Annotated in this window: 59 protein-coding genes, 1 other RNA gene and 1 pseudogene (2 of these 61 only partly in view); 28 read left to right on the top strand and 33 right to left on the bottom strand. The window is 59.8% G+C overall.

The genetic code is table 11. The annotated features are described in order from the left end of the window. The 13 genes from BLW66_RS03690 to BLW66_RS03630 form a co-directional block, all read right to left on the bottom strand. On the bottom strand, nucleotides 1-547 hold the 5' portion of the coding sequence (locus BLW66_RS03690) for an alanyl-tRNA editing protein (RefSeq protein WP_089945129.1). Its footprint begins 173 nt before the window's first position; 547 of the gene's 720 nt are visible here — the first part of the coding sequence; its start codon is at nucleotides 545-547; its stop codon lies off the left edge, out of view. Then, nucleotides 544-2,964 carry a DUF3772 domain-containing protein gene (locus BLW66_RS03685; protein WP_170833383.1) on the bottom strand — a complete coding sequence of 807 codons (2,421 nt, stop codon included), beginning with the start codon at nucleotides 2,962-2,964 and terminating at the stop codon, nucleotides 544-546. The genes BLW66_RS03690 and BLW66_RS03685 overlap by 4 nt, the downstream gene beginning before the upstream one ends. Before the next feature lie 6 nt (nucleotides 2,965-2,970). After that, nucleotides 2,971-3,999, bottom strand: coding sequence for a cysteine synthase A (locus BLW66_RS03680; RefSeq protein ID WP_089945125.1), 1,029 nt, complete (start codon nucleotides 3,997-3,999; stop codon nucleotides 2,971-2,973). Nucleotides 4,000-4,054: 55 nt separating this feature from the next. Next, complete coding sequence (locus tag BLW66_RS03675; RefSeq protein WP_089945123.1) at nucleotides 4,055-5,203, bottom strand: NUDIX domain-containing protein; 1,149 nt, start codon at nucleotides 5,201-5,203, stop codon at nucleotides 4,055-4,057. Between the two features lie 5 nt (nucleotides 5,204-5,208). Then, nucleotides 5,209-5,649, bottom strand: coding sequence for a TrgA family protein (locus tag BLW66_RS03670; protein WP_089945121.1), 441 nt, complete (start codon nucleotides 5,647-5,649; stop codon nucleotides 5,209-5,211). Nucleotides 5,650-5,750: 101 nt separating this feature from the next. After that, the gene (locus tag BLW66_RS03665; RefSeq protein WP_089945119.1) at nucleotides 5,751-7,169 is read right to left on the bottom strand and encodes a cryptochrome/photolyase family protein; all 1,419 of its coding nucleotides are present in this window, start codon (nucleotides 7,167-7,169) and stop codon (nucleotides 5,751-5,753) included. Next, nucleotides 7,166-8,392, bottom strand: coding sequence for an aminotransferase class V-fold PLP-dependent enzyme (locus BLW66_RS03660; RefSeq protein WP_089945117.1), 1,227 nt, complete (start codon nucleotides 8,390-8,392; stop codon nucleotides 7,166-7,168). The genes BLW66_RS03665 and BLW66_RS03660 overlap by 4 nt, the downstream gene beginning before the upstream one ends. Before the next feature lie 76 nt (nucleotides 8,393-8,468). Further along, nucleotides 8,469-10,142 carry a BCCT family transporter gene (locus tag BLW66_RS03655; protein ID WP_089945115.1) on the bottom strand — a complete coding sequence of 558 codons (1,674 nt, stop codon included), beginning with the start codon at nucleotides 10,140-10,142 and terminating at the stop codon, nucleotides 8,469-8,471. Nucleotides 10,143-10,323: 181 nt separating this feature from the next. Further along, nucleotides 10,324-11,307, bottom strand: coding sequence for an acryloyl-CoA reductase (gene acuI, locus BLW66_RS03650; RefSeq protein ID WP_089945114.1), 984 nt, complete (start codon nucleotides 11,305-11,307; stop codon nucleotides 10,324-10,326). Between the two features lie 14 nt (nucleotides 11,308-11,321). Then, complete coding sequence (locus tag BLW66_RS03645; RefSeq protein ID WP_089945112.1) at nucleotides 11,322-12,422, bottom strand: dimethylsulfoniopropionate demethylase; 1,101 nt, start codon at nucleotides 12,420-12,422, stop codon at nucleotides 11,322-11,324. Nucleotides 12,423-12,459: 37 nt separating this feature from the next. Further along, a complete protein-coding gene (locus tag BLW66_RS03640; protein WP_089945110.1) occupies nucleotides 12,460-12,966 on the bottom strand; it encodes a DinB family protein in 507 nt (168 codons plus the stop codon). Next, the gene (locus tag BLW66_RS03635; protein WP_089945108.1) at nucleotides 12,963-13,604 is read right to left on the bottom strand and encodes a DUF1326 domain-containing protein; all 642 of its coding nucleotides are present in this window, start codon (nucleotides 13,602-13,604) and stop codon (nucleotides 12,963-12,965) included. Before BLW66_RS03635 ends, BLW66_RS03640 begins: the two co-directional genes overlap by 4 nt. 14 nt (nucleotides 13,605-13,618) lie before the next feature. Beyond that, nucleotides 13,619-14,359 carry a DUF2182 domain-containing protein gene (locus BLW66_RS03630; RefSeq protein WP_089945106.1) on the bottom strand — a complete coding sequence of 247 codons (741 nt, stop codon included), beginning with the start codon at nucleotides 14,357-14,359 and terminating at the stop codon, nucleotides 13,619-13,621. 106 nt (nucleotides 14,360-14,465) lie between these two features. Between BLW66_RS03630 and BLW66_RS03625 the strand changes: the two genes are divergently transcribed. Continuing rightward, nucleotides 14,466-15,197: a FadR/GntR family transcriptional regulator gene (locus BLW66_RS03625; RefSeq protein WP_089945104.1), complete on the top strand. Its 732-nt coding sequence runs from the start codon at nucleotides 14,466-14,468 to the stop codon at nucleotides 15,195-15,197. Here BLW66_RS03625 and BLW66_RS03620 read toward each other — a convergent pair. From BLW66_RS03620 to BLW66_RS03570, 11 genes are all read right to left on the bottom strand, one after another. Next, nucleotides 15,146-16,810: an FAD/NAD(P)-binding protein gene (locus BLW66_RS03620; protein WP_089945103.1), complete on the bottom strand. Its 1,665-nt coding sequence runs from the start codon at nucleotides 16,808-16,810 to the stop codon at nucleotides 15,146-15,148. The two genes, BLW66_RS03625 and BLW66_RS03620, sit on opposite strands and share 52 nt — an antisense overlap. Before the next feature lie 3 nt (nucleotides 16,811-16,813). Then, complete coding sequence (locus BLW66_RS03615) at nucleotides 16,814-17,410, bottom strand: SDR family oxidoreductase (protein WP_089945670.1); 597 nt, start codon at nucleotides 17,408-17,410, stop codon at nucleotides 16,814-16,816. 48 nt (nucleotides 17,411-17,458) lie between these two features. Continuing rightward, complete coding sequence (locus BLW66_RS03610) at nucleotides 17,459-18,073, bottom strand: glutathione S-transferase family protein (protein ID WP_089945101.1); 615 nt, start codon at nucleotides 18,071-18,073, stop codon at nucleotides 17,459-17,461. Beyond that, a complete protein-coding gene (locus BLW66_RS03605) occupies nucleotides 18,070-19,446 on the bottom strand; it encodes an NAD-dependent succinate-semialdehyde dehydrogenase (protein ID WP_089945099.1) in 1,377 nt (458 codons plus the stop codon). Before BLW66_RS03605 ends, BLW66_RS03610 begins: the two co-directional genes overlap by 4 nt. A gap of 72 nt (nucleotides 19,447-19,518) precedes the next feature. Continuing rightward, on the bottom strand, nucleotides 19,519-20,136 hold the full coding sequence (gene ureG, locus BLW66_RS03600) for an urease accessory protein UreG (protein ID WP_089945097.1): 618 nt from the start codon (nucleotides 20,134-20,136) through the stop codon (nucleotides 19,519-19,521). Beyond that, nucleotides 20,133-20,771: an urease accessory protein UreF gene (locus BLW66_RS03595; protein ID WP_089945096.1), complete on the bottom strand. Its 639-nt coding sequence runs from the start codon at nucleotides 20,769-20,771 to the stop codon at nucleotides 20,133-20,135. Before BLW66_RS03595 ends, ureG begins: the two co-directional genes overlap by 4 nt. Further along, nucleotides 20,761-21,210 carry an urease accessory protein UreE gene (locus tag BLW66_RS03590; protein ID WP_089945094.1) on the bottom strand — a complete coding sequence of 150 codons (450 nt, stop codon included), beginning with the start codon at nucleotides 21,208-21,210 and terminating at the stop codon, nucleotides 20,761-20,763. Before BLW66_RS03590 ends, BLW66_RS03595 begins: the two co-directional genes overlap by 11 nt. A gap of 13 nt (nucleotides 21,211-21,223) precedes the next feature. Beyond that, entirely contained in the window at nucleotides 21,224-22,933 is a 1,710-nt protein-coding gene (gene ureC / locus BLW66_RS03585) for an urease subunit alpha (protein ID WP_089945092.1), read from the bottom strand. A 1-nt stretch (nucleotide 22,934) separates the two neighbouring features. Next, nucleotides 22,935-23,240, bottom strand: coding sequence for an urease subunit beta (locus BLW66_RS03580; protein WP_089945089.1), 306 nt, complete (start codon nucleotides 23,238-23,240; stop codon nucleotides 22,935-22,937). A 9-nt stretch (nucleotides 23,241-23,249) separates the two neighbouring features. Continuing rightward, nucleotides 23,250-23,552, bottom strand: a complete 303-nt coding sequence (locus tag BLW66_RS03575; RefSeq protein ID WP_089945087.1) for an urease subunit gamma — start codon at nucleotides 23,550-23,552, stop codon at nucleotides 23,250-23,252. A gap of 1 nt (nucleotide 23,553) precedes the next feature. Next, the gene (locus tag BLW66_RS03570) at nucleotides 23,554-24,435 is read right to left on the bottom strand and encodes an urease accessory protein UreD (RefSeq protein WP_244508539.1); all 882 of its coding nucleotides are present in this window, start codon (nucleotides 24,433-24,435) and stop codon (nucleotides 23,554-23,556) included. A 137-nt stretch (nucleotides 24,436-24,572) separates the two neighbouring features. Here BLW66_RS03570 and ssrA point away from each other — a divergent pair. Further along, nucleotides 24,573-24,925, top strand: a transfer-messenger RNA (tmRNA) gene (gene ssrA, locus BLW66_RS03565). Between the two features lie 4 nt (nucleotides 24,926-24,929). Here the strand turns inward: ssrA and BLW66_RS03560 are convergent. Then, a complete protein-coding gene (locus BLW66_RS03560; RefSeq protein ID WP_139254518.1) occupies nucleotides 24,930-25,163 on the bottom strand; it encodes a hypothetical protein in 234 nt (77 codons plus the stop codon). 147 nt (nucleotides 25,164-25,310) lie between these two features. Between BLW66_RS03560 and BLW66_RS03555 the strand changes: the two genes are divergently transcribed. The 3 genes from BLW66_RS03555 to BLW66_RS03545 all read left to right on the top strand — a co-directional run bounded on the left by BLW66_RS03555 (nucleotide 25,311) and on the right by BLW66_RS03545 (nucleotide 27,891). Further along, nucleotides 25,311-26,096, top strand: coding sequence for a chromate resistance protein ChrB domain-containing protein (locus tag BLW66_RS03555; RefSeq protein ID WP_089945083.1), 786 nt, complete (start codon nucleotides 25,311-25,313; stop codon nucleotides 26,094-26,096). After that, nucleotides 26,093-27,298 carry a chromate efflux transporter gene (gene chrA / locus BLW66_RS03550; RefSeq protein ID WP_089945080.1) on the top strand — a complete coding sequence of 402 codons (1,206 nt, stop codon included), beginning with the start codon at nucleotides 26,093-26,095 and terminating at the stop codon, nucleotides 27,296-27,298. The genes BLW66_RS03555 and chrA overlap by 4 nt, the downstream gene beginning before the upstream one ends. A gap of 71 nt (nucleotides 27,299-27,369) precedes the next feature. Continuing rightward, nucleotides 27,370-27,891 carry an SspB family protein gene (locus BLW66_RS03545; RefSeq protein ID WP_089945077.1) on the top strand — a complete coding sequence of 174 codons (522 nt, stop codon included), beginning with the start codon at nucleotides 27,370-27,372 and terminating at the stop codon, nucleotides 27,889-27,891. 3 nt (nucleotides 27,892-27,894) lie between these two features. Here the strand turns inward: BLW66_RS03545 and BLW66_RS03540 are convergent, their stop codons facing one another. Continuing rightward, nucleotides 27,895-28,758: a hypothetical protein gene (locus BLW66_RS03540; protein WP_170833382.1), complete on the bottom strand. Its 864-nt coding sequence runs from the start codon at nucleotides 28,756-28,758 to the stop codon at nucleotides 27,895-27,897. A 99-nt stretch (nucleotides 28,759-28,857) separates the two neighbouring features. Between BLW66_RS03540 and fumC the strand changes: the two genes are divergently transcribed. From fumC to BLW66_RS03515, 5 genes are all read left to right on the top strand, one after another. Further along, the gene (gene fumC / locus BLW66_RS03535; protein WP_089945073.1) at nucleotides 28,858-30,249 is read left to right on the top strand and encodes a class II fumarate hydratase; all 1,392 of its coding nucleotides are present in this window, start codon (nucleotides 28,858-28,860) and stop codon (nucleotides 30,247-30,249) included. Further along, the gene (locus BLW66_RS03530; RefSeq protein ID WP_089945071.1) at nucleotides 30,246-30,419 is read left to right on the top strand and encodes a DUF4169 family protein; all 174 of its coding nucleotides are present in this window, start codon (nucleotides 30,246-30,248) and stop codon (nucleotides 30,417-30,419) included. The genes fumC and BLW66_RS03530 overlap by 4 nt, the downstream gene beginning before the upstream one ends. Continuing rightward, nucleotides 30,416-30,637, top strand: coding sequence for a ribbon-helix-helix domain-containing protein (locus BLW66_RS03525; protein WP_089945068.1), 222 nt, complete (start codon nucleotides 30,416-30,418; stop codon nucleotides 30,635-30,637). The genes BLW66_RS03530 and BLW66_RS03525 overlap by 4 nt, the downstream gene beginning before the upstream one ends. 206 nt (nucleotides 30,638-30,843) lie before the next feature. Next, nucleotides 30,844-31,239, top strand: coding sequence for a VOC family protein (locus tag BLW66_RS03520; protein WP_089945067.1), 396 nt, complete (start codon nucleotides 30,844-30,846; stop codon nucleotides 31,237-31,239). 1 nt (nucleotide 31,240) lies between these two features. Then, complete coding sequence (locus tag BLW66_RS03515; RefSeq protein WP_089945065.1) at nucleotides 31,241-31,561, top strand: DUF1801 domain-containing protein; 321 nt, start codon at nucleotides 31,241-31,243, stop codon at nucleotides 31,559-31,561. Here BLW66_RS03515 and BLW66_RS03510 read toward each other — a convergent pair. From BLW66_RS03510 to BLW66_RS03495, 4 genes are all read right to left on the bottom strand, one after another. After that, nucleotides 31,538-31,942, bottom strand: a complete 405-nt coding sequence (locus tag BLW66_RS03510) for a helix-turn-helix domain-containing protein (RefSeq protein WP_170833381.1) — start codon at nucleotides 31,940-31,942, stop codon at nucleotides 31,538-31,540. The genes BLW66_RS03515 and BLW66_RS03510 overlap by 24 nt on opposite strands. Before the next feature lie 416 nt (nucleotides 31,943-32,358). Then, nucleotides 32,359-32,832, bottom strand: coding sequence for a DUF3592 domain-containing protein (locus BLW66_RS03505; protein WP_170833380.1), 474 nt, complete (start codon nucleotides 32,830-32,832; stop codon nucleotides 32,359-32,361). Next, complete coding sequence (locus BLW66_RS03500; RefSeq protein ID WP_089945059.1) at nucleotides 32,825-34,177, bottom strand: cytochrome P450; 1,353 nt, start codon at nucleotides 34,175-34,177, stop codon at nucleotides 32,825-32,827. Before BLW66_RS03500 ends, BLW66_RS03505 begins: the two co-directional genes overlap by 8 nt. Beyond that, nucleotides 34,174-35,514, bottom strand: a complete 1,341-nt coding sequence (locus BLW66_RS03495; RefSeq protein WP_089945057.1) for a hypothetical protein — start codon at nucleotides 35,512-35,514, stop codon at nucleotides 34,174-34,176. Before BLW66_RS03495 ends, BLW66_RS03500 begins: the two co-directional genes overlap by 4 nt. An 83-nt stretch (nucleotides 35,515-35,597) precedes the next feature. On the opposite strand from BLW66_RS03495, the gene BLW66_RS03490 reads away from it, so the two are divergent. Next, nucleotides 35,598-35,825 (top strand): sulfurtransferase TusA family protein, encoded by a 228-nt coding sequence (locus tag BLW66_RS03490; RefSeq protein WP_089945055.1) that lies wholly within the window; start codon nucleotides 35,598-35,600, stop codon nucleotides 35,823-35,825. 1 nt (nucleotide 35,826) lies between these two features. Here the strand turns inward: BLW66_RS03490 and BLW66_RS03485 are convergent, their stop codons facing one another. After that, nucleotides 35,827-39,234: an indolepyruvate ferredoxin oxidoreductase family protein gene (locus tag BLW66_RS03485; protein ID WP_089945053.1), complete on the bottom strand. Its 3,408-nt coding sequence runs from the start codon at nucleotides 39,232-39,234 to the stop codon at nucleotides 35,827-35,829. 148 nt (nucleotides 39,235-39,382) lie between these two features. Here BLW66_RS03485 and BLW66_RS03480 point away from each other — a divergent pair, with 148 nt between their 5' ends. The 5 genes from BLW66_RS03480 to BLW66_RS03460 all read left to right on the top strand — a co-directional run bounded on the left by BLW66_RS03480 (nucleotide 39,383) and on the right by BLW66_RS03460 (nucleotide 43,849). Continuing rightward, on the top strand, nucleotides 39,383-40,288 hold the full coding sequence (locus BLW66_RS03480; protein WP_089945051.1) for a LysR family transcriptional regulator: 906 nt from the start codon (nucleotides 39,383-39,385) through the stop codon (nucleotides 40,286-40,288). A 340-nt stretch (nucleotides 40,289-40,628) separates the two neighbouring features. Further along, nucleotides 40,629-42,788, top strand: coding sequence for a phosphoribosylformylglycinamidine synthase subunit PurL (gene purL / locus BLW66_RS03475; protein ID WP_089945049.1), 2,160 nt, complete (start codon nucleotides 40,629-40,631; stop codon nucleotides 42,786-42,788). Nucleotides 42,789-42,880: 92 nt separating this feature from the next. Beyond that, nucleotides 42,881-43,105, top strand: coding sequence for a BolA family protein (locus BLW66_RS03470; RefSeq protein WP_089945047.1), 225 nt, complete (start codon nucleotides 42,881-42,883; stop codon nucleotides 43,103-43,105). A 3-nt stretch (nucleotides 43,106-43,108) separates the two neighbouring features. Further along, the gene (grxD, locus tag BLW66_RS03465; protein WP_089945045.1) at nucleotides 43,109-43,471 is read left to right on the top strand and encodes a Grx4 family monothiol glutaredoxin; all 363 of its coding nucleotides are present in this window, start codon (nucleotides 43,109-43,111) and stop codon (nucleotides 43,469-43,471) included. A 12-nt stretch (nucleotides 43,472-43,483) separates the two neighbouring features. Further along, complete coding sequence (locus tag BLW66_RS03460; RefSeq protein WP_089945043.1) at nucleotides 43,484-43,849, top strand: glutaredoxin domain-containing protein; 366 nt, start codon at nucleotides 43,484-43,486, stop codon at nucleotides 43,847-43,849. Nucleotides 43,850-43,924: 75 nt separating this feature from the next. On the opposite strand, the gene tkt is transcribed toward BLW66_RS03460, so the two are convergent. Further along, a complete protein-coding gene (tkt, locus tag BLW66_RS03455; protein WP_089945041.1) occupies nucleotides 43,925-45,940 on the bottom strand; it encodes a transketolase in 2,016 nt (671 codons plus the stop codon). A 213-nt stretch (nucleotides 45,941-46,153) separates the two neighbouring features. Here tkt and BLW66_RS03450 point away from each other — a divergent pair, with 213 nt between their 5' ends. From BLW66_RS03450 to BLW66_RS17845, 9 genes and pseudogenes are all read left to right on the top strand, one after another. After that, the gene (locus BLW66_RS03450; RefSeq protein ID WP_089945039.1) at nucleotides 46,154-46,603 is read left to right on the top strand and encodes a hypothetical protein; all 450 of its coding nucleotides are present in this window, start codon (nucleotides 46,154-46,156) and stop codon (nucleotides 46,601-46,603) included. A gap of 3 nt (nucleotides 46,604-46,606) precedes the next feature. Further along, on the top strand, nucleotides 46,607-46,990 hold the full coding sequence (locus BLW66_RS03445; RefSeq protein WP_089945037.1) for a cell division protein ZapA: 384 nt from the start codon (nucleotides 46,607-46,609) through the stop codon (nucleotides 46,988-46,990). Nucleotides 46,991-47,103: 113 nt separating this feature from the next. Continuing rightward, nucleotides 47,104-47,643, top strand: a complete 540-nt coding sequence (locus BLW66_RS03440) for a fasciclin domain-containing protein (RefSeq protein ID WP_089945035.1) — start codon at nucleotides 47,104-47,106, stop codon at nucleotides 47,641-47,643. An 83-nt stretch (nucleotides 47,644-47,726) separates the two neighbouring features. Further along, nucleotides 47,727-48,197 (top strand): peptide-methionine (R)-S-oxide reductase MsrB, encoded by a 471-nt coding sequence (gene msrB, locus BLW66_RS03435; RefSeq protein ID WP_089945034.1) that lies wholly within the window; start codon nucleotides 47,727-47,729, stop codon nucleotides 48,195-48,197. Nucleotides 48,198-48,390: 193 nt separating this feature from the next. Continuing rightward, complete coding sequence (gene gap, locus BLW66_RS03430; RefSeq protein WP_089945031.1) at nucleotides 48,391-49,389, top strand: type I glyceraldehyde-3-phosphate dehydrogenase; 999 nt, start codon at nucleotides 48,391-48,393, stop codon at nucleotides 49,387-49,389. A 225-nt stretch (nucleotides 49,390-49,614) separates the two neighbouring features. Beyond that, nucleotides 49,615-49,956 carry a hypothetical protein gene (locus BLW66_RS03425; protein WP_089945028.1) on the top strand — a complete coding sequence of 114 codons (342 nt, stop codon included), beginning with the start codon at nucleotides 49,615-49,617 and terminating at the stop codon, nucleotides 49,954-49,956. 527 nt (nucleotides 49,957-50,483) lie between these two features. Continuing rightward, entirely contained in the window at nucleotides 50,484-51,011 is a 528-nt protein-coding gene (locus BLW66_RS03420) for a hypothetical protein (protein ID WP_089945025.1), read from the top strand. Nucleotides 51,012-51,431: 420 nt separating this feature from the next. Continuing rightward, nucleotides 51,432-51,566: pseudogene (locus BLW66_RS17720) on the top strand (erythrose-4-phosphate dehydrogenase); the annotation flags it as partial. Between the two features lie 24 nt (nucleotides 51,567-51,590). Further along, on the top strand, nucleotides 51,591-51,734 hold the full coding sequence (locus BLW66_RS17845; protein ID WP_170833379.1) for a hypothetical protein: 144 nt from the start codon (nucleotides 51,591-51,593) through the stop codon (nucleotides 51,732-51,734). A 13-nt stretch (nucleotides 51,735-51,747) separates the two neighbouring features. On the opposite strand, the gene BLW66_RS03410 is transcribed toward BLW66_RS17845, so the two are convergent. Then, nucleotides 51,748-52,080: a hypothetical protein gene (locus BLW66_RS03410; RefSeq protein ID WP_089945019.1), complete on the bottom strand. Its 333-nt coding sequence runs from the start codon at nucleotides 52,078-52,080 to the stop codon at nucleotides 51,748-51,750. A 263-nt stretch (nucleotides 52,081-52,343) separates the two neighbouring features. Between BLW66_RS03410 and gap (BLW66_RS03405) the strand changes: the two genes are divergently transcribed. The 3 genes from gap (BLW66_RS03405) to BLW66_RS03395 all read left to right on the top strand — a co-directional run. After that, nucleotides 52,344-53,348, top strand: a complete 1,005-nt coding sequence (gap, locus tag BLW66_RS03405; RefSeq protein WP_089945016.1) for a type I glyceraldehyde-3-phosphate dehydrogenase — start codon at nucleotides 52,344-52,346, stop codon at nucleotides 53,346-53,348. 86 nt (nucleotides 53,349-53,434) lie between these two features. After that, the gene (locus tag BLW66_RS03400) at nucleotides 53,435-54,613 is read left to right on the top strand and encodes a phosphoglycerate kinase (protein ID WP_089945012.1); all 1,179 of its coding nucleotides are present in this window, start codon (nucleotides 53,435-53,437) and stop codon (nucleotides 54,611-54,613) included. Between the two features lie 3 nt (nucleotides 54,614-54,616). Beyond that, a protein-coding gene (locus tag BLW66_RS03395; RefSeq protein ID WP_089945009.1) for an SDR family NAD(P)-dependent oxidoreductase crosses the window boundary here: on the top strand, nucleotides 54,617-54,630 show its 5' portion. Its footprint extends 757 nt past the window's final position; 14 of the gene's 771 nt are visible here — the first part of the coding sequence; its start codon is at nucleotides 54,617-54,619; its stop codon lies beyond the right edge, outside the window.

The raw sequence follows: 54,630 nt of genomic DNA, 5'->3' as shown, positions 1-54,630 counted from the left end.
CCTTCGGGGGCTGCACGGACATGGTTTTCACAAGGCCGGGGTTCGCATCCAGCTCCGCGTCAGTAATCCATGTTTCGGTGACGCTCAGATCGCGGGTGATGAGGGCGTTTAGCTCCACCTCCAACGCGGCTTTATCTGCGGGGGCCTCTGGCATGTCGAAGTCCAACCGCCCCTTCTCCGCGCCGATTTGCCCGCCGGTTACCCCCAAGGGGATCACCACGGACAGCAAGTGCAACGCGGTGTGCACGCGCATATGGGCGTGGCGTCGCTCCCAGTCCAGCGTTTGCGTCACCTCGGTGCCAACCTCGGGCCATGCGCCGCCTTCCTCCAGTACTAGCACGACCCGCTCCGCGTCGGTCTTGTCTTTGCGGGTATCGGTGATGGTGCAGCTAGCGCCGTTCCAACTTAGCGTGCCCGTATCGCCCGGCTGGCCGCCGCCTGTGGGGTAGAACAGCGTGCGGTCCAAGATCACGCCCTGCTCCGTCACGGCCACGACTGTGGCGCTCGCGTCTTTCAGGTATGCGTCCTCAATGTACAACAAGCTCATGCGTCAGGGGCCTTCTTGGTAGATTTGCGTGGCGCCTTCTTTTCCGGCTCTGGCGGGCGCAAGGCTTCGGGGTTGCGCAGCCAAACGTCGCGTTGCGCGAAGGGTATCTCCAGCCCCTCCTCCGCAAAGCGGCGAGCGATCTCGTGATTCATGTTGGAGGTGACGGTCATGCCGTAGTTCACATCCCGCAGAACCGCGCGAATCTCAAAATCCATCGAATCCGCGCCAAAGCCACGGAACAGCACCGCAGGCGGCGGGTTCAGGATCACCAGTGGTTCCGCCTCTGCAATCTTTTGCAAGATGGCTTCAACCTGCTTGGTGTCGGAGCCGTAAGCCACCCCGACCGGCACGATGATACGCCCTGCAAGGTTGCCCTTGGTCCAGTTGGTCACGGAGGTGGAAATCAGGTCCGCGTTCGGCACAATCACGTCGCGGCGGTCAAAGGTCTCCACCCGCGTCGCCCGCACCGAGATATCGCGCACAACACCCATTGTGCCGCCGACCTCAATCCAGTCCCCTTCAGAAATGGGGCGCTCGATCAGCAGGATGATGCCGGACACGAAGTTGGACACAATCGTCTGCAAGCCAAAACCGATACCAACCGACAGCGCACCGGCAACGATGGCCAGCGACGACAGATCAATCCCCGCGCTGGTAATCGCAATCAACGCCGCAAGGAAAATACCGATGTAGCCAGCGCCCGCGACCATCGCGTTGCGCCCGCCGGTATCAAGCTGAGTGCGCGGCAGGACTTGCGTTTTGAGCATGCCTTGCAACAGGCGCGTCAGCCCGTAGCCCAGCACAAAGATCACGGCAAATTTCAGGAAGTCGACCGGCGAAATGCGGCTATCACCCAGCGGCACACCCGCCGAAATCACATCCCACGCTTCGCTAAGGTCGGTGACCCGTGCGCCCCAGATCAACGCCAACAGTGGCAAAGAGCACAGCGCGATGGCAAAGCCCACCAACACTGGGATCAACCCCTTGGCACCGGCGTCCTCGCCGCGGATCATCGAATAGATGTCACGCACCAAACGTTGCAGGATGGCGACCCCTGCCAGCAGCGCCAGCGTCAGGTAGGTCGAATAGACCAGCATGTTGCCCGCATAGGTGTAGCCGATCGCCGCCAGCGCTGGCCCGACGATGGCCACGATGCGCGCCGCACGGCCCAGATAGCGCATGATAACGCCTGTGGAGGCATCGGCAGCGGGATGGCCGTTGCTGTCGTCCGCGTTGCCCTCAACCGCCAGAACCTGTGCCGCCTTGGCAGAGGCGACCATAAGCTGGGCGATGCGGAACAAGAACAGCCCAGCCACCACAATGACAGGCAGGCCCAACACGGATGATGCGGTTTCGGAAATCAACTCCGCCTCTAGCAGCGCCGACAAGGTCGCGTCCGCCGCAATTAGCAAACCCGCCACGTTGATGAGCAGGCGCATTTGCAGCCCCTGCCCGTCCGTCAGCACCAACACCGAATGCGGTGGGTACGCAGGTGGCGCGACTTGCAACGCCAGCCACCGCGCGACGTAGATGGTAATCGTCACAACGGACAGAATGCCCAAGATCACGGTTCCGATCTCACCGCTCAGCTGGCTTTGATCGGCGGCTTGGATCAGCAAGAACAGCCCGACCACGGGCAGCACCAGCGAGAGCAGCGATATGATAAAGACACCCACGCGCACACGGGCGCGGCTGGCGTGGCGACTGCCGCGCAGCTTGGATGCGCCGCGCTCGACCCAAGCGCCGCCACGGGTAACCAAAGCCAGCCCCGTGAGCAGCAACACCACGATCAGCGGTAAATTGCCTTTCAAAGCGTCGGAGCGTTGTGGCGAGGCGTAGTTTTCCCGCACCTCCGCCATGAACGCCGTCCAAACGCTGGCGATGGACACCACAGCCTCCGGCCAGAGTGCCGGATTGATCGGGGTCGGGTTCAGTTCCAAAATCTGATTGGTTTGCCGGTCACGTACAGTGCTGTCGAGCCGTGAGATAAGCCCGTCAGCGCGGGCGTGTGCTTCCTCCGCGCGGCGGTTCGGGGCCGTGTTATCGTCCAGTTCCTTGTTCAACGCGGCGCGACGGTTGGCGATTTCCTCGGCCTCGCTCTCCCCCTCGGCGGGCAGTGGGCCAAGCGCCTCGATCTGGCTCTTTAGGGTGGCAATCTTGCCTTTGTTCGTATCTTGGCGCTGCGAGAACAGATCCCGCCACGATACCAGTTGCGCGCGCAGGGTTTGCAGCCCCTCGGTAGACGCGCGGTCTTCCTCCAAGACGTCAGTCGCACGGGTGGCATCACGCTCCCACGCTTCATAATCGGGCAAACCGGTCTTGGTCTCTACCGCTTGCGCCAGCACCACGTTTGGCACGGCGACGACCGCAAAACACAACGTCAGCGCGACAAAAAGCACGCGCACAATCCCAGCCATGGCCATTTACTCGAACATGCTCGGCATGTCTTGCGGGGCTTTGGCCAACCACTCAGGGTATGGCAGCCCCTTCTCTTTCAGGAACTCTGGGTTCCATAGCTTCGCCTGATAGCGCGTGCCGTAGTCGCATAGGATCGTCACGATGGTATGCCCCGGCCCCATGTCCTTTGCCATGCGCACCGCGCCCGCGATGTTCACGCCCGACGACGCCCCAAGGCACAGCCCTTCGTTTTGGAGGGTGTCAAACACCACTGGCAGCGCTTCCTCGTCAGGGATCTGGTAGGTAAAATCGGGGGTGAACCCTTCAAGGTTTTTGGTGATGCGCACCTGCCCGATTCCTTCGGCGATGGAGCCGCCCTCCGAGGTCAACTCCCCCTTGGTATACCAATCGTACAAGGCCGCGCCCATCGGGTCGGCCAGCCCGATCTTCACGCCCTTGGGTTGCAGCGCCATGGCGATGCCCGCCAAGGTCCCGCCGGAGCCCACGGCGCAGACGAAGCCGTCGACCTTGCCGCCGGTCTGATCCCAGATTTCAGGGCCAGTTGTCTCGATATGCGCCTGACGGTTGGCGACATTGTCGAACTGGTTCGCCCAGATAGCGCCGTTCGGCTCTGTCTCGTTCAGCTTGTTGGCCAAGCGCTCCGAATAGCGCACGAAGTTGTTGGGGTTGCGGTACGGGGCGGCGGGCACTTCCACCAGCTCTGCGCCAGCAAGGCGCAACATGTCTTTCTTTTCTTGGCTTTGCGTCTCTGGGATCACGATGACTGTCTTGAAGCCCATAGACTCGCCAACCAGCGCCAGACCGATGCCAGTGTTGCCCGCCGTGCCCTCGACAATCGTGCCGCCCGGCTTCAACGCGCCAGAGGCGACCGCGTCGCGAATAATATAAAGCGCGGGGCGGTCTTTCACCGACTGGCCGGGGTTCATGAACTCCGCCTTGCCCAGAATTTCGCAACCCGTCGCGTCGCTCGCCGCGTTCAACCTGATCAAGGGCGTGTTGCCCACCATATCCGCGAGGTTTTTGTTAATGGTCATCTGCGACAACTCCTGTTCAGCGCTTAACCTTTGATAGGCATCGCAACAGCCGAACTCAAGCGGGTGTTGCCTTTGCGCGTAGCTGCGCACGTTCACGTTGCAGACAGAAGGCGCTAATCAACAGCGGTGCGTTTTGCACCTCGCCACTGGCCACCGCCGCCATCAGCGTGTCAAACGGGATCACCATGGAGCGGATGTCCTCCGCCTCGCTATCCAGACCGCCCATGCCTGCGGCACTGTCCGGCAGGTCCGCCAGCCCGATATAGCAGTATAAATACTCGCTCACCGCGCCGGGCGACGGGTAGAAATCCGCAGCTTTCACAAACTCCGTGATATCCAGCCCCGTTTCTTCCTTGGCCTCACGGCGCGCGGCAACTTCGGGGCTTTCGCCGCCGTCAATCCGGCCAGCAATGGCCTCCAGCCCCCACGGGGTCGGGTCACCACGCAAATACGGCGCGGGGCGGAACTGCTCGATAATCAGCACCGTGTCGCGCACCGGATCATAGGGCAGCACCACAACCGCATCGACTGAGACGAACACCTCGCGCTCCACGGTATTTTCGCCGCCGTCAAAGCGTGGGTATTGCAAGCTCAGCTCGTCCATCGCGAAGAACCGCGAATACGGGCGGCGATGCTCACGCAGGGTGACGCTGTCACGTCCACCCCCACGGCGCAGTGCCACAGGTGTCGCATCATGCCGCGCGTTCACCCGCGACTGCGCCCGTGCGCGGATCGGCCCAAGGCGCGGGATCAGCGCCTCAATGGTGATTTCGCCGAACAGCCCCATGATCTCATGGGCGGCCTCGCGGGTCATTTCCCCGACTGCGTCTTGCCACTGCGCCAAATCCCAAAGCGGACCTTTGCCGTATTGGTTGTCCGTCGGCGTATAAAGTCGCGCCGCGCGCCCATCTGCCAGAACCACGGGCACCAACGTGTAGCCATATGGCGCCTCGTAGTAGTCCAGTCGCGCCACTTGCGTCTCTGTCAGGTTTCGCAGCAACAGCCCCGAAGCCTGCTGGCCCTGCGCAGGCAGCAACAACGGAAAACTTTCCCCCGCAGCGGTATAAACCGCGTGATCCGCCAAGCTGACGGGTTGCGCATCTGCCACAGCGCCCAGCACGATTTCAAGCAATTCGGGGTCGGTCAACGTGCCGAAGATGACGATATCTTGCACGGCGCTGGTCACATCAGGATGGGCGTTCATTAAGGTTACTCAAACTTCCGATGTGCCCATTCGGCGGCAGCGCCACCGATAAACCCGCCCAACACAAGGGTGAGCAGAATGTACGGGTCAAGCAGATGCACACCGTTCTTTAACATCAGCGCGAACACGTCGACCAAGGCTTCCATCGGGCCGTCGTATTGCAAGCGGCGTGACTTCTTGATCATCTGCGCCACGGAAAAAACGAAAGTCACAGAAACTGTTGAAACAACAATACCGTAGAAGCCGGAGTTCAAGCTGACGCCGTAGTTCTTGCCAACCAAGCGGCCCATCACGCGCCAGCCGATAATCAGCGGCAACCCCACGCAGATGATCATTAACCAGCTGGACGCTTTGCCGTCCGGCATATTGGCGCGAATAAGGTCAGCGACAATGTATCCCGTCAGGGCAAAGATGAATGCGGCGGCAAGTTTGGCGGCGGTGGGCATTGGAATTACTCGATTATCTCTATGGCCTGCGATTTTGTCGCAGTCTTCACGCCAAAGCGCAACCGCGCAAGAGGCAGATCGAATTAATGCTGCAATCCCGTCTAGTCCCCGCGTGCCTTGTAAGCGTCCAGCGCCCGCTGACGCCCCTCCGACAGTCCCACCACGGGCTTCGGGTAATCGTCCTTTGGCGACATGTTCCATGACGCGGGGATCGCGTCAAAGTAGTCGCGTGCCTCTTGGCCGTGGTCGCTGAACAGCTCCGCCAGATAGCGGGCGCGGTACGTGCGGTTAGGGTCGAATTTTTCGGCCTGTGTCTCGGGGTTGAACACCCGAAAGAACGGCGTCGCATCCGGCCCGCTGCCTGCCGACCATTGCCAGCCCATGGCGTTTGATGCAGGGTCCCAGTCGATCAGGCAGTCGTCGAACCACGCCTGCCCGACCTTCCAGTGCGTCATCAGGTGTTTCGTCAGGTAGGAGGCCACAATCATCCGGCCACGGTTGTGCATATAGCCCGTCACATACATCTCGCGCATGGCGGCATCGACCAGTTGGACGCCCGTGCGCCCCTGCTTCCACGCCTTGATCTCGGCGGCGCGTTCGTCGTCTTTCCACGGGAAGTCATCCCATTCCTCGCGCCAGTTTTTGTCGACGATGCGCGGTGTGTGATAGGCAAGATGGTAGGCAAACTCGCGCCAGACCAGCTCTTTCAAAAACACTTCCGCCCCTGACTTGCCGTCGTGGAGCGCCCGCCACCCCGCGTGCCGGCACTGGCGCGGGGATATTTCGCCGTAAGTCAGGTTTTCCGACAGCATAGAGGTGCCGCGCGTCGCCATGTTGTCGCGGGCGGCGGTGTAATCTGCGATATTCTCATCAACGAAATCTGCCAAACGCGCCTGCGCCGCCTGCTCCCCCACAACGATGTGCTTGGCTACGATATCCGCGCCGCGCTGCATGTCGGCCCCCATATTCCAATCCGCCATTTTGTCGGTGGATGGCCATTTGTCCGGCGCCTCAAGCGCCTTCACTGCGGGCAAGTCTTTCGCAAGTTCGCGGCTGCGCACGTTTTTCCACATGGGCGTGTAGACTTTGTAGTAGCCGCCGGTTTTGGTCTCCACCGTCCACGGCTCGAACAGGACGTGCCCCTTGAAGCTTTGCGCGTCGATGCCGTCGTCCGAGAGCGCGCCTTTGACCTTCTTGTCCCGCGCCACCGCCGCCGGATCATAGGCGCGCGACCACCACACGGCCCCTGCCCCTGTCTCGGACACCAAGTCGCGCAACACATCGAGCGCAGGCCCCCGCCGCAAAATCAGTCGCGAGCCGATATCTTGCAGCACACCCGCGAAATGCTCCACCCCAAGACCCAGCCGCCATTTGGGCGCGGCCCCGTGGGTTTCCACGACTTCATCCATGATAAACACAGGGATCACCGGACGTCCGGTTTCGGCGGCGGCGCTTAGGCCCTCATGGTCTGACAGCCGCAGGTCGCGGCGCATCCAAAACAGTATAGGTGTATTGCTCATACCACCTGATCTAGGGCGGATATGAGCCGGTCAACCTCGTCCTTCGACGTATAATGCACAAAAGACACCCGCAGGACGCCTTTGTCGGCCGCAACACCCATCGCGCGCAGGGCGCGACCTGCATAAAAGTCGCCGCCCCCCGCCATGATCCCGTGCGCGGCGAGGTCCGCAGCGGCCGCTTCCGCACCCGATTGCAGCGCCAAAGCAACAGTCGGTGCACGCAGCGCCGCATCGGACGGCCCGATCAACCGCACGGAGTTCTTGGCCGACGCGTAGTCCAGCAAAGGTTGCAACAGCTCCACCTCATGCGCGCGCATCAGGTCGTGAACGGCAGCGCCCTTGGCAACGGTCGCCGCCTCCCCGCCGATGTGGTGCGCGTAAAGCGCGTCGATGTAATCCGCCATGCCAGCGCTTGCCGCGACTTGGGCATGGTCAGGCCCCGCAGGGGTGAACCGTTTGTAAAGGCAGTCGGCGTTGAAGTGGTGGCCTTGGTTGGGCAGCGTCATGCCCAGATCGCGCCGGATTGCCATGATCCCTTGATGGGGCCCGTAGGTCTTGTAGGCGGAGAACAGATAGATGTCCGCGCCCAGATCCGCCACGTTGGGAATGCCGTGCGGCGCGTAGGACACGCCGTCCACGCAGGCCACAGCGCCCGCCTCATGCACCAGTTCGCAGATGGCCGCGACGTCGTTGATTTCGCCCACGACGTTGGAGCAATGCGGGAACGCCACCAGCCGCACCTTGTCATCCAGCAGGTTCGCCAGATCGGCGGGGTCCAGATGGCCGGTGTCGGGGTTGATCTTCCATTCGCGCATCTCGAAGCCGCGCTCCGCCAACCGCCGCCACGGGCCGGTGTTAGCCTCGTGGTCTTGGTTGGTCACGATGAATGCGTCGCCCGGCTTCATCCACTGGGCAAAGGCCTGCGCTAAGACATAGGTGTTCTGCGACGACGACGGGCCGAACGACAGCTCGTCCGCGTCGATCCCCATGATTGCGGACAACCTTGTGCGGGCCTCGTCCATCTCTGCCCCGCCTAGGCTGGACGCCGTGTAGGGCGCATAGGGCTGCACCTTTCGCTCAGTATAAAAGCGGTGAAGACGGTCAATCACCTGACGGCAGGTGTAAGACCCGCCCGCGTTCTCGAAGAAGGCTTGGCCTTGCAGCGACGGCACCTCGAACGCAGGGAACTGCGCGCGCACAAAATCCAGATCAAGCTTGGCCATAAAACCCTCTTCCAAATAACAAAAGCTCCGGCACTGTGGCCGGAGCTTCCATGGGTTTCAATGGCGAAGCGCCGCGTTAAGGCTGTGCGGCCTCAATTTCGTCGATGGTCGCAGGTACGCCCGCCGCCTCGCGCTTGCCATCATTGTAGATGGCCTTCACCAGCGCGACGCACATCAACACCATCACCACCGAGAACGGCAACGCACCGATCACCATGGCCGTCTGAATGGCCGATGTCCCGCCTGAGACAAGCAAGCCGGCCACAACCAACCCAAGGGCACCGCCCCAGAAGATGATATGTGGGCGGGCTTTCGGGCCTTCGTCGCCCGCCGCGTTGATCGTGTTCACGATCAGCACCGCAGAGTCAGCGGAGGTCACAAGGAACGTCATCAGCAGCACCACGATCAGCATCGCCATAGCCCAGGCCAGCGCATCAGCGATTGGGGCCAGCATGAACTCGGTCATGGCGAAAATCTTGTCGCCATTGGCCGCGTCAAAGATCAGCCCGTTGGCCTCGCCGTTCAGTTCCAGATCAATCGCTGTGCCGCCGGCCCATGCGAACCAAACGAAGCACATGAGCGACGGCACAATCATTGCGCCCAGCACGAATTCGCGGATCGTCCGCCCGCGCGAGATACGCGCAAGGAACAGACCAACGAACGGTGCAAAGGCAATCCACCACGCCCAGTAGAACACGGGCCACCAGCCCTGCCACTGCGCTAGCAAGAAGCTCTCGGAGCCCTCGACGCCGTCGGATTTGAACACGTTGAAGCTCAGTTCAGGCAAGGCGATCAGGTAGTCCCAGATGCCCAGCACCATCGCCTGTGCGCCAAACCATGTGGCCCCGAAGATGATGAAGAAGCCAAGCAGGATGATCGACAAGGTCATGTTGATGTTGGACAACCACTTGATGCCTTTGCCAACGCCCGAAAGTGCCGACAGGGTCGACGCGCCCATGATGATCAGCAACGCCACGACCACACCCAAAACGGTCGCCCCGCCGTCGGCTTCCATCAGTCCACCGATGCCGATACGGGTCAGGCCTGCCACGAATTGCTCCACACCGAAGCCAAGCGTTTGCGCCACACCCAAGATCGTCGCGACCACGGCCACGATGTCGATCAGGTGCCCCAGCTTGCCCGAAAGCGAACTGCCGAACAGCGGCGTCAGGGAGGAACGGATCGTCAGCGGCAAGCCGCGCCGGTAGCTAAAGAATGCCAGCGACAGGCCCGTCACCGCGTAGCACGCCCATGCGCCCAAACCCCAGTGCAGGAACGACCACTTGTACGCCATGCGCACGTTGTCCGCGCCTGCCCCTGTGGTCAGGCCTTGGATCACCTCGGGGTTGTTGCCAAAGTGCGTGACCGGCTCTGCGACGGCCCACGTCAGCATGCCGACGCCGATACCAGCGCCGAACATCATGGAGAACCAAGAGAAGTTGGAGAACTCCGGCCCTTCGCCGTCTTGACCAAGGTTCAAGCGGCCCGCGGTCGGCCAGATTGCCAGCCCGATGCACACGATAACGAACAACGCCACAACCCAGATATACCAAGCCGCGAAGTTGCCCAAAATGAAGCCGTTCAGCCCGTTTAGCACGACGCCAGACTGGATCGGCCAGAAGATGGCCCAAACGACCAAGGCGCTAATGATGATTTTACTGATGACAGTCACATCTAGACTGAACCCATGATAAAAACCGCCCTCAGCGGTTTTTATCGGCAGGTCAGTCAATGGAGGTTTCATTGACATGCTATTCTTCCTGATGATTTTTATTATGCCCATAGGCTATGCAGATTGTTCGCGGGCGACAAACAAATTGCGACATTTTGTCCTGTTAAAGCAGCCTTCATGCCCCTTTGACGCTAAAACGTGAAGAAACCGGCGCTGAGTTCACGGCACCGGTCTCATTATTTAATATTCTGTATTGAGATCAGCTATTAACGTCAACCACAACGCGGCCTTTGACCTGACCTTTCAGGATATCTTTGCCAAGTTTCGGCAAGTCCGACAGCGTCGCGCGCTGCACCATGGCCTCTAGCTTGTCCATCGGCAAATCCTTGGCGATCCGCTGCCACGCGCGCAGGCGGTTCTCGTAGGGCTGCATCACGCTGTCGATGCCCAGCAGGTTCACGCCGCGCAAAATGAACGGGATCACCGTCGCTGGCAGGCCCGCGCCGCCCGCCAAACCGACCGCCGAGACGGACGCGCCGTATTTCATCTGCCCCAGCAGCCGCGCCAGCATGTCGCCGCCCACGGCGTCGATGCAGCCGCCCCACGTCTCGCCTTCCAAGGGGCGCTTGGTGGTCTCGTTAATTTCGTCGCGCGCGACGATCTGCGTCGCGCCCAAGCTGGTCAGATAGTCCGCTGTTTCTGGCCGTCCGGTGACAGCGGCAACCTTGTGCCCCAAGTTGGCCAGAATAGCCGTCGCAACAGAGCCAACACCGCCCGCAGCCCCCGTCACCAGCACGGGGCCGTCTTTGATACCGTGATCCTCCAGCGCCATGACCGCCAGCATCGCCGTCAGCCCCGCCGTGCCCACGGCCATCGCTTGGCGCGTGTCCAAGCCATCCGGCAGCGGCACCAGCCAGTCTGCCTTCACGCGGGCCTTTTGCGCGTAGCCGCCCCAATGGGCCTCACCCACGCGCCACCCTGTCAGCACGACCTTATCGCCCGGCTTGTAGCGCTCATCATCAGAGGTCTCTACGGTGCCCGCAAAATCAATCCCCGGCACATGCGGGTAGTTGCGCACCAAACCGCCCCCAGGCCCGATGCACAGCCCGTCTTTGTAATTCACCGTGGAATACTCCACGGCCACGGTTACGTCACCGTCCGGCAAGCGGTCCTCGCCAATACTCTGAACCGAGGCGCTGGTTTTGCCCTCTTCATCCTTTTCGACGATCAATGCATTAAACATCGGCATTCTCCTTGCTAGATCCAAAATTCTTCGTGGACGGTCGCTGTGCGCGGCCCGTCTTGCGTTTCTACCTGCACTTGCGTGCCCTCATCCCAATGGGTCATCCGCACCATCCCGATGGCCACGTTCGTCCCGAAATCGGGACTTCTCGCCGCCGACGTCACCTGCCCGACAGCTTTGCCCTTAGCGGTGATTGTCCAAAGCCTGTCGCAAGACGGCAGTGCCCCCTCAATACTCAGCGCGCGGATTTGTTTCACCGGCCCTTCCTTGGCCACCCGCAGTAGCGCGTCGCGACCAACACAGCCAATCGCCGTCTGGGTTGAGCAAAACCGCCCCAACCCGCATTCATGCGGCGTGTTATCGCGGGTCATGTCGTTGCCGTAGGATAGCAACCCACCCTCGATCCGCTCAATCAGGTTCGGGCATCCGGCATAAACGTCCAGATCACGCCCCGCCTCCATCAGCGCGTTCCACAGTGGCATGCCATTGTGCGCCCCTTCGACATACACCTCAAACCCGCCTTGCTTGGAATAGCCGGACCGTGCCACCAACATCATCAGGCCCTGAAAGTTGAAGTAGCCGTAGCGAAAGAACCGCAGGTCTTTCACGCTATCGCCAAACACGCGCGCCGCAAGCGCATCGGCCATGGGCCCTTGGATCGCCAAGGGCGACACGTCCGGCTCATCCACGATAACATCCAGATAAAGAGCGTGCGCCAACCCCTTGACCCAAAGCAGCAAATCACTGTCAGCGATCGACAACCAATAGCGGTCCTCCGACAGCATCAGCGCCACAGGATCGTTGAGCATCCCGCCCGTTCCATCCACCAAGGGGACGTAGTAACACATGCCGGGCAACATCCCGCGCAGGTCGCGCGGGGTGAGCATTTGCATCAGCCGCCCCGCGTCCGGCCCGCGCAACTCGACCTGCCGTTCGCAGGACACGTCCCACACCTGAACCGCTGATTTCAAGTGGTGGTAGTCCTCCTCCACCGAGCGGAACACCGTCGGCAAAAGCATATGATTGTAGACGGTGTATCCTTTGACGCCCGCCGCCTCGACCCCGTCAGAGAACGGCGTGCGGCGCACGCGCCGTGATGGTGCGATCGTGGCCATGTAAAGTCTCCTTTCGGTTACACGTGGGCGCGGCCCGTCACAGTTCGTCCGGCATAAACACCAGATCGGTGTCGCCCAGCGTTTGCCCCGCCGCTGTCAGCATGGCGTGTAGTTGCCCGCGGTGGTGCGTTTGGTGGTTAAAGAAATGTACGGCACACAGCCCCATAGGCTTGCTTAACTCGCGGTCCGCAATGGCGGAGTGGTAGGTCAACGGCCCCACCAAATCCACCTGACTAAGCCTCTCGGCCCACCGCGTGATCCGCGCATCCGTGCGCATTCGGTCGTCCAGATAAAGCTGCAGGTTGTCGTGTAGCTCTGCACTCAACGCGCCGCTGCCAGCTGGGCCAAACCCGCCGTCAAATCGCGACATCCACAATTGATCTGCCCACAACAGGTGGTTCGCCGTCCCGAAAATAGAGCTGAAGAACGCTTTGCGATCCTTGCGCAGCGCCATGGGTGTCAGGGCCTTGAACGCCTTCATCTGCCCACGGTTTTGCCACGCGTTGTAACGCGCCATTTGGCGGCAATATTCGACTGTAATCATTTGGGTGCTGGCCCGCCCCAGTCAATCTGACATATCTCGGCCGACCGCCCGTCGAAGTCCCACACACGCCCGTAGGCACGTACTTTGCCTTTGTTTGCCGTCGCAACAGTGATGTCCGGTCCCATCCAGTATTCCGTGTTGGTGATCACCATGTCCTTGCCGTCTTTGCCCGACACGGGAACCACTTCCCCTTGGATCTTGCGGCCAACCATCAAGCGGCGTGCGTTGCCTTCCGTCGTGAAAGACACGGGCGCACGCTCCGCGCCCAAAAACTCGCCGACCAGCATACTGAACAGCCCTGTGGTGCCCTTTGCCGCCCCCGACAGGATCGCAACCAACCCGTCATATGCCGCCTCGCTGGCTTGGTCGTCGATGTAGGCTGCCGCCTTCCAGTTGCCGCGCCCCATGTTGCCTGGAATGTCCATCAACATGCCGACGGCCATGCCGGACAGGTCTTCGTCACCGTAGTGGCCCTCGTCGATGCGAATACCCAGCCACGCCTGACAGTAGCCTTCCGTGGGCGGGTGCTTGCCCAGCGACACCACGCAGGGGCAAAACACCGTGCAGTTACAATTGAGGATCAGCTCCCCTTTGATGTTCCATGGAACCGTTCCAAGCTCTTGAGCATCCAACGCCATCGTCTTTTCCTTCCCTAAGTAATCGCAGTCATAAAGGCCCACGCCCCTGCTATCAGCAACGCGCCCCCCAAAGGTTTTGTGATATAGCGGCCCAGATCGGGCAGTTTCTCAACCACCATGATCACCGTGGCCAAGCCCATGAAGCCAACGCTCATCACGCCGCCCACAAAGGCCAAAAGCATCAACGCCCAACAGCAGCCCAAGCACACGACGCCCAACCGCAGCCCGTTGCGCCACGGGCCCTCCTCAAAGTGCTGCATGAAGAACGTCATCGGTTGGCGGCACTTGGCTAGGCACGCCTCTTTCATGGAGGAGAACTGGTAAAGTCCCGCCATGATCAGCAATCCACCCGACAAAACCGCCGACAGGCTGCCGCCAAAACCGCCGATCAAACCAGCTTGGAACAGCACCATTTGCAGCGCTGCCGCGACGATAGAAAACCCGAACCACACAACAAGATAGCCCGACACCAGCGCGCCGAAATTCGAAGTGTCACTGACGTGGGACAGGTCATCATAGGTCGCCAACGCGGGCAGCACCGTGGGCGCCATCATCGCCGCCGACATAAGGGCCCACATCGTGACCATGCGGATATACCCCGCCGCGTCGGGCGTAATAGTGCAAAGGCTGACCCAGAAATCACGGCCGTAGGTTTGCTCCAGCGCGCGCAACTCGGGTGGGATCGACATCGCGTAAAGCACCGCCCACGACAGCACGATCATGCCGAATAGTGTCAGCCAGTGCCCCCCTGACATTGCCCTGATCCGATCTGACCACATGTGCGTTGCGACTCCCGTACGACCTGCTAAATTAAATTGTCAGACTTTTATTTGTCTGACAATTGATTTTGACGCGAGACCGATGAAAAAAACCACTCCCCCCAAGCAGGGCGACCTGTCGGCGCAAATCGCCGGATCCATTCGTGACGCGATTATTGCGGGGGATTTGATCGTTGATGCCCGCCTGCCCTCCGAGGCTGAACTCGCGGAGCAATTCGAGGTATCACGCCCCACCGTCCGCGAAGCGCTAAAGCGGCTCGCCGCGCAGGCCCTGATCCGCACGCAGCGCGGCGCAACCGGCGGTGCTTTCGTCAATCATCTGAAATATCCCGACGCCTATGCCCAGCAGATCACCACCTCGACGCTGCTTTTGTCGATGAACGAGGTCTCTATCGTGACCGCCTGCGAAGCCCGCTTCGCGTTGGAGCGCGCCTGCACCCGCCTCTCCGCAGAACGGCGCAGCGCGGACCATCTGGCCACCATGCGCGCGGAGATGCACCGCCAATCGCAGCCGGGCCTGAGTGACGAGGCCTTTTGCGCCTCGGACGTCGCGTTTCACCGTGCACTGGTCGACGGCGCACAGAACCCGGTGATGTCCTACCAACTCGCTGGCGCTGTGGAGGCGATGCAGCCGTTGATGAACATGATCACCTTCACCGCCCGCTCCCGCGAGCGGATTGTGGCGCTGCACGGCCAGATCGCCGACGCGTTGGAGGCCCAGAACGCCAGCGACGCTGATGCGGCCTTAACCGCGCTGGAGGCCTATACCGTGTCCTTGGCGCAAGACGTGCTGGACGCCCGCGCCCAGCGTTGAGCGACGCCAGCGGCCCACCGATCCGTGGACGCGCCAAAGCAGTCGTGCAGCGAGTCCACCGCGATCACGCTGCCCATCGCCATGCGCCCAAGCAGACACAGGCCGCGCGTGTCTCTCCCGTCTGCCATCAACTGCCCATCCGTGCGGGTCAACGCGCCCAACCCGTCGGCAAACCGCTGCGCCAAGCCCGACTTTATGCAGGCCGACATCAGGTGATCCACGACGTTGTCCAAACTTGGGCTAGGCAAAACCGCGTCGACCATCACGGACGCTAATTCTGTATCGTCTTCCATCAGTTTCCAGCCGGACGGCTCCAGCCCGATATCGGGATCGTCAACCACGCGCAGGCTGACCAGCCCCTGCTCGATCAGCGCCAATAGCTCCTCGGCCGCAGCAACGGGCGGGCCGTAGCTGAAACGTTTCAGCCCTTCGTCAAATCCGATGATCGCCTCCGCCGTCTTCGTCTCAGGCCGTCCGGCATTCACACCGTGGCGCAACTGGTTTTGCCACTTGCGCCAGATTTGCCCCACCACGTAGCCAACTGATGGCGCGACCCTGCCGTGGGCCATATCGATGTCGGACCGCAGCTTGTCCACGGCGTCGCGGTCGTCCTGCTCGCCCGGCGCGTCGCATTCTTGCGCCAGCCAAGCGTCCACGTCGCCAGCCCTTGCGTCGCTCCCACGCTCTGCCAATATGCGTGTGGCGGGCGGCGCTAAAGCCTCGCAGATCATGCGGAGCGCCGTCACAGGCGACGCCGTTTTCGCGGCCTCTAACGCGGCCTCAAAGGCGTGGGTCTCGTGCCCGGATGGTTCGAACCATGCGTCTATGTCTTCCGTCGCGGGTTTGCCTGCAGGGGGATGGCCATTCAGGGCGAAAGGCAAAATGCACGACGGCTCCCGCCCCGACGGGATATAACGCCCGTCTTCGAAGGTGCCGCCTAAGCCAGATGTCAGCAGGCGGATGACGTCAAAGGTGGACAGCCCCAAACCGCGCACGGCGATGGTCTTTCCCGCCCAATCCTTCGCACCCTGGAGCAACTTGTCCGCTGGATACGCCGCCATGATGTCTAACCCGTGCGCCTGCGCGTGCTCAGTCCATTTTGCGATTTGCTTATCCTGCTCGGTTGCGGGCTGGCCTAACGTCAACAGAACCTCGTCATACGGCCCGAGCCGCGCGGCATCTGCGTGCAACATCCAACCGTCAACCGATTGCTCTAGGTCGGTGATGCGCTGATCCGACATGTTCAGCGATAACGCCTCCGTGGCACTCTGCAATGTCTCGAACCTTGCGTTCAGGTATGCGCCGAGATGCGCCCGTGAAGGGAAATCGTCGGGCTCCAAGCCGGTGTCGTCCCAAACATCAAACGGCGCGATGCGCCCCTCCACTACCGCAGGCGGCGGGATGTCCAAATCGCGCACGGGGATGTTCAGCAGGCACAACGGGCTTTGCTCTGGGTCGAAGTTCGGTCCCGCACCCGGCAACGCGAACGGGTCGTAGATATCCACTACGACCCGCTTGCCTTGTTCTTTGGCGACGCAGCCGAGCGCCTCTAAAGCACCCAGCCCCCGTGGCCCAAAGCCGATGACGGCCACGCGTATGGCGTCCGCAGCCACCCCCTAGGCCGACTGCATTTCGACGGCCATGCCGTCAAGCGTGCCGGTGGTAACCGCGTTGCACAGCACCTCTGCCACGTCAGCGCGGGCGGCGGTGGCAGTTTTGTCGACCTCTTTGCCCAAGACGATTTTCATGCTGCGGTCCTCGTCAGTCAGCGCCACTGGGCGCACGATCGCGTAAGTCAGCCCCGACGCCATCAGGTGTTCATCCGCCTCATGTTTGGCCTTCAGGTAGTGGCCCATTTCACCTTGCGGGTTTTCTTGGTCCGCCCCCACGGTGCTCAGCATCACGAAGCGCTCCACACCGGCGCCAGCGGCGATATCCACCAGCTTCTTCGCGCCGTCGCGGTCAACTTTGTCGGTCATCTCTGGACCGGTGGAGCTGCCAGAGCCTGCCGCGAAAATCACCGCGTCCATGCCATCGCATACATCGCCTTGCAGATCCGTCAGATCGCCTTCACGCAGGTTGACCGTGTCTGGCAGATCGGAGGTGTCGGAGCCATCGCGCACCAGCGCGGTGGGCTTGTGGCCTTGCTCAATCAGGGCTTGCACCAAGTGGTGGCCGGTTTTGCCTGTGGCGCCTGCAACGAGTACGTTCATATTCATGTCTATTTTCCTTTTCTGTTTAAGTGGGGCGGCAGCGGCGCCCTAGCGCGGCGGTGCCATTGGTCCGGCGGCGTCCAGCGCCGCGATGTATCCGGGCTGCTGTTGCAACCGCTGCCAGTAGGCCAGCACTTTCGGGTGGTCGCCCAAAAGCTCCATCCGCTCCAGCAGCGCTAGAATGTAGGACATCTGGATGTCCGCCAGCGTCAGCGTCTGGCCGCATAAAAACCGGCCCCCGCCCACTTCGCTGGCGATGTAATCCAGATGGTCCGCCAAGGCCGCTTTCGCGGCGCGCGGCGCGTCTTCGCCATTGAACGCGGGCAGGATTACCTGCAAAGCGACCTCGGCAAACGACGCCTCGACGTAGTCGAACAGCGCCTCGTGCCGCCAGAATGCGGGCGTTCCCGCCGCAGGCTGGTGGCTGGTATCGCCGTATTTGGCGGCCAGATAACGCAGGATCGTCGACGATTCCGCGATCATCTCGTCCCCGTCCACGATCACTGGCGATTTGCCCAAGGGGTGGACCTTGGATAATTCGTCAGGGGCACGGAATGCGGACGTGCGGTCATAATCGATCCGGTTACACGGCTGCCCAAGGTCGTTGAGCAGCCATAAAACGCGGGTCGCGCGGGAGTATTTCAAAGCATGCAGGGTGATCATGACAGGAAGATCGCTTTAACGTTGACGAATTCCTTCATGCCGAAGCCGCCGTGCTCGCGACCGTAGCCAGAATCCTTGACGCCACCGAACGGCATGTTCGGATCCGCTGCGCCGAAGGAGTTGATACGGATCATGCCAGTGTCAAAGTGGTCACGGGCAAGCTCGAGCGCACGTTCTTCGTTTTTGGAGAAGATACCGCCTCCAAGGCCGTAGCGGCTCTCGTTGGCCAGGCGCATCGCGTCTTCGTCGTCCTTCGCGCGGATGACCGACGCGACGGGGCCGAAAATCTCATCATCATAGGCAGGCATTCCCGGCTCCAGATCGCCAAGCACGGTCGCGGGGTAGTAGGCCCCCGTCCCCTCCGGTGCTTCGCCACCGCACAGGACTTCCGCGCCTTTTGCCACGCTTTCATCAACTTGATCCTTGACCGTTTTGAACTGGTCTTGGCTGGACAGCGGCCCAAGCTGCACATCGTCTTGCGTCGGGTCGCCCATTTTGATGTCTTCCATCTGCGCCACGAAGGCACCCACAAATTTATCGTAGACCTTATCTGTCACGATAAAGCGCTTGGCGGATACGCAGGTCTCCCCGTTGTTATAAAGCCGCCCCATCACGGAAAACTTCACGGCGGTCTCGATATCCGCGTCCTCCAGCACCAGATAGGCGTCGTTGGAGCCCAGCTCCAGCACCGTCTTTTTCAACGCTTTGGCGGCAACCGCGCCTACATGACGCCCTGCGCCATCGCTGCCCGTCAGGGTCACGCCGCGCACTTTTTCATGGGCAATCAGTTTGTCGCTGGTGTCGTGGTCGATCAAGATCACTTGGAAGATATCTTCTGGCAAGCCCGCCTCAATGCACAGCTCGCGCAGGCGCTGGCCGGAGCCCGTGCATATGCTTGCATGCTTCAGCACGCAGCCGTTGCCCGCCATCAGGTTGGCGGCAAGGACGCGCACGGGTTGGTAGATGGGGAAGTTCCACGGCTGGATCGAATAGATCACGCCGACCGGCTGATAGCTGACGACGCCGCGCTTGCCGTCGGTGCCATGCGTGCGCTCCTCGTCGGCCAGCAGTTCGGGGCCGTTCTTGGCTGTGTAATCAAAGATAGCCGCGCAGATTTCGACCTCACGGTGGCCGTCTTTCAACAGCTTGCCAGTCTCGGCGGTCATCAATTCCGCAAGCTCGTCAGCATTGTCGCGCAGCTTTTGGGCGATGTTCGTCAGGTGCGTGCCGCGCTCTCCATGCGACAGCTTGCGCCACTCCAGAAATGCGTCGTGGCAGGCTTCCAGTCTCTTGGTGGCTTCCGTCTCGCTCATCAGGGTGTAGGTTTGGATTTCTTCTTCGGTCGCGGGGTTGATCGTTGTGATCGTAGACATGCTCGCTCCTCTTGAGGTTCAAGAAGACAACAAGCCACCCACACATTTGTTCCATAGGTTTCCGGCGCCGCGCTAGTCGCGCAATCCCCCGATACGCTTCGCCAGCGCGGCGACCTGCGCGATGCCATCTTGATTACGCAGGGACGTAAACACGAACGGGCGGTCTTTGCGCATCAGCCCCGCGTCGCGCTCCATAATGCGGAGATCCGCGCCCACATGCGGGGCAAGGTCGGTTTTGTTAATCACCAGAATATCGGATTTCGTGATTGCGGGACCACCCTTGCGCGGGATTTCCTCGCCCGCCGCGACGTCGATCACATAGATGGTTATATCCGCCAGTTCAGGGCTGAAGGTGGCTGACAGGTTGTCGCCACCGCTCTCGATGAGGATCACCTCTACGTCGGGATGCCGCTCCACCATCTCCGCCACAGCCGCGAGGTTGATGGACGCATCTTCGCGGATCGCCGTGTGCGGACAGCCGCCGGTTTCCACGCCTATGATGCGGTCGGAGGGCAGCACTTGCATGCGCACCAAGGCCTCCGCGTCCTCTTGGGTGTAGATATCGTTGGTGATGACACCGACGGAATAGACGCCGCGCCACAGCGTGCTGAGCGCGGCTGTCAGCGTGGTTTTGCCTGCCCCGACAGGGCCGCCAATGCCGATACGAAGGGGGCCGTTAGGTGTGGTCATGTTCTGAATACTCTTGCGTATTGGGTTTCGTGTTTCATCGACGCGATGTCGGGCAGGAAGGTGGTGGACGACAGATCACCCAGATCACCTTGCGCGGTTTGCTCCGCCAGCGTGCAACACAGCCCCGCCATCCCGTGGATCAGCATATGCCCCTCGCGCTGACCTAAGGGGATCAGGCGGATGCCCACGCTAATCAGGGAGCTGGCAAAGCTTTGCAAATACATCTGGCTGGTCAATTCCAGCGGCAATGCGCACAGCTGCGCCGCGCGGCCCACGGCCACCGGATAGGTCAGCCCCTGAAGATCTACCCCAGACACCGCCGAAGTAATGTCGCAGAACGCGGCGCCTTGCAGATCGGTCTCTTTCAGCCGCTCCGCCGAGGGCGCGAGGGCGCGGCACATATCATCCACGTATGTCACATCCTGCGCACGGTACGCGGCGGCGATAAACAGCGCGTCGTTGCGGCCGGAGCCGAAGGTCAGAACGTCCCGAACCCACGCACCGAGCGTTGCTTGGTCATGTACATCGCCCGCCTCAATCGCCCATTCCAGCCCGTGCGAATAGGCGAACGCCCCGATCGGATACGCCGGTGAGAACCACTGCGCCAAGGTCAGCGTGGCGTGATCAGTGGGCATGGCTGTGCGTCCGCCCGTGCCCGTAAGCCCCGCCTTCGGGGATAAACACCTCAACCACCTCGCGCACCTGCGCCCCCAGCTTAGCCATCAACGCGCGGATCACATGGTCGGGTTGGATCAACAGGCGGTCCGCCTCGATCTGGCACGGCGTGTGGCGGTTGCCGATGTGCCATGCCAGTCGCACCAAATCCTGCCCCTTGATCTCCAGCAGTGGCTCCGCTGCGGCGCGGACCTCTATCAACGCCCCGTCCGTCAACACAAAGGCGTCGCCGTGGTTCAGCGATTCCGTGTGCTCCAAATCCACAAGGAAATCCTGCCCCGCGTCCGTGGTCAGAAGCTTGCGCCGCAAAAACCGCGCCTCATAGCTAAGGGTGCATTGGCCCAGCGGGGTCTCAACATGGGCGTGTCGTTTGATGGATTGGCTGATCAGTTCCGGCATTGGGCGTCCTGTCTCAAAACATGAAATAGCGTTGTGCCATGGGCAAAACCTCTGCGGGCGCACAGGTCAAAAGCTCCCCATCCGCGCGCACCTCGTAGGTTTCGGGGTGCACCTCCACATCGGGGATCGCGCTGTTGAGCAACAGGTCCGACTTGCCAATGTCGCGCGTGTTCTCGACCGCCAGTGTTTGCTTGGCCAAGCCAAGCGTGTCGCGCAGATTGGCATCTTGCGCCGCGCCGGAGATGAAGCTCACCGATGTTTCGCGCAGGGCGGAGCCAAAGGCCCCGAACATGGCCCGCGAATACACGGGCTGTGGCGTCGGGATTGACGCGTTTGGATCACCCATCTGCGCCACCACGATCGTGCCGCCCATCAACACCATTTCGGGCTTCACCCCGAAAAACGCCGGATCCCACAACACAAGGTCCGCGCGCTTGCCTTCTTCAATGGAGCCGATGTGCTTGGACACCCCATGCGCAATCGCGGGGTTGATGGTGTATTTCGCAATGTAGCGGCGCACGCGAAAGTTGTCGTTTTCGCCACGCTCCTCAGGCAGCCTGCCACGCTGCTTTTTCATCTTGTCGGCGGTCTGCCACGTGCGGATCAGCACCTCGCCCACCCGCCCCATGGCCTGACTGTCCGACGCGATAATCGAGAACGCGCCCATGTCGTGCAAGATATCTTCCGCCGCGATGGTTTCGCGCCGGATTCGGCTTTCCGCGAAAGCCACGTCCTCGGGGATGGATTTGTCCAGATGGTGGCACACCATCAGCATATCCAGATGCTCCTCCAGCGTGTTGACCGTGAAGGGGCGTGTCGGATTTGTGGACGACGGCAGCACGTTTTCCATGCCACAGATTTTGATAATATCAGGCGCATGCCCGCCGCCAGCGCCTTCTGTGTGGAAGGCGTGGATCGTGCGGCCTTTGATGGCGGCGACGGTGTTTTCCACGAAACCGGACTCGTTCAGCGTGTCCGTGTGGATCATCACCTGCACGTCCATGTCATCCGCCACCGACAGGCAGCAATCAATCGCACCGGGGGTGGAGCCCCAGTCTTCGTGCAACTTCAGCGCACACGCCCCCGCCTTCACCATCTCGACCAGCGCTTGGGGCTGACTGGCGTTCCCCTTGCCCGACAGGCCGATGTTCATCGCGATCCCGTCGAAGGACTGCAACATTCGCCCGATGTGCCACGGCCCCGGCGTGCAGGTCGTCGCCAGCGTGCCATGTGCGGGGCCGGTGCCGCCACCAAAGCAGGTGGTCACGCCGGAATGCAGCGCGTCCTCCATCTGCTGGGGACAAATGAAGTGGATATGCGAGTCGAACCCGCCCGCCGTCAAAATACGCCCCTCCGCCGCGATCACTTCGGTGCCGGGCCCGACGATAATGTCGACATTCGGCTGCGTGTCAGGGTTCCCCGCTTTGCCGATCTTGTGGATGCGCCCGCCCAGAAGCCCCACATCCGCCTTATAAATCCCGCTGTGATCTATGATCAGCGCGTTGGTGATCACCGTGTCCACCGCGCCGCCTTCGCGGCTGGTTTGCGCTTGGCCCATGCCGTCGCGGATGACCTTGCCTCCGCCGAATTTGACCTCCTCGCCGTAGGTGGTCAGATCGCGCTCCACCTCGATGATCAGGTCGGTGTCGGCCAGCTGCAGCTTGTCGCCCGTGGTGGGGCCAAACATGGCGGCGTAATCAGCGCGGGAAATCTCTGTGGCCATGTTACAAATCCCCCATGACGTCTTGGTTGAAACCGAAGATGCGCCGCGCCCCGCCAATCGGGATCAGCCGCACCTCGCGGCGCTGCCCCGGCTCGAACCGCACGGCGGTGCCCGCCGCAATATCAAGGCGCATGCCGCGCCCTGCCGCGCGGTCAAAGTCCAGCGCGCTGTTGGCTTCGCCAAAGTGGTAATGGCTGCCGACCTGCACGGGGCGGTCGCCCGTATTGGCGACCATCAGCGTGATCGCGTCCGAGCCTGCGTTCAGGACCAAAACGCCGTCTGCGGGAAATACTTCTCCGGGGATCATGGCGAACCTCTACCTTATAGGATTGTGAACGGTGACGAGCTTGGTCCCGTCAGGGAACGTGGCCTCGACCTGCACGTCGGAGATCATCTCCGCGATGCCGTCCATGCATTGATCGCGGCCGACCACATGTGCGCCCGCCTCCATCATATCCGCGACGGAACGACCATCGCGCGCACCTTCCACCACAGCGTCGGTAATCAGCGCGATGGCTTCGGGGTGGTTCAGCTTCACACCGCGCGCCAGACGCTTGCGGGCCACCTCAGCGGCCATAGCGATCAGCAGTTTGTCTTTTTCACGTGGGGTCAGTTGCATCTCAAAGCATCCATGATCGGGGAAGGTAGCCGGTGTTCAAACACCGCAAAATCGGGATCAGCGACAGGCGCAACGCATAGCTGTCGGCGGCCAATGCGCGAACGCACAGCACGCTGTCGCGGATCAGGCTCGCGCCAAAACTGTCTGGCAGCAGCGAGCGCAAGGCCGCGAGCAGGCTGGGCGCATCGGGCGCGACATAGAGGACATTGGCCATCGCACCCGCGCCGCCAGCAACCCCCGCACGTGCCAGATGCGCAGCCGCATCTCCATTCAGGCGCACCGCGTCCAGATAGAGCGGCACATCGTTTTGGATGATTTCAACACGGTCCTTGAAGTGGCACTGGCGCAAAACCTCGCCCATCGCGGCGCGCCCGAATACCAGTGGCTCCACCATCAACAAGGTAGACGCATCATCCATCTCCACATGAAGTGTTCGCTCAAATGCGCTGTTCTCAAACAGTATTGTCTCTTGGGGCAACCAGTTCACGCGGGCCGTGCCGCGTAGCTTCAACCGGTTGCTTAGCCGCGCAACTTCCAAGGGCTGGGCGCGGTAGGCCCGCTCCGCCGCTTGTGTGCTCAGGGTCAGTTCTGTGTCGCAATCGGCGTCAACATCTGTACCAAAGGTATCGCCACCAGTCATGCCGCCCGCGGTGTTGATCAACACCGCCTCTAGGCCGCGCGCGGCGCTGCGCGGGAAGATCGCCTTGGATGACCCTGACTGACGCAAGTTGCGCAGCCCCGTGCCTTGTGGGGTGGCCTTTACCGAAATCGCGACAGCCCCCCGCGCCCGTGGCTGGACGGCGGTTTGATCCTCAACTTCGATATGCGCGACAATAGAAATTTGGGGTATCCCGAGTTTGCTGCCACAGTCTGTGGCCGACAATGCCAGCTAGAGTGGCCCCACCGCGAAACGCCAGCGTGGAGCACAGCCGTACCCCTGCGCCGACACTCAAATGCACAATAAACAGGCGCAGATGTCATTTATTGTGCAACCCAGAAATCTGCGCAGCCCCTTGCAAGCATATTGTAAGTCCCCCAGCCCCGTCCTATATGTGAGAGGTCTCTTCGGGGACTATGGACATAAACGCGCTCGTAATAAGCGGATCGGACCCGGGGGCGGTACCCGGCGACTCCACCAACATCTCCCTCATTTGGGGAGCATGGGGTCGAAATAGGATCGACGAACGTCTAAAGGGGTAAGCTTTGTCTCGGTGAGTTACCACCGTTATCGGTACATTCAAGCTAGTTGCAAATGACAACAAAGCTCCAATGGCGATGGCTGCGTAAGCAGTCGGAACTATTGAAAACTTAAGTCCTCTCGCTTAGCAGCGTTTGGCGGGGTTTGCAGGTACCTGGCAACAGAAACCTGCGCTTACCCTACACCTGAAACGCCTTGCGAAACGCACCCTCCCCGACGCCCGTGAACCGCACGATGCGCGTCCCCTCCGGGCGCGTGACCCAGCCTTGGGCAAAGGTATACTCCAATGTAGCGCGCGCCAAACGGCCCGCCAGACGCGCCCGCCGCGCGGGCCAATCCAGACAGGCCTTGCACTCAGGACTGCCCGACCGTGCCGACAGATCAATACCAAGGGCAAGAAAACCGTCAGCCAACAGCAATGAAGCCCACGGGTGCCCCTATCGGCCTTGACGACTGCCCTTGGGCGCGGCACCTTGACCGCATGGGGACCCCGCGACGCCCCGTGAGGCGTCAGCCAAATGCTCGCACCCTTCTGCCGTAACACTACGGGGTGCTTTACCATGCCTGGCTTCACTGAAATCTCTCCCTCCACGTTGATGCGCCTGATCGGCACGCCTGATGCGCCGACGATACTGGACGTCTGTATCGACGACGACTTCAACGCTGACCCGCGCCTGATTCCGACCGCGCGGCGTTGGCCGCATAACCAAATCGACAGTTTCGACGGTGCTGGCCCCGTCGTGGTTGTGTGTCACCGTGGCCTAAAGCTAAGCCACGGGGCTGCGGCACTGTTGCGTGCCAAGGGGATCAAGGCCGAAGCTTTGGAGGGCGGCAACGTGGCATGGCGGGACGCGGGGTTGCCGCTGATCCCCGCCGCCGCAATTCCTGCGCCGCTTTGGGTGACCCGCCATCGCCCCAAGATCGACCGCATCGCCTGCCCATGGCTGATCCGGCGCTTCATTGATCCATCGGCAAAATTGCTGTTCGTGCCCCCCGCGCAAGTGCTGGAAGTCGCCGAGAAATTCAACGCGACCGCCTTCGACGTGGAGGGCACGGCCTTCTCGCATGTGGGGGATCTGTGCAGCTTTGACGCGCTGCTGAGCGCCTTCAAGCTCGATATCCCACCGCTGCAAACCATGGCGCGTGTCATCCGCGCCGCCGACACCAACCGCCACAATTTGGCGCCTGAGGCCGCTGGTCTGTTGGCCCTGTCCGTGGGGTTGTCGCGGCAATACAAAGACGACAGCGCACAGCTGGAGGCGGGAATGGTGCTTTACGATGCGCTCTACCGCTGGGCGCGCGACGGCCAAAGCGAAACCCACGATTGGCCCGGAGGCAGCGCATGATATCAATAAGAGAAATGGCGCGCGTGTTCGGGCGCATTGGCGTGCTGTCCTTTGGCGGCCCTGCGGCACAGATTGCGCTGATGCACAAAGAGCTGGTGGAGGACCGCCCTTGGTTGACCGAGGCGCAGTTCTTGCGGGCGCTGTCCTTTTGCATGCTGCTGCCCGGACCCGAGGCGATGCAACTGGCGACCTATGCGGGCTGGCGGATGCGCGGCGTCGCGGGCGGGCTTTTGGCGGGGCTCTTGTTTGTGATCCCTGGTGCGGCGGTGATTGTCGCGCTCGCCTTGGCCTACGGGGTCTATGGCCAACTGCCCTTGGTGCAATCGCTTTTTCTGGGGGTGAAGGCCTGCGTTGTGGTCATCGTGATCCAAGCCCTAATCAAGGTCGCCAAGAAAGCGCTGCTGGGGCCTGCGCATTACGCAATTGCCGCGTTTAGCTTCCTTGCGTTGTTCGCGTTTAACGCGCCATTCCCGCTGGTGATCATCCTTGCCGCCTGCGCCGGTGCGGTGGCGTTGCAATCCAACGTGGAGGGCGGTGCCCCTGCCCCCAAAGCGCCGTTGACGCAGACCCTGCGCACGGTGGCAATCTGGCTGCTTATCTGGTTCCTGCCGGTCGTGGTCTTGTCGCTGGTGGCACCCGCGATCCTGATCGACATGGCACGGTTCTTTTCCACCTTGGCGGTGGTGACATTCGGCGGGGCCTACGCCGTGCTGGCCTATATGACGCAAGCGGTTGTGGGCGATTTCGGCTGGCTGAGCACCGCGCAGATGGTCGACGCCTTGGGGCTGGCAGAAACCACACCCGGCCCGCTGATCCTTGTGACGCAATTCGTGGCGATGGTCGCGGGCTTTAACGCAGGCGGTGCGGGTTTGGCGCTACTGGCGGGACTGGTCACGCTATGGGTGACCTTCGCGCCGTGTTTCTTGTGGATATTCGCGGGCGCGCCCTACATTGACCGGCTTGCCCATATGCCGCGATTGTCCGGCGCGCTAAGCGCGATCACCGCCGCTGTTGTGGGTGTTATCGCCAATCTGGGACTGTGGTTTGCGGGGCCCGTGTTTGTGCAAGATGGCGCGCCGCACCTGCCCGCGCTGGCAATCGCAGGCGTGGCAGCGCTGCTTTTGCTTTGGCGCAAATGGGACATGTTGCTGGTCTTGCCTATTTGCGCGACTCTGGGTCTGGTTTTGCTAAGGCTGGTCTGAGTGCCCCCTTTCCCTCACCAACGAATCCGCGCATTGTAGATTTATAGATCAACCTGCGGGGCCCAAACGACATGTCCGACACTATTGATTATGGCAACAAGATGCACCGCGCGATGCGTGGACTTATTGCCGAGGTGTTGGAAGATGTCGGCGCCAACGGCCTGCCGGGTGAGCATCATTTCTTCATCACCTTTGACACCCGCCACCCCGATGTGGAGATGGCGGACTGGCTGTTTGATCGCTACCCCTCCGACATGACAATCGTGGTTCAGCACTGGTTCGACAACCTGATCGTGACGCCGGACGGCTTCCAGATCACGCTGAACTTTGGCGACAACCCAGAGCCGCTTGCGGTGCCTTTCGACGCGATCCGCACCTTCGTGGACCCGTCCGTTGAATTCGGCCTGCGGTTCGAGAGCCAAGATGATGAGGACGACGACGGCGAACACGAAGTCGTCGAGCTTCCCGACATTGATCTGGCCGAGGCGCTTGATCTGAAAGAAGCCGAAGAACCCGCCGCGGATGCGGAGCCGGAAGACACCCCCGCCAAAGAAGCGGAAGTCGTCTCGCTGGATGCGTTCCGCAAAACCTAACGCCTACTTTAACGGCAACACCCCAAGATCAACCAAATGTGCTTCCGCCTTATGGCAAAGATCAACGTCAGCGGCGTGCAGCGTCATGAAGTTTGGCTTTAAAACCAAGATGCTACCCACTTCAACTGAAGTAACTTCAGCCAACGCTTCCCCCGTTGTGGCGACGGGTTGATCTGTATACCCAAGCCAGCCAAAAGCTTCACGATCCTCAAATAATGACGGTGCCGGACTCGTGCCGTAAAGCGTCGGCCCTATACTCAGCCAGCTTACTGGATACAGGTTGGTGATCTCACGGATCAGCCCCTTCATCATTGATAGATTGTCGAACCAGAAGTCTTCTTCGTGCTCTGCCGGAAGGGTAGTCGCCAAGGATCCCGTCGACTGGGTCATGCCTCGTGATAGAGATATTTTCGCGCTGGCCAAGAGTTTCGGGGATTGCACACTCAAAGACAGATGATCCCCGCCCGTTTGCTCCTGCAAGGCCGCACAGGAATGTTGCAACATCTGCGCCACCATCTCCGGATCGTCGCGCAGCAAGATACGGTCGGATTGCGACAGCCGATCAAACTCTTCAATGACCTTAGGCGGAATGCCGTCATCCCCAGCAGCATAACTCCCAACCTTCGCGTTGATATAGGATTGGGTGTCTTCGAGGATCAGGCCCAAATCCGCGAAATGGGCGTTCTGGGCGCTCAGCCGCTTTGCCAATTTCGCAATTAAGGCGACAGCCCTCACGATATAGGCATCGCGATCCTCAACGGCAGGTTGGTTCTTTAAACGCGCAACGATTGAATACATATGGATAGAAATACCTAAGCGAGCGATGAATTCATAGGCGCGCAACGGGCACGTCAGGCCCGTTTTCACGACTTATACTGGTGTTAGCGCAACCTTAACCGAACCGCCAATTGTAAAAGCCACATCACCCCGCTACATCGTGGTCCAACTTGATTTGGAGGATCTACCATGACCGCGACCCGCACCGAGACAGACAGCTTTGGCCCCCTAGAGGTCCCTGCCGACAAATATTGGGGTGCGCAGACCCAACGCTCGATCATGAACTTCCCCATCGGCTGGGAAAAGCAGCCCGTGGCCATCGTGCGCGCGCTTGGTGTGATCAAGAAAGCCGCCGCCACCGTGAACCTTGAGTTTGGCGATCTGGATACGGAACTGGCGCCAGCGATCCAACAGGCCGCACAGGAAGTGATCGACGGCAAGTTTGACGACAACTTCCCGCTGGTCGTGTGGCAAACTGGGTCGGGCACCCAGAGCAACATGAACTCCAACGAGGTGATCTCCAACCGCGCGATTGAGATCATGGGCGGCGTGATGGGCTCCAAAACGCCTGTTCACCCGAATGATCACTGCAACATGGGCCAGTCGTCCAACGACACCTTCCCCACCGCGATGCATGTCGCCATCGGCATGGTCGCCCGTGACACGCTGCTTCCGGGCTTGCGCAAATTGCACGCCGCGCTGGAGGCCAAGGCCGAAGAATTCAAAGACATCATCAAGATCGGCCGCACGCACACGCAAGACGCGACACCGCTGACACTGGGCCAAGAATTCGGCGGCTACGCGCATCAGATGAAGAAGGGCATTGAGCGGGTCGAAGCCTGCCTGCCTGACATCTACGAGCTGGCCCAAGGTGGCACGGCCGTGGGCACGGGCCTGAACACCCGCAAAGGCTTCGCCGAGAAAGTGGCCGCGGAGATCGCGGCCATCACCGACCTGCCGTTTGTCACCGCGCCCAATAAATTCGAGGCTCTGGCGGCGCATGACGCGATGGTCATGTTCTCCGGCGCGCTGAAGACGGTTGCGGCGTCCATGTTCAAGATCGCCAACGACATGCGTTTGCTCGGCTCCGGCCCGCGCTCCGGCTTGGGCGAATTGATCCTACCAGAAAACGAGCCAGGCTCGTCCATCATGCCAGGCAAGGTGAACCCGACGCAGGCAGAGGCACTGACGATGGTTTGCGCCCACGTCATGGGCAACGACGCTGCCGTGGGCTTCGCAGGGTCGCAAGGCCACTTTGAGCTGAACGTCTACAATCCGATGATGAGCTATAACGTCATCCAGTCGATGCAACTGCTGGGCGACGCAGCGGGCAGCTTCACCGACAACATGGTGGTCGGCACACAAGCCAATGTGGCGCGTATTGACAAGCTGATGAAAGAGTCGCTGATGCTGGTGACAGCGCTGGCCCCGACCATCGGATACGACAACGCCACGAAAGTCGCCAAAACCGCGCATAAGAACGGCACGACCCTCAAGGAAGAGGCGATTGCGCTTGGTCTGGTAGACGAAGAAACCTTTGACCGCGTTGTGCGGCCAGAAGATATGATTGGACCGAAATGAAAGCTGGAAACCTGAGCAAGGCGCGCAAAGAACGCACCCGTCTTGATAAGCGCGCCATTGGTGATGCCAACGCGATGAAGTTCGGCCGCACCAAAGAGCAAAAGCAAGCCGATCTAAAGGCGCAGCTTGCCGCGCGTGCGAAACTGGACGGGCATAAGCTGGACAAATGAGCCGCCCGATAAAACGGTCTTTGACACTGAAGGGGCACCGCACGTCGGTGTCCCTTGAGGACGAGTTTTGGGCCGAGTTCCGGCGCATTGCCAATGAGGCGGGGCGCCCGATCAACGACCTTGCCGCACAAATCGACGGGGACCGCGGAACCGACATCGGCCTCGCCTCCGCCATCCGGCTCTTTGTGCTACAGGATTTGAAGCGCGACTTAAGCTGAACTCTGAGCGGTTATAAGCGCCCTGTCACACCCCAAACCAATCGCCGAAAAGCTGAGATTCTGCTGTGCGAACCGAGCACGGCACATGTCGGCTTTGAGGCCACCTCTACTAACGCAGCGTAGGCAACGAATGTCGGCATTCTCCAAGACACCCCGTAAGCTCATGCGATAGTTTCGAGGCATAACGTACAATGAGTGAGTGATAGATGATCTTCCGATACACGATTTTTTATGTCGATGACGTGCCTGCGACACTCAACTTTTTTGAGAAAGCATTTGGGCTAGAACGCGGTTTCTTACACGAAAGCGGGGACTATGGCGAACTAATGACTGGCGAAACGAAGTTGGCCTTTTCATCGACGGCTTTGATGCGGCAATTGGATAAAAACCCTGCCACACCAAAAGCGTCGGCACCAACCTTTGAGATCGCATTTGAGACCGAAAATGTGAAGGCCGCCCTCGAACGCGCGATTGAGGCTGGTGCCACCCTCATTCAAGATGTGCGTGACGAACCTTGGGGGCAGACAACGTCCTATGTCACCGATCCGAACGGATATCTGGTGGAGATTTGTTCTGCTGTCAAAATGCCGAGTGCAGGTTGATATGGATAAAAGTGTGAAAGCTCAAATCACACAAGAGCTGTCCGAGATCATATTGGATGTGATGCCGGACGCCGCATTGCTCGACAAATATGGTGGTATTATAGTCGAGAGGATTGCAGGTGAACCGAAAACGCATTGTTGTGGTTACTTCATCTACGCCCAGCATGTGTCGTTGGAATTTTCCAGTGGCGTACTGCTACCGGACCCTGACAACATTTTGGAAGGGAGGGGAAAGCTGCGACGACATATCAAGTTGATGAACAGTCAAGACTTGCAAACAAAGCAATGCAGACATTTTTTAGAACAAGTCGCCAAGTTCTGAGCCGCCTTCATTCGGCCAATTTCCAAGGCCGGGTTGGTTGAAGCCACTAATCGAAACTATATCTTGACGGAGCCGTGAGGGCGAACGTCCAAACCAACGAACAAGCTCACGTGTCATATGAGCCTGATCGCAGTATCCGTAATCGTGAGCGATTTCTGCCAATGGAACGCGGCAAGGTAGTGCCGTTACGGCTCGTCGGGCACGACCAAGCAGACGCCAAAAATCAGGGCTGGGCAAGGAAAGGTCACGAAATTGACGTTGAAGCGTCCGCGCCGTCCGCCCACTTTGTCTGGCCACTTGTTCCACAGTTGAATTTGATCGAGCTAAGGCGTCGATCAAATCGAAAATTTCCGAGTTCCCAATCGCCTCACTTTGGATCATATCTTCCAATGTGTCCGTACTCAGTTTTTCGTTCGTCAGAACCGTTGAGGCGATAGTCGTGCCGGGACTAAGACGATACCCGACCATCTTTGTCCCCGCTTGTAGATGTACCGCATGTGGTTGACTGTCCCAATCCGTCATACGAACTGTATCTGGTTCATCTTGTCGGGACACTAGTATGAGGTCGCGGCACCCATCGGGCTGAACTACGACGGTCTCGTCCGCAGGCACCGAATACTCCCAGCGATGGTAAAGCAAGCGAGCAAATCCTTGTTATTGAATTTCTTAATATACTTGTCACAATAGCTGACCTTCGTGCAACCGCAGTGAAAGACAGCTCCGTCCGCATAGCGGACTTCCACAATCTGTATCACGAAATCTAGGATGGGTCAGGGATGCACTAAAACTGTGCCTGCCTAGGAGCTGCGCGAGGGACGTCGTGCTCGCCAACGCCCAATCGTAAACCAAAGGGACGCCAATAGCCCTGCCCCCCCGATCAGCATGAAAACCCACATGATGATAGACGTCCCCCAATGGCGCTGGAACGGGATGTCGATCGCGATGGATTGCGTCTTGGGCCGCCAAAGCACCGTTACGCGGTCGCCTTTGCGAAAGTCGTAGTGGACGGAGCCGCGTTTGACGCTCATCACCCGCTCCTGCCCGCCGGGGTCGGTGAATTCCACGCGCGGCAGGAAGGTCAGGTATGTATCAGTCGGCTGCGTGCGGCGGCTGTGCATCTCAACCACGCGGCCCGGAACATGGATGCCGTCGCGTGTTGCCGCCCAGATCAACCGATCAATGTTACCAAAAAACAAGAACGCCACCCCAATCAAAAAGAGGACGCCAATCAGGCCCCACGGCATCGGGCTGCTTTTGCTGTGTTTAGGCATCATCCGTCCTTTTACTGATCTTTAACCAAATCCCGTCCTTGGAGCGTACGGTCAAATGCGCGACGGGGACAGGCGTGCGTTCGGTGGTCTCGAACCGGAAGTTGCGCACCAACATGGACAACAAAAGCGGCCCCTCCACCATCGCGAAACCCGCCCCAGTGCAGACCCTTGGCCCGCTGGAGAACGGGATAAACGCGTCGCGCATGCATTGCTTGCCGTTCTCTGTGGCCCACCGCGTCGGGTCGAACCCGTCTGGATTGTCCCACAGCCGCGTGTGACGATGCAGGTGCCAAGGGGAGATCACCACCTGCGCGCCGGGCTTGATAGCACGGTCACGAAAATTCTCGGGGCATTTGCTTTCGCGCACCATCATTGGCACCGGCGGATAAAGCCGCAGCGCTTCGCGGAACACATCGCGCGACAGGCGCAGCTTGGACATCACCTTGAAGTCGCAGCCCGCATCCAGCGCCTTGGCCTCCGCCGCCAGCTTCTCTTGCCAGTCGGGGAACATCGCCAATAGATACAGCGTCCATGCCAGCGCGGAGGCACTGGTCTCATGCCCCGCCAAGAAGAAGATCGCCACTTGGTCGACCATCTCTTCGGTTGTGAAGGTCTCTCCGGTTTCGGGGTCGGCGGTGGTCATGATCTTGGTGGCCAGATCATCCGGCGCGGTGCCATCCTTGATTTGCGCCATACGCGCCTCGGTCAGCTCAGTGATCAGCACGCGGATGGAATGCGCCGTTTCCTTGGTGCGCTTGCTGAACAGGCGCGGCATCCATTTGGGGCCTTTGACGAAGGCCGCAAGGTTCAAGATGGGCTGCGTGCGCTGGTAGTCGCGAAACTCGGAGAACACCGCCTGCGCGATGCGGTCCTCTATCGGGATGGAGAACAGCGTGCGGAAAATCACGTCCGCGGCGGCGAAGCTGGTGAGTTCCTCCAGCTCCTGCACGCCGCCGCCCATCCGCGCGGTCGCCGCCTGCCCTGCGGCCCACATCGCGGGGAACGTGTCGCGCAACCGCCCCCCCTCAAAGGCCGGATCAATGATGCGGCGCTGGCGCTCCCATGTGGCACCGTTTGTCAAGAACACCGAGTTCCCAAGCAACGGGCGCAGCCCCGCGCCGATGCGGTCGGACTTCGGGAAGTCGCGCGGGCGCGCGTTTAACACCGTCTTAACCAGCGACGGCTGGTTGATCATATAGCTGCGGAAGAACGGCGTGCGGAACTCCGCCATCCATGCGCGGTAGAGCTTGGCGGGTTGTGCCGACAGGATGTCTTGCCGAAACAGCCGCAGGTACGTCAGCAAAGATACCTTCTCGGGCCTTACGGGGGGTTTTGGCGGGATCATGACATGGATGTGTAGCCGGAGGCGGCCACGTCAATGCGCGTCCACGACTGCTTGCGGTCGTGGTAGCGGTCATAGAGCGTCACAGGCCCTGCGGTGATCTGGAAGTAGTCGTAATCATTGGGACGATCAAAGGCGCAGAGGTATTGGAAATGCAGTCGGAAAAAGCGCCAGCGCAGCTCGCGCCAGCGCTCTGGGCTTAGGGTCTGGGTGAAGGCGGCAGAGAACACCAGCGGCCACTTCTTACCCGCAGGCTCTACCCCGGACACCGACACCGGATCGCACAGCGCAAAGGCGCAGCCGTCACCCGGCGCGGTGACGTCGACCCAGATCAACGCGTCACTGGCCGATAGATCATGTAAATCGCGGCGCAAACGATCGGCCTTGGGCAGGAACGACACCATCGGCACCACCTGCCCCAAGCTAAGAAACGCAAGCTTCGGCCCCGTCTCGGGCACGCGGCCCGCACGGATCAGGTCCGCCAAGATCGACACCGCCAGATGCGCGCCCGACGAATGGCCGACCACTAGGACTTCGTCGACGTCGTCGTGCAATGCGGCTGCGATGACATCGCCAAACTCCGCCATGCGGTCTTCCAAGGCGGGGGGATTTGCTCCCATCCAGCGGGCAGAATAAGCGAAGTCGTGCATCAGGTAATAGGCGAAAAACTTGCCGTCATTCTTCTTGAACCAACGCAAGATGTAGACAGCGACGCCAATCCAGATCACGGCGCGCAGGATCAAACCAATCCCGAAAATAAGTAGGAAGAATGCGCTCCAAAACTCCAATGACAGGCGGTTACCCAATGCCTCTAGTAAAGGGACTTGTGCTGTGAGGTTCAAAAGCCCCCCGAACATCGCAGTCAGCCCCCAGAGTACCAAGCCCGACAAAATCGCCCCCGCCACCACGGCGAGGAAAAGCTGCACCAGCAACATACCAATCGGATAGAGCGCGGCGATGATCGGCCCCTTGCGCAGCCGCATGAGGCGAAACAGCGCGCCGGTAGTAATATAGGCATAGGCCGTGCGCAGCAGTTGCATGTAGGTCGCGGGGATCGAATTCGACATGGACGCGCGCACGATGTCGGACCAGATCAGCACATCTACCTGCGCGTCAGTGTGCTGACCGTCGATGTCTGTGGAGGCGTGCCAGCCGTAGGCTCCACCCTCTTTTTTCGCTTCCAAATCAAAATTGTACCCGCTGATCTTCGCCTGATCCGCACCCTCCTTGCGGAACAGCTCGCGGTAGCGTCTGGGATGGATCGGGTCGTATCCCGGAATGTAGAACACCCGCCTTTTGGTCACGCTTTGCACTTGCTTGAACTCGTCCACAGTTTCCATGGCCGCACGTTAGCCCGTGTTTTTGGCTAAAGTAAGAACCACCCCGCGTGGACAAGGCAGCGCGTGTCGCCTAGATCACGGTTATGGAACATGACGCTGAACTTGATGCTTTGGGGCTGCTGTGCCCCCTTCCCGTGCTTAAAGCCCGCAAGCGCTTGCAGGCGCTTGCCTCCGGTCAGGTGCTTAGGGTGTTGGCCGATGACCCCGCCGCAGTGATCGACATGCCCCATTACTGCGCCGAGGCCGGTCATGAACTGGTGTCCATGACCGACGCCGAGACGCATCAGGTTTACCTGCTTCGCAAAGCCTAGCTTACTGCGCCGCCATCGCGGGCTCTGTTGAATTGAGCGCCACCAGAAGCTCCTCGCGGCGCTTTGCGGCTTTCGCCTCATTGGCTTGCTTCACCGGACCAAAGCCACGGATTTGCAGTGGCAGCTCCGCCAGGGCCACGGCGGCATCCTTGTTGGACGCGCTTAGGATCTTCGGCAAATCCGCCTCATACTGGGCAATCAAAGCACGCTCCATTTTGCGCTCTTCGGTGTAGCCGAAGACATCAAGCGGCGTGCCGCGCAAGCCTTTCAGCTTCGCCAGAACGCGGAATCCACGGGCCATCCACGCCCCGTATTCCTTCTTCATGGGCCGCCCGTTGGCCCCAATCTTGGACATCATCGGCGGCGCAAGATGGTAGGTCAGCTTCAGATCGCCATCGAAGGCCTCGCGGGCTTTAGCTTCTGTCTCCAGATGCAGGCGCGCGACCTCGTATTCATCCTTATATGTCAGCAGCTTATGGTAGCCTTTTGCGACCGCTTCTTTCAAAGCAGGATCGCTGATTTCGGCCAACGCCGCGTCGTAGCGTTTCACCAAAGCGTCTGACTGATAGGCTTCCAGATGTTTGCGGCGATAGGCAATTTTGTCGTCCAGCGTTTTAGGAAGCGCGACCACCTGATCTTTGCCGTAGCCTGCCGCCTGTTCGGGGTATGCGGCCGCCCAACGACCCAGTTCAAACGCGCGTTTGTTACGCTCAGGTGCTGCACCGTTCAGGTCGATCGCCCGCATCAACGCCTCAAAGCTGATCGGCAGAAGCCCGCGTTGCCACGCCGCCCCGAAGATCATCATGTTGGAGTAGATGCTGTCGCCCATCAACACCCGCGCCAATTCCGACGCGTCGAAGAACTGCACGCCGTCTTGAAGCCGCGCTTCCAGCGACAGCTGCAATCGGTCCGTCGGGATCTTGAATTCGGTGTCGCGGGTGAAGTCGCCGGTGATGATCTCGTGGTTGTTCACCACCCCGCCCGTGCGCCCTGTGGTCATCAGGCCAAGGGTTTTCGCCCCCGCCGTCACCACCAGATCACCGCCGATAACCGCGTCAGCCTCCCCCGTTGCCACGCGGATGGCGCTGATGTCGTCGGGGTTGTTCGACAGGCGGCAATGAATGTGGACCGCGCCGCCTTTTTGGGCCAGCCCCGCCATTTCCATCATGCCGGCACCTTTGCCGTCGATATGCGCGGCCATGGCAAGCACGGCACCGATGGTCACAACGCCAGTCCCGCCGACACCTGTGATTACAACGTTATGCGTCCCTGTGATCACAGGGAGCGTTGGCTCGGGCAATTCTGGCAGTTCCACCTCTGCGGTGGCCTGTTTCTTCAGTTTCGCACCCTCGACCGTCACGAAAGACGGGCAAAAGCCGTTGACGCAGGAGAAGTCCTTGTTGCACGACGATTGGTCAATCGCGCGCTTGCGGCCCAGTTCGGTTTCCGCAGGAACGATAGACACGCAGTTTGATTGCACGCCACAATCGCCGCAGCCTTCGCACACGTCCGTGTTAATAAACACCCGCTTGTCGGGATCAGGAAATAGCCCCCGCTTACGACGGCGGCGTTTTTCTGCGGCGCAGGTCTGGATGTAAACAATAGCCGACACACCATTGACTTTGCTCAATCTTTCCTGAACAGCAGGAAGCTCTGAGCGCTCATGACGTTCCAGATCGGACGGGAATTGCGTGAAGTCCACGTCTTCCTTTTCGTCGTAGACCAGCACCAATTCCTTAATGCCCATGGCCTTCAACTCCGCAACGATGCGCGGCGCGTCAAGGTCGCCTTCGTTCTCCTGCCCGCCCGTCATGGCGACGGCGTCATTGTAGAGCACCTTGTAGGTGATGTTGGTTTTCGCGGCGACTGCGGCACGCACTGCCTGAATGCCCGAGTGGTTGTAGGTGCCGTCCCCAAGGTTTTGGAAAACGTGATCACGTTTGCTGAACGGCGCCTCCCCGATCCAGTTGGCCCCTTCACCACCCATTTGGGTGAAGCCCACGGTTTCGCGGTCCATCCATTGCACCATGTAGTGACAGCCGATACCCGCGTAGGCGCGAGAGCCCTCAGGCACTTTGGTGGAGCTGTTGTGTGGGCAGCCCGAGCAGAAATACGGCAGTCGCGCCGCGATATCCTGCGCGTTGTCGGACCTGCGGGCCTCCGCGAGTTTCGCGAGCCCTGCTTCGATCCGGTCGGTGCGGCGACCTTCCTCAATCAGGATGCCGCCAATTTTCTCTGCAACATCAATAGGGTCAAGCGCTGCGCGCGTCGGGAACAGCTCCAAACGGCGGCCATTCTCCCATGTATCCCCCTTGTGCCAGCCATATACGCGCTGCTGGTAGTGGTCGTCGAACAGCGCCTCCTTGACCTGCACTTCGATCAGTTTGCGCTTTTCTTCCACCACCACAATCAGATCAAGCCCGCTGGCGAAATCGTGGAAGCTGTCCATATCAAGCGGCCAAACCTGACCGACCTTATACATGGTGATGCCCAGACGCTCGGCTTCCTCGCCGTCGATGCCCAGCAGCGAGAACGCGTGGACCAGATCAAGGTAGTTCTTGCCCGCCGCCACAAAACCGATTTTTGCACCAGGTTTACCCCAGACACGTTTGTCGATTTTATTTGCCTTTGCAAAGGCTTCAGCGGCGAACCTGCGGTAGTCAATTACACGCGCTTCTTGCTCTTGCGGGGTGTCGATCAGACGGATATTCAGGCCGCCTTCGGGCAAATCCATCTCTGGCGTCACGAAGGACATGCGGTCTGGGCGTCCATCCACGACGGACGTGACCTCAATCGTGTCCTTCATGGTCTTCAGCCCGACCCAAAGGCCGGAATAGCGCGACAAGGCCCAGCCATACATGCCGTAATCCAGAATTTCCTGCACACCAGCAGGCGACAAAACCGGCATGTAAGCGTCAACCATCGCCCAGTCGGATTGGTGCAACGTCGTGGACGACTCGCCCGTGTGGTCATCGCCCATCGCCATGATCACGCCGCCATGGGGCGATGTGCCCGCCATGTTGGCATGACGCATCACGTCGCCCGTGCGGTCAACGCCCGGCCCCTTGCCGTACCAGAGGCCAAATACGCCGTCATACCGCCCCTCGCCGCGCAGTTCAGCTTGTTGGGATCCCCAAATCGCCGTCGCGGCCAAATCTTCGTTCAATCCCCACTGAAACTTGACATCAGCGGCTTCCAGCATCTTTTCGGCTTTGGTCATCTGCAAATCGACCGCGCCCAGTGGCGAGCCGCGATAGCCGGTCACCAATCCCGCCGTGTTCAGCCCTGCCGCGGCGTCGCGCGCCTTTTGCATAAGGACAAGGCGCACCAGCGCCTGTGTGCCGTTCAACAGAACCGGCGACTTCTCCAGATCGTAGCGATCCGTCAGTGAAATAGATTGATTGCCCATGCCGCGCCTCCCAGTGCTTAGGTTGACTCATTATAGGTCACAAAAGCTGACCTACCAAGCGATTTTTGCAAATGAAACCTTTTCGCCTCCCCACCCGAAAGGTTACATGGTCCGAACATTAAGATATTTGTAAGAAAGTGGGCCCTTTATGGATTGGGACAAGCTAAGAATTTTTCACGCGGTTGCGGATGCGGGCAGCCTGACACATGCGGGCGAAACCTTGCACCTGTCCCAGTCTGCTGTGTCGCGGCAGGTGCGCGCGCTAGAAGAATCGCTGAACACCACTCTCTTTCACCGCCATGCCCGCGGATTGATTCTGACCGAGCAAGGCGAGCTGCTTTTCGACGCAACCCGCGCTATGACCAAGCGCCTTGATGCGGCCTCTGCGCGCATCCGCGACAGCGAGGAAGAGGTGTTCGGAGAGCTGCGTGTGACCACAACCATCGGATTCGGCTCCCTATGGCTGGCCCCACGCCTGTCGCGCCTTTATGAGAAATACCCCGACTTGAATATCAACCTGATGCTGGACGAGCGGGTTTTGGACCTGCCCATGCGTGAGGCCGATGTGGCGATCCGCATGAAAGAGCCATCACAGGCCGATCTTGTTCGCAAACGCCTGATGTCTGTTCGCATGCGCCTTTACGCGTCGCGAAACTATCTGGCCGAGCACAACACCCCCGAAACTATGGAAGACCTCCGAGACCACCGCCTGATTTGCCAGAACGTGGCGTCAGAGCAAGTGTCCGCAGGTGCGACGCTTGTGCGCGAGTTGATGAGTTACGATCTGCCGAACATTTTGACCGTGAACAATTACTTCGGCTGCCTGCAAGCGGTCCGCAATGATCTGGGCGTGGGCGTACTGCCGCATTATGTGGCCATTGATGATCCTGAGATTGTGCGGGTGCTGCCAGATGTCGAATCCAATGCAGTGCCCGTTTTCTTGGCGTTTCCGGAAGAATTACGGCAGTCCAAACGCATATCTGCCTTTCGCGACTTTGTGCTGGAACAAATAGGCGAGCAAAAAAAGCGGGCACAAATGTTTGAAAACGATTGATTTAGGGCTTGCTATGCGCTCAGCGCATAGCGGTTATGTTTTAAAAACTGCCTATTTTTCTTGAACCGAAGAGTTCAGATGCCTAATTCAAAGTCACTGGGAGACACCATGTGTTTCCCACCTCCCTGTTGGACTTCGGCCGAGCTTTATGCTCGGCCTTTTTTTTTGCGCTGATGGGTATGAGGCATGCAATTTCTCATAGAGAAATTGGGACCAGACTTTCCCAGAAAGTCTGGTACACGGCAGTGTCTAGCCGCACGGCGCAAAGAACACCCCTTCCCCCTAAGCCCCCTGTGCAATAAGAGGTGCGCAAGCAGAAATGATCCGGGGACGTCAAGGAATGCAAGAACCACATATCACCGATGATCTCATCGCCGCGCATGGGCTTTCGCCCGACGAATACCAGCGCATACTGGAGATTATGGGCCGTGAGCCGACGTTCACCGAACTCGGCATTTTTTCGGCCATGTGGAACGAGCACTGCTCATACAAATCCTCGAAAAAATGGCTGCGCACGCTGCCGACTGAGGGCCCTCAGGTGATTTGCGGCCCTGGCGAGAACGCAGGGATCGTCGATATTGGCGACGGCCAGTGTGTTGTTTTCAAAATGGAATCGCACAACCATCCGTCCTACATTGAGCCCTATCAAGGCGCTGCGACCGGTGTGGGCGGCATTCTTAGGGATGTGTTTACTATGGGTGCGCGTCCGATTGCGGCGATGAACTCGCTGTCCTTTGGTTCTCCTGAGCATCACAAAACCAAGCAACTCGTCTCCGGCGTGGTTGCGGGTGTTGGCGGGTACGGCAACTGCTTTGGCGTGCCGACCGTGGGCGGCGAAGTGCGCTTTCACCCAGCTTACAACGGCAACTGCCTTGTGAACGCTTTTGCGGCGGGCCTCGCGGACACTGACAAGATTTTCTATTCCGCCGCCTCCGGTGTCGGGATGCCTGTGGTCTATCTGGGCGCTAAAACTGGCCGTGACGGCGTTGGTGGCGCGACGATGGCATCGGCCGAGTTTGATGACACAATTGAGGACAAGCGCCCCACCGTTCAAGTGGGCGACCCCTTCACCGAAAAGCGCCTGATGGAAGCCACGCTGGAGCTGATGGCGACGGGCGCCGTGATCTCCATTCAGGATATGGGGGCCGCTGGCCTGACCTGTTCCGCCGTGGAGATGGGCGACAAGGGCAACCTTGGTGTAAAGCTCTACCTTGAGAACGTGCCGCAGCGCGAAGAGAACATGACCGCCTACGAGATGATGCTCAGCGAGTCGCAAGAGCGCATGCTGATGGTCTTGAAGCCGGAGTTGGAAGCAGAAGCGCGCGCTGTTTTTGAGAAATGGGACCTCGATTTTGCCATCGTTGGCGAAACCATCGACGAAGACCGCTTCCTGATCACGCATAACGGCGAGGTCAAAGCCGACCTGCCGCTAAAAACACTGTCCGGCTCCGCCCCTGAGTACGACCGCCCTTGGGTGGAAACCCCTGCGGCCGATCCGCTAGAGGATATCCCGCAGGTCGACGCCATCGACGCGTTGCGCATGATCCTGTCCAGCCCGAACTATGCGCGCAAGCAGTGGGTTTGGGAGCAGTACGACAGCCAAGTTATGGCCGACACCATCAACGCGCCCGGCGCGGGTGCGGGCATCGTGCGCGTCCACGGCACCGATAAGGCGCTGGCCTTCACCTCGGACGTGACGCCGCGCTACGTTAAGGCCAACCCCGTTGAAGGCGGCAAACAGGCGGTGGCGGAAGCCTACCGCAACCTGACCGCCGTGGGGGCCGTGCCATTGGCGACCACCGACAATATGAACTTCGGCAACCCTGAGAAGCCCGAAATCATGGGCCAGTTCGTTGGTGCCATTAAGGGTATCGGCCTTGCCGTCAAAGCGCTGGATATGCCCATCGTTTCCGGCAACGTGTCGCTTTACAATGAGACCGACGGCACCGGAATTCTGCCAACACCCACGATTGGTGCAGTGGGCCTGATCCAGCACACGGACGACATCATCGCAGGCACGGTGCGCGAGGGCCATGTGCTGCTGATGGTTGGTGATGCAATTGGCCATCTTGGCCAATCCGCCCTGCTGGCGGAGGTCTTCAACCGTGAGGACGGGGACGCGCCGCAGGTTGATCTGGCGGCTGAGAAGCTGAACGGTGACTTCATCCGCGCGCAGCGCGAATGGATCGACGTCTGTACCGACGTGTCGGACGGCGGCGTGGCTGTAGCTGCGTTCGAGATGGCCGACGCCGCTGGTGTTGGTATGACCTTGGACGATGACACCACGGCGATGGCGTTCGGCGAGGATCAAGCGCGCTACCTGATCGGATGTTCGTTCGATAAGGCGGAGGCGCTTATGAGCGCGGCTGGCCAAGCTGGCGTAACGCTGACCAGCGTCGGCAAATTCGGCGGCGACGCGGTGACGATCGGCGGATCCTCCGTTCCACTAGCGGAGTTGTCAGAGGTGTATCACACCAGCTTTGAAGCCGCCGTCGGGTAAAGTCTTTGCAAGTCGGGCGAGAGAGGGTTGTCACCTTCCCGCCCGCTACTTACCTTCACATCAACGACCATCGAACAGGAGCCGCGTGCGCCATGCTACCCAAAGACATTGAAGACTTGATCCGGATCGGCTTTCCCGACGCCCAGATCGAAGTGAATGGCGACGACGGCGCACATTTTTCGGCCCTTGTGGTGGATGAGAGCTTCAGGGGCCAAAACCGCGTGCAGCAACAGCGCGCCGTGATGGCCACCGTTAAAGAAAAAGTGGACAGCGGTGCCTTGCACGCACTGGCCCTGACAACCAAAGCACCGGAGTAAGTCATGACTGACGCAAACGTACAAATCAAAGAAACCGTGGACGGCAACGACGTTGTCTTGTTCATGAAGGGCACATCCGAGATGCCACAGTGCGGCTTCTCGTCCAAAGTGGCGGGCGTGCTGAACTACATGGGCGTCCAATACAAAGACGTGAATGTTTTGGCGGATGAAGGCATCCGCTCAGGCATCAAGGAATTCTCGGATTGGCCGACAATCCCGCAACTCTACGTCAAAGGCGAATTCGTCGGTGGCTGCGATATCATCACCGAAATGACACTGTCCGGTGAGTTGGATACCCTGTTGGAGCAAAACGGTGTAAGCTTCGACAAAGACGCGGCCAACAAGATCCGCGAACACAATAGCTAAGGAACCAAAACCATGAGCGATGAGATTGAAGAGTATCTAGACAATATCTTCTCTGAGCATCGCGTGGTCTTGTTCATGAATGGTGCGGTTCAGTCACCGTCGGATGCGGAATCGATGATGGGGCGCGATGTTATTGCGGCCCTGAAAATCGACTTTCACCCCGTCGACCTGAGCCGCGACCCACGCCTGCTTGCCGCTGTACAAAAGCGGTCCGGTTGGGAGAAGGTCGCGCAACTGTTCATCGACGGACAGTTCATTTGCGACAGCTACAATTTGACACCTGCGCTAAAATCCAAGCAGTTCGACAAGCTTCTGAAATCGAAGAAAGTCCCCTTTGACGAGGCGGTTGCCGATCAGTTCCGTGCGATGAATTCCTAGATCATCGCTACACCCCATAAAAAAAGCCCGACGAAGTCATCACTTCTCCGGGCTTTTTTGTTTTTCTAGAAGGCCTTACAGAAGACCTTTGACCTTATCGGCCACGTTCTGTGCGGTGATGCCGAAGTGCTCATATAGCTCGTCCGCTGGTGCGGATGCGCCGAAGCCTTCCATGCCGACAAACGCCGCTTTGCCGTTTTTGCCGCGCTCGCCCAGCAACCAACGATCCCAGCCAAAGCCGACTGCGGCTTCCACTGCGACACGTACCGGACCGGCAGGCAAAACCTTGCGGCGGTAGCTTTCGTCTTGAGCCGCGAACAGTTCGTGGCATGGCATGGACACGACGCGCGTGCCGATGCCCTCGGCTTCCAGCAACTCACGGGCCGCCAAAGCGATTTCCACCTCGGAGCCAGTCGCCATGATGATCGCCTGACGCTTGCTTTCGGCCTCTGCCAGAACATAGGCGCCTTGGGCGGTCAGGTTCTTCAGCTTGTGGTCGGTGCGCACAGTCGGCAGGTTCTGGCGCGACAGCGCCATAACGGACGGCGTGGATTTGGACGACAGCGCCAATTCCCAAGCCTCGGCAGTTTCCACCGCATCCGCTGGGCGGAACACGTTGGTGTTTGGCGTTGCGCGCAACATGGCCAAATGCTCCACCGGTTGGTGTGTCGGGCCATCTTCGCCAAGGCCGATGCTGTCGTGTGTCATCACATAAGTGACGGGCACGCCCATCAGCGCGGACAGGCGCATCGCGCCCCGTGCATAGTCGGTAAAGCACATGAACGTGCCGCCGTAAGCCTTTGTTCCGCCGTGCAAAGCCATGCCATTCATCGCAGCGGCCATGCCGTGCTCACGGATGCCGTAATACATGTAACGGCCCTTGCGGTTGTCGGTGTCGAAGACCCCCATGTCGCCGGTCAACGTGTTGTTGGAACCGGTCAAATCGGCGGAGCCGCCAAAGGTTTCCTGCATGATCGGGTTGATCACTTCGAGCGCCATCTCGGACGCCTTGCGGGTTGCAACCTTGGGCTTGCCTTCGCTGATCTGCTTTTTCAACGCCTTGATTGTCGAAGACAGCTTGTTCGGCACATCGCCTGCGTAACAGCGGGCGAATTCCTTTTGCTTGGAGCCGGAGACCTCTTGCATACGGCCTTCCCACGCTTGGCGGTCTGCTGCGCCGCGCGACCCGATGGCCTCCCACTGGGATTTCACGTCTGCAGGGATCTCGAACGGGCCGCCGGACCAGCCGTAGGCGGCTTTGGTGTCGCGGATCAGATCATCGGAGGTCAGTGCGCCGTGGCCTTTGGAGGTGTCTTGCGCCGAAGAGCCCAGTGCGATGTGTGTTTTGCACGCAATCATCGATGGCTTCTTGGTTTTCTTGGCTTTCTCGATGGCCGCGTCGATCTGCTCTGGATCGTGGCCGTCGATTTCCTGCACATGCCAGCCGGACGCTTTGAAGCGCTGGATCTGGTCAGTGCGGTCGGACAGCTCCACGGTGCCGTCGATGGTGATGTTGTTGTTGTCCCACAGCACAATCAGGCGGCCCAACTCGTGGCGGCCAGCGATGCCGATGGCCTCTTGGCTGACGCCTTCCATCAGGCAACCGTCACCCGCGATGCAGTAGGTGTAGTGGTCAACCAGCTTCTTGCCGAACCGTGCGCGCTGGTTTTCTTCTGCCATCGCGAAGCCGACGGAGTTGGCGATACCTTGGCCCAGCGGGCCTGTCGTCGTCTCAATACCTGTGGCGTGGCCGTACTCTGGGTGACCCGCAGTGATCGCGCCCTTCTGGCGGAAGTTTTTGATCTGCTCCAGCGTCATGTCCGCGTAGCCGGTGAGGTGCAGTAGCGAATAGATCAGCATGGAGCCGTGACCCGCTGACAGGATGAAGCGGTCGCGGTCAGGCCAGTTTGGCGCGGATGCGTCGAACTTCATGTGCTTCTCGAACAAGACCGTTGCAACGTCCGCCATGCCCATTGGCATGCCAGAGTGGCCGGAATTCGCCGCCGCAACGGCGTCTAGTGTCAGGGTACGGATGGCGGCGGCGCGCATCCAATGTTCGGGGTGAGCTTTGCGCAAGGCTGCAATATCCAAGGGTTTGATCCTTATTTGGCGGTCCGTATCGTTCGCGGTGATACCAGCGTTGGCGCGAAGTTCAAGGCACGGTTGACGCCACAACACCCTGATGCACGCTTAAAGGGGAGGCATTCGCCGCAATCTATGGTTAAAATCAAGCCTGTGAGGCACGGAGTTGATTCGTCGCGGGATTTTCCGCAGAACGGTCCTCCAACGAGACGAGGGACTAACATGACGAACGTCACAGAGCTGGAGCAACGCATTATCACTGCGTTGGACCGCATTGCGTATAGCGCTGACCAGATCGCCAACGCCCCGGCCGCGCCGGATGCGGATATGATTGAAGAGCTGGAAATCGAACGCGACACCAACGCGCGGCTGGTTGAGTCCGGTCAGCAAAACCTTGCCCGCATCGAGCGGCTGGAAACCCGTGTTGCCCGCCTGACCGACCGGTTGGAATTTATGGACAGCGAAAACAAGCGCTTGCAAGCGGTTATGGGCGCCCTGCGCGACACCAACAAGCAGCTGCGCAGCGCCAATGCCGAACACCAAGGCGCAGACGCCGCGATCAACACTGCGTTGGAAACCGAGAACGAGGCGCTTCAGGCCGCCCGCGCCGCCGACCTTGCGGAGCTGGACGACATCCTGAGCGACATCGCCCCATTGGTTAAGGAGGGTTAAGCTATGCCAGAGATCAACATCGAAATCGGTGGCCGCACCTTTCAAGTCGCCTGCCAAACCGGCGAAGAGCACTTTTTGCAAACCGCAGCCAAGTTTCTCGACAATGAGGCCAGTGTGCTGGCCGAACAAATCGGCCGGATGCCGGAAACCCGCATGTTGCTGATGGCGGGCCTGATGCTGGCGGATAAGACCGCAGGTCTGGAAGAAGACCTGAACGCCGCCGAAGACCGCTTGGACAAAATGCGCCGTGAGCTGGAAAGCCTGAAAGCCGCGCCGCCCCAAACCGTTGAAGTGCCCGTGGTCCCTGCCTCTGTCACCGACACGCTGGCGGAACTCGCCGCACGCTCCGAAGCTTTGGCCGAAACGCTGGAAGCGAAACGCGGCTAAATCTACGCGCGGGGGCAATTTATTTTGCCCCTGCCTGAAACTTTCCTGATCCTGTCCACGTGGGTTCTTGCATAGCCGGGCATTTGGCCCCGCTCCATGCAAAGGACAACGACATGATCAAGCACTTCCTCGCCGCTACGCTCGTACTTTCCGCCCCAGCTTTCGCCGCAAACCCAGATGTGGGTGGTGCGCCGATGTTCGAGAACAAGAACATCGTAGAAAACGCCGTGAACTCTGCCGATCACACAACGCTGGTCGCCGCCGTGAAAGCCGCCGGTCTGGTTGACACCCTTGCAAGCCCCGGACCGTTCACCGTGTTCGCCCCCGTGAATGCCGCCTTCGACGCCCTGCCCGCTGGCACGGTGGAGACGCTGCTTATGCCCGAAAACAAGGACATGCTGACCAAGGTTCTGACCGCCCATGTTGTTGCCGGCAAAATGTCGAGCAGCGACATCGCCGCCAAGGTCCGTGCCTCCGACAGCGGGTTTCATTCGTTCCTCACCGTTTCGGGCGACACGTTGTCTGCGACCATCAAAGGCGGGAAGCTCTACATTGTTGATGAAAGCGGCAACGGCGCGGGCATGGTCATCCAAGACGTGAACCAGTCGAACGGTGTCATTCACGTGGTGAACTCGGTGCTGGTTCCAAAATAACGCTGTCCTCTCCAGGCACGCGACGTCGGGCGGCAGTCACTGGCCGCCCGACACCCTCCTCCGGACCAATAGGATTGAGCACCATGACCCAGTTTTCACGCCGCGCATTTCTTCTCACCGCTACCGCCGCCTGCGCCACTTCCCGCCTTCACGCCGGAACAGGCATATTTGAAGTCACCCGCAGCGAAGCGGAGTGGCGGGCGATGCTCACCGACACGCAGTATTTGGTGATGCGCGAGGAAAAGACAGAGAACGCCTACCTCAGCCCATTAAACGACGAGACGTCGCGCGGGACATACATCTGCCGTGGCTGCGATCTGCCGCTGTATGCGTCAGATGCAAAATACGATTCCGGCACCGGTTGGCCCAGCTTCACCGCGCCCCTTCGCAACGCCGTCGCGACCAAGCCGGACAACACGCTGTTTACCACGTGCACCGAGGTCCATTGTCGTCGCTGCGGCAGCCACTTGGGCCACATCTTCGACGATGGCCCCGCACCATCCGGCAAGCGCCATTGCCTGAACGGCGCGAGTTTGGTGTTCGTGGCGAAGTAAGGTGATTCTTACCCCGTGGTCCTCCGTCCAATTCGTTATCGCTAACAGTCAAACCACACCCCGCCCGCACCGCCAAGGCCCAGCGTGTTAACGCTATCAGCTTCATTTTTAAGCCAAATCAAGGTATCCACATGGGGGCGCAGCCCTTATACCTCCTGACAAGATTGAGCGGAGCGTAAAGGGACCTGTGACCATGACAACAACCGTAGCTATCAACGGGTTCGGCCGCATCGGCCGCTGCACCCTGGCCCATATCGCCGAGAGCGCACGCAACGACGTTCAAGTCGTCGCCATCAACGCCACCGGCCCTATCGAGACCAATGCACACCTGTTGAAGTACGACAGCGTTCATGGCCGCTTTGGCCAAGAGGTTCGCGTGGACGGTGACACAATGGACATCGGCCGTGGCCCGATGAAGGTGTTCTCCACCTATGATCCCGAAGAACTGGACTGGAGCGGCGTTGACGTCGTGTTGGAATGCACCGGCAAGTTCAACTCCAAGGCCCAATCCGAAGTGCACCTGTCACGCGGCGCGAAGCGCGTTTTGATTTCTGCCCCTGCGGGCGGTGTTGACCGCACCATCGTTTACGGCGTGAACCACCGTGACCTGCTGCCGGAGCATAAAGTCGTCTCTAACGGGTCCTGCACCACCAACTGCCTTGCCCCGCTGGCGAAAGTCTTGAACGACGCGATCGGTATCGAGCGCGGCATCATGACTACGATTCACAGCTACACTGGCGACCAACCAACTTTGGACCGCCGCCACGCCGACCTATACCGCGCGCGTGCTGCAGCGATGGCGATGATCCCGACCTCCACCGGCGCAGCGAAAGCCTTGGGCGAAGTCCTGCCGGAACTGGCAGGTAAACTGGACGGCACCGCAATGCGCGTGCCAACGCCGAACGTATCCGCCGTGGATCTGACATTTGAGGCTTCCAAAGACGTGACCGTCGAAGACGTGAACGCCGTGGTGGCCGAGGCCGCCGCCGGTCACATGGGCGCGGTTCTGAGCTATGATCCGGAGCAGAAAGTTTCCATCGACTTCAACCACACCGCCCACTCATGCATTTTCGCCCCCGACCAGACAAAGGTCGTCGGCGGGCGCACGGTTCGGGTGCTGGCTTGGTATGACAACGAATGGGGTTTCTCCTGCCGCATGGCCGACGTGGCCGCAGCGATGGGACGCCTCTGACACCTCAGAGGACGCGCGCCTTACCTAAACATCCCCTGAAATCAAAACCTGCGCGACGTCTTGTGGCGCAGGCTCTTTGATCGGAGGGGCCCTATCAAAGAGTTGAGCTGATGCGATGTTTTACCCGTCGGTTTCAACAGGCTTTCCAAACTCAAAATTTCGAGGTAAAAAGCGCTAATTATTAGTTAATTGTATTATTTCCCCATGCGACTTTCTTCACGTCAAATGCAAGAGTTGGAAGATCGAGTGGCCGCGCAGGCTCTCTCGGACGGCCTTTGGCAATTTGAGCAAGACACCCGCGAGATTGATCCAGAACTTGCGGATCAAATTTCGACATACAGGCAACACGGGGACAGATCGATCTATGCGCGCATCGTCGCGCTCACGGATATCGGACTATACCAAAGAGGGCTGCTCGCGCTGTGCCTTCAAAGTGGGGTTGATATGACTATCCGCCCAGAATTTCACTACATCATGCGCAATCCCGCGCTTAGTGGGAACGTAAAAGCCCGCCATGTCATCTTAATGGCCATGGGCTTTCAACGCGTATTGGAGGGAACGACATGAACGGATATGCCATAATGGGCCCAGCAGCCCTTGGTGGACCACCCGGTTGGGCGCTCTGGGCAATCGGCGGGACCATCATCACCGTCGGCACCGTCTTGCTAGGCAATGAGGTTTACCAAGCTACACGCGCGGAGCCACGCGCCGAACCGCGGGCACCCGCGGTGCCCACAACAGACACCTGCGCGACGGGCAATTGCCCAAGGCCATACAGCGTACGGGTCCATGCGCAAGGGATGGATTGCGGGGGGACGTCAGGAAGTACAATCGGTGCCCCCGCTTTCGTTAGCACGACCCCAATTCCTGCAGCCACAGCGATCGGTCTTTCACAAGCGACTTGGGCCATGCTCGGTCGGCGCCAGCGAAGCATTCGGACACAGGCAAAGGTTAGACTTGAACGCTATGTTTTAGCCCGTCCTCCAGCTGGGTATCTCGGTGAAAAAACCTTTGCCGCCTCGGACCCGAGTGGCGGTAAGCGCTACGATGTCGACAGCTATGGCTCGACACCCAACTTTATTGCGTGATCCCTGATGAACAGCCCGACTTACACTCTCGATGACATCCGTCGCCATCCGGCATTCCCGTTTCCCGCATGGCCCAACGATGACCATCAGTTTCTCATGCTGGAACTCTATTGGGCCGAAAGGGTCCGTGAGCTACTTGGCGAAGATCTTTCCGGCTATGCACCGCTGTTCGATACTGACCGAGACGGTAACCCGATCCTGACCCTTACCAACACGCAGCAAGCCCGAGGATTGCGCCTCGTCGTTCTGGAAAATGAGGACGCAAAGCCTGTCTATCCTGACAGTAAAGGACCTGATGCATTCTATGGGCTTTACGGCTTTACGAACAAAGGTCGTTTGCCGGACGGTACAACGCAGGTGGATGAGCTGGTTTTGCTTGTGCATCTAGATGAGCGGTACGCCAAACATTTCGACAGTTTTGTAATGTGGCACTGCGTCGAAAACCTGCCGATGAGCGAGATGGAGAGGCGGCTGCAAGAGTATGAAACTGAAATTGGACAATCATCTCCAGACGCAGATATTTCCGACGATTGACGAATGGAGGGCCTTCGCTGCCAGCTGCGGCGCGCCCAGTACATTCTATGGTGGCGCGTCGGCGCCGCAGTTTGCGCAAAGCGTTCATGTTTCGGTTCTTATGTTAGAAGTTGGCTGCGCAGCTCTCGCCCCCGTTTTTCAGACCACGAATGAATGTGGCCTTTGGGTTGCGCCACAATGGCGGAATCAAAAGCTGGGCGTTCGGGTTCTCCAACATGCTTTGGGCCCGCGAAATGCGCGGCCCAACTTAGCGACAGTTTCGCACGATAACCCAGACCGTCAGTGGATGACCAAAATACTATTGCGGTGCGGCTTTACTGAGCACGTAAGCTCGGCAAAGCTGGCGTTGTGGCGCAGGGATGCCGCCGCAATGCCCACTACCACCGTCGCGCCGATTTCTTGATCTTTTTGCCCAAAAAAGAGAACTCGATTTTTGCCCCCAACCAGACAAAGGTTGTCGGCGGGCGCAGGGTTCGGGTATTGGCTTGGTATGACAACGAATGGGGCTTCTCGTGCCGCATGGCCGACGTGGCCGCAGCGATGGGACGCCTCTGACACCTCAGAGGACGCGCGCCCGACATGACGGATAAGATAGCGATTGTTTTGGCGGTCCTGATCTGTGGCATCCTTGCCGCGGATCATTTCGTTTTCGGATGGGACTTGCACATATTCCTAGGCCGCAAGCTGTTGCAGCTGACCAACTACTTAGCGTTTTGGCGCTGAGTGGCCACGCGATCTAGCGGCCGATCAAGCTTCCCAGAAAAGAGCGTGGCTTCACCTCGACGGGCTTGGCGGGTTCGGGTTCCGGCGTCGGTGCGATTGGCGGCAGAGTGGCCGCTTTGGGTGCTGCTGCAACAGGCTCCGCGATCTCTGCCACAGGGGCTTCTTCCATCTGCGGCGCAGGTGCGGTGGCTTCCGGCTCTGTGATCTCTGGCTGCTGCTGTGCCTCGGCTTGGGCTTCAGCGGCCTGAGTTTCTTCGGCAAGCAGCTCTTTGATGGTTTTCATCGTAAACGCCGTTTTCTCGCGGGCCGAGGCGCCTTTGATGGGTTGAAGGCGGGTGTGTTCCATTGGATCAATCTCCACAAGCTTAGACAAAATTGTTAAAATTCACGCGTTTTCCCCACACGGGTGGGATATTGCATGCACAATGTGGCAACTTTGTGGTGCGCCGAGCGCCAGCCGCGCACCAATCAAGCGCCCACCCCGCGCAAATCCCCGCCAATCCCCCTCAATCCGCGCCCAGTATTCAGCCTCCCCCGGTTGACCTTTGCCTCAAAATGTAATTGTTAGCGGTAACAGATTTCCAATCTCCCAGCAGGAGGGTCCTCCCCATGTCAGTTAAAGTAGCCATCAACGGTTTTGGTCGCATCGGCCGTAATGTGTTGCGCGGCATCATCGAGAGCGGTCGCACCGACATTGAGGTGATTGCCATCAATGACCTAGGCCCAGTCGAGACCAACGCGCACCTGTTGCAGTACGATTCAGTTCACGGACGCTTCCCGCAAGAAGTCGTCGTTGACGGCGACACGATCGACGTGGGCCGTGGCCCGATCAAGGTAACCGCCATTCGCAACCCCGCTGACCTGCCATGGGGCGACGTGGACGTTGTTCTGGAATGTACCGGCATTTTCACATCGAAAGAAGCCTGTCAGGCGCACCTCGAAAACGGCTCCTCGCGGGTGCTGATTTCGGCACCAGGCAAGGACGCGGACAAAACCATCGTCTACGGCGTGAACCACGAAACCCTGACCGCCGACGACATCGTTGTGTCCAACGCATCTTGCACCACCAACTGCTTGTCGCCAGTTGTGCACGTGCTTGAGGCCAACATCGGCATCGTCAAAGGCTTCATGACGACGATCCACAGCTACACGGGCGATCAGCCCACTTTGGACACGATGCACAAAGACCTGTACCGCGCCCGCGCGGCGGCTTTGTCGATGATCCCGACATCCACAGGTGCCGCCAAGGCCGTGGGCTTGGTGCTACCAGAGCTGGACGGCAAGTTGGACGGCGTGGCGATCCGCGTGCCAACCCCGAACGTATCGGTGGTGGATTTGACCTTTGAAGCCGCCCGCGACACCACAATCGACGAGGTGAACGCGCTGATCTCGGCCGCCGCAGAGAACGGCCCGCTGAAAGGTATTCTTGGCTACACCGAGAAGAAGCTTGTCAGCTCCGACTTCAACCACGACCCGCGCTCCTCGATCTTTGCGGCGGATCAAACCAAAGTTCTGGACGGCCGCATGGTCCGCATCCTGACATGGTACGACAACGAATGGGGCTTCTCGAACCGCATGGCAGACACCGCCGTGGCGATGGGCAAGCTTATCTAGCTGCAATTAGCCCCAACCGACGACTAGATCACGCGGCCCGCTCCTTATAGAAGCGGGCCGTAGGCTTTTATGGAGACAGCACGCACATGGCTTGGAAAACTCTTGACGATCTCGACCTGAACGGCAAACGCGTGTTGGTTCGCGTGGATATCAACGTGCCGATGGAAGACGGCCGCGTGACCGACGCCACCCGTATGGAACGTATCGTGCCCACCGTGCGCGACATCGTCGCCGCAGGCGGCACGCCGGTGTTGATGGCGCATTACGGCAGACCCAAAGGCAAAACCGTGCCGGAGATGTCGCTGCGCCACGTGGTCCCTGCCCTGTCCGACATTTTGGGCAAGCCCGTGACATTCATTGATGGCGATTACAGCGACAGCGTTGCGGCGCTGGAGGCTGGGCAAATCGCCTTGTTGGAGAACCTGCGCTTTAACCCGGGCGAGGAAGCCAATGAGGCGGGCTTCGCCGCGCGGCTGGCAACATTGGGCGACGTGTATGTGAATGACGCCTTCTCCGCCGCGCACCGCGCGCATGCCTCGACAGAGGCCTTGGCCAAACTGCTGCCCGCTTGCGCAGGTCGCCTGATGCAAGAGGAGCTAAGCGCGCTCGAAGCCGCACTTGGCACGCCGGAACGCCCCGTTGTGGCCATCGTTGGTGGCGCGAAAGTGTCAACCAAGCTGGACCTGCTGTCGAACCTGATCGAGAAAGTTGACCATCTGGTGATCGGCGGCGGCATGGCCAACACCTTCCTTGCGGCGCAAGGTGTGGGTGTGGGCAAATCGCTGGCAGAGCACGATATGGCGGGGACCGCCCGCGACATTCTCGCGAAGGCTGAAACCACCGGCTGTGAAATCATCCTGCCGCGCGACATCGTTGTTGCGGCGGAATTCAAGGCAAACGCCGCCTCGCTGACTGTGGCCGCAGATGCCTGCCCTGACGACCAGATGATCTTGGACGCGGGGCCGCAAACCGTGGACTACATCAAATCAGTCCTGAAGGACGCGAAAACACTGATCATGAACGGCCCCTTGGGCGTGTTCGAGTTGGCCCCCTTCCACACCGCCACCTTTGGCGTGCTGGACGAAATTGCCAGCCAGACCAAGGCGGGGCAGCTTGTGTCCGTGGCGGGTGGCGGCGACACGGTGGCCGCCGTGAACGCAAGCGGCCATGAGGCTGACTTCACTTATATTTCCACCGCTGGGGGCGCGTTCCTAGAGTGGATGGAAGGCAAAACCCTACCGGGCGTTGCCGCGTTGGAAGGATAAATCATGGGCTATGTGCT

This window comes from Litoreibacter albidus (genome assembly GCF_900107015.1).
Lineage (GTDB): Bacteria > Pseudomonadota > Alphaproteobacteria > Rhodobacterales > Rhodobacteraceae > Litoreibacter > Litoreibacter albidus.
The sequence above is the reverse complement of the archived record's forward strand: the minus strand, read 5'-3'. Positions and strand labels throughout refer to the sequence as shown.

What these genes read in the sequence shown, in the direction of transcription:
- BLW66_RS03685 (WP_170833383.1), bottom strand. Translation starts at nt 2,964, where the DNA reads ATGGCTGGGATTGTGCGCGTGCTTTTTGTCGCGCTGACGTTGTGTTTT.
- BLW66_RS03680 (WP_089945125.1), bottom strand. Translation starts at nt 3,999, where the DNA reads ATGACCATTAACAAAAACCTCGCGGATATGGTGGGCAACACGCCCTTG.
- BLW66_RS03675 (WP_089945123.1), bottom strand. Translation starts at nt 5,203, where the DNA reads ATGAACGCCCATCCTGATGTGACCAGCGCCGTGCAAGATATCGTCATC.
- BLW66_RS03670 (WP_089945121.1), bottom strand. Translation starts at nt 5,649, where the DNA reads ATGCCCACCGCCGCCAAACTTGCCGCCGCATTCATCTTTGCCCTGACG.
- BLW66_RS03665 (WP_089945119.1), bottom strand. Translation starts at nt 7,169, where the DNA reads ATGAGCAATACACCTATACTGTTTTGGATGCGCCGCGACCTGCGGCTG.
- BLW66_RS03660 (WP_089945117.1), bottom strand. Translation starts at nt 8,392, where the DNA reads ATGGCCAAGCTTGATCTGGATTTTGTGCGCGCGCAGTTCCCTGCGTTC.
- BLW66_RS03655 (WP_089945115.1), bottom strand. Translation starts at nt 10,142, where the DNA reads ATGTCAATGAAACCTCCATTGACTGACCTGCCGATAAAAACCGCTGAG.
- acuI (WP_089945114.1), bottom strand. Translation starts at nt 11,307, where the DNA reads ATGTTTAATGCATTGATCGTCGAAAAGGATGAAGAGGGCAAAACCAGC.
- BLW66_RS03645 (WP_089945112.1), bottom strand. Translation starts at nt 12,422, where the DNA reads ATGGCCACGATCGCACCATCACGGCGCGTGCGCCGCACGCCGTTCTCT.
- BLW66_RS03640 (WP_089945110.1), bottom strand. Translation starts at nt 12,966, where the DNA reads ATGATTACAGTCGAATATTGCCGCCAAATGGCGCGTTACAACGCGTGG.
- BLW66_RS03635 (WP_089945108.1), bottom strand. Translation starts at nt 13,604, where the DNA reads ATGGCGTTGGATGCTCAAGAGCTTGGAACGGTTCCATGGAACATCAAA.
- BLW66_RS03630 (WP_089945106.1), bottom strand. Translation starts at nt 14,359, where the DNA reads ATGTCAGGGGGGCACTGGCTGACACTATTCGGCATGATCGTGCTGTCG.
- BLW66_RS03625 (WP_089945104.1), top strand. Translation starts at nt 14,466, where the DNA reads ATGAAAAAAACCACTCCCCCCAAGCAGGGCGACCTGTCGGCGCAAATC.
- BLW66_RS03615 (WP_089945670.1), bottom strand. Translation starts at nt 17,410, where the DNA reads ATGAACGTACTCGTTGCAGGCGCCACAGGCAAAACCGGCCACCACTTG.
- BLW66_RS03610 (WP_089945101.1), bottom strand. Translation starts at nt 18,073, where the DNA reads ATGATCACCCTGCATGCTTTGAAATACTCCCGCGCGACCCGCGTTTTA.
- BLW66_RS03605 (WP_089945099.1), bottom strand. Translation starts at nt 19,446, where the DNA reads ATGTCTACGATCACAACGATCAACCCCGCGACCGAAGAAGAAATCCAA.
- ureG (WP_089945097.1), bottom strand. Translation starts at nt 20,136, where the DNA reads ATGACCACACCTAACGGCCCCCTTCGTATCGGCATTGGCGGCCCTGTC.
- BLW66_RS03595 (WP_089945096.1), bottom strand. Translation starts at nt 20,771, where the DNA reads ATGCCCACTGATCACGCCACGCTGACCTTGGCGCAGTGGTTCTCACCG.
- BLW66_RS03590 (WP_089945094.1), bottom strand. Translation starts at nt 21,210, where the DNA reads ATGCCGGAACTGATCAGCCAATCCATCAAACGACACGCCCATGTTGAG.
- ureC (WP_089945092.1), bottom strand. Translation starts at nt 22,933, where the DNA reads ATGGCCACAGAGATTTCCCGCGCTGATTACGCCGCCATGTTTGGCCCC.
- BLW66_RS03580 (WP_089945089.1), bottom strand. Translation starts at nt 23,240, where the DNA reads ATGATCCCCGGAGAAGTATTTCCCGCAGACGGCGTTTTGGTCCTGAAC.
- BLW66_RS03575 (WP_089945087.1), bottom strand. Translation starts at nt 23,552, where the DNA reads ATGCAACTGACCCCACGTGAAAAAGACAAACTGCTGATCGCTATGGCC.
- BLW66_RS03555 (WP_089945083.1), top strand. Translation starts at nt 25,311, where the DNA reads ATGCCTGGCTTCACTGAAATCTCTCCCTCCACGTTGATGCGCCTGATC.
- chrA (WP_089945080.1), top strand. Translation starts at nt 26,093, where the DNA reads ATGATATCAATAAGAGAAATGGCGCGCGTGTTCGGGCGCATTGGCGTG.
- BLW66_RS03545 (WP_089945077.1), top strand. Translation starts at nt 27,370, where the DNA reads ATGTCCGACACTATTGATTATGGCAACAAGATGCACCGCGCGATGCGT.
- fumC (WP_089945073.1), top strand. Translation starts at nt 28,858, where the DNA reads ATGACCGCGACCCGCACCGAGACAGACAGCTTTGGCCCCCTAGAGGTC.
- BLW66_RS03530 (WP_089945071.1), top strand. Translation starts at nt 30,246, where the DNA reads ATGAAAGCTGGAAACCTGAGCAAGGCGCGCAAAGAACGCACCCGTCTT.
- BLW66_RS03525 (WP_089945068.1), top strand. Translation starts at nt 30,416, where the DNA reads ATGAGCCGCCCGATAAAACGGTCTTTGACACTGAAGGGGCACCGCACG.
- BLW66_RS03520 (WP_089945067.1), top strand. Translation starts at nt 30,844, where the DNA reads ATGATCTTCCGATACACGATTTTTTATGTCGATGACGTGCCTGCGACA.
- BLW66_RS03515 (WP_089945065.1), top strand. Translation starts at nt 31,241, where the DNA reads ATGGATAAAAGTGTGAAAGCTCAAATCACACAAGAGCTGTCCGAGATC.
- BLW66_RS03510 (WP_170833381.1), bottom strand. Translation starts at nt 31,942, where the DNA reads ATGATCCAAAGTGAGGCGATTGGGAACTCGGAAATTTTCGATTTGATC.
- BLW66_RS03505 (WP_170833380.1), bottom strand. Translation starts at nt 32,832, where the DNA reads ATGCCTAAACACAGCAAAAGCAGCCCGATGCCGTGGGGCCTGATTGGC.
- BLW66_RS03500 (WP_089945059.1), bottom strand. Translation starts at nt 34,177, where the DNA reads ATGATCCCGCCAAAACCCCCCGTAAGGCCCGAGAAGGTATCTTTGCTG.
- BLW66_RS03495 (WP_089945057.1), bottom strand. Translation starts at nt 35,514, where the DNA reads ATGGAAACTGTGGACGAGTTCAAGCAAGTGCAAAGCGTGACCAAAAGG.
- BLW66_RS03490 (WP_089945055.1), top strand. Translation starts at nt 35,598, where the DNA reads ATGGAACATGACGCTGAACTTGATGCTTTGGGGCTGCTGTGCCCCCTT.
- BLW66_RS03485 (WP_089945053.1), bottom strand. Translation starts at nt 39,234, where the DNA reads ATGGGCAATCAATCTATTTCACTGACGGATCGCTACGATCTGGAGAAG.
- BLW66_RS03480 (WP_089945051.1), top strand. Translation starts at nt 39,383, where the DNA reads ATGGATTGGGACAAGCTAAGAATTTTTCACGCGGTTGCGGATGCGGGC.
- purL (WP_089945049.1), top strand. Translation starts at nt 40,629, where the DNA reads ATGCAAGAACCACATATCACCGATGATCTCATCGCCGCGCATGGGCTT.
- BLW66_RS03470 (WP_089945047.1), top strand. Translation starts at nt 42,881, where the DNA reads ATGCTACCCAAAGACATTGAAGACTTGATCCGGATCGGCTTTCCCGAC.
- grxD (WP_089945045.1), top strand. Translation starts at nt 43,109, where the DNA reads ATGACTGACGCAAACGTACAAATCAAAGAAACCGTGGACGGCAACGAC.
- BLW66_RS03460 (WP_089945043.1), top strand. Translation starts at nt 43,484, where the DNA reads ATGAGCGATGAGATTGAAGAGTATCTAGACAATATCTTCTCTGAGCAT.
- BLW66_RS03450 (WP_089945039.1), top strand. Translation starts at nt 46,154, where the DNA reads ATGACGAACGTCACAGAGCTGGAGCAACGCATTATCACTGCGTTGGAC.
- BLW66_RS03445 (WP_089945037.1), top strand. Translation starts at nt 46,607, where the DNA reads ATGCCAGAGATCAACATCGAAATCGGTGGCCGCACCTTTCAAGTCGCC.
- BLW66_RS03440 (WP_089945035.1), top strand. Translation starts at nt 47,104, where the DNA reads ATGATCAAGCACTTCCTCGCCGCTACGCTCGTACTTTCCGCCCCAGCT.
- msrB (WP_089945034.1), top strand. Translation starts at nt 47,727, where the DNA reads ATGACCCAGTTTTCACGCCGCGCATTTCTTCTCACCGCTACCGCCGCC.
- gap (WP_089945031.1), top strand. Translation starts at nt 48,391, where the DNA reads ATGACAACAACCGTAGCTATCAACGGGTTCGGCCGCATCGGCCGCTGC.
- BLW66_RS03425 (WP_089945028.1), top strand. Translation starts at nt 49,615, where the DNA reads ATGCAAGAGTTGGAAGATCGAGTGGCCGCGCAGGCTCTCTCGGACGGC.
- BLW66_RS03420 (WP_089945025.1), top strand. Translation starts at nt 50,484, where the DNA reads ATGAACAGCCCGACTTACACTCTCGATGACATCCGTCGCCATCCGGCA.
- BLW66_RS17845 (WP_170833379.1), top strand. Translation starts at nt 51,591, where the DNA reads ATGACGGATAAGATAGCGATTGTTTTGGCGGTCCTGATCTGTGGCATC.
- BLW66_RS03410 (WP_089945019.1), bottom strand. Translation starts at nt 52,080, where the DNA reads ATGGAACACACCCGCCTTCAACCCATCAAAGGCGCCTCGGCCCGCGAG.
- gap (WP_089945016.1), top strand. Translation starts at nt 52,344, where the DNA reads ATGTCAGTTAAAGTAGCCATCAACGGTTTTGGTCGCATCGGCCGTAAT.
- BLW66_RS03400 (WP_089945012.1), top strand. Translation starts at nt 53,435, where the DNA reads ATGGCTTGGAAAACTCTTGACGATCTCGACCTGAACGGCAAACGCGTG.